Annotated in this window: 58 protein-coding genes, 2 tRNA genes and 1 pseudogene (2 of these 61 running past the window's edge); 14 read left to right on the top strand and 47 right to left on the bottom strand. The window is 27.8% G+C overall.

Annotated features, from left to right (window positions below):
• Window positions 1-488, bottom strand: the 5' portion of a protein-coding gene (locus OW763_RS13305; RefSeq protein ID WP_268041631.1) for a PIN domain-containing protein. Its footprint begins 253 nt before the window's first position; the window shows 488 of its 741 coding nt (coding positions 1-488); the start codon lies at window positions 486-488; its stop codon lies off the left edge, out of view.
• Between the two features lie 313 nt (window positions 489-801).
• Between OW763_RS13305 and OW763_RS13310 the strand changes: the two genes are divergently transcribed.
• Window positions 802-1,362, top strand: coding sequence for a biotin transporter BioY (locus tag OW763_RS13310; RefSeq protein ID WP_272507463.1), 561 nt, complete (start codon window positions 802-804; stop codon window positions 1,360-1,362).
• Between the two features lie 71 nt (window positions 1,363-1,433).
• On the opposite strand, the gene proC is transcribed toward OW763_RS13310, so the two are convergent.
• Entirely contained in the window at window positions 1,434-2,240 is an 807-nt protein-coding gene (gene proC, locus OW763_RS13315; RefSeq protein ID WP_268041632.1) for a pyrroline-5-carboxylate reductase, read from the bottom strand.
• Window positions 2,241-2,340: 100 nt separating this feature from the next.
• Between proC and proB the strand changes: the two genes are divergently transcribed.
• Window positions 2,341-3,468, top strand: coding sequence for a glutamate 5-kinase (gene proB / locus OW763_RS13320; protein ID WP_268041633.1), 1,128 nt, complete (start codon window positions 2,341-2,343; stop codon window positions 3,466-3,468).
• A 24-nt stretch (window positions 3,469-3,492) separates the two neighbouring features.
• Window positions 3,493-4,749, top strand: a complete 1,257-nt coding sequence (locus tag OW763_RS13325) for a glutamate-5-semialdehyde dehydrogenase (RefSeq protein ID WP_268041634.1) — start codon at window positions 3,493-3,495, stop codon at window positions 4,747-4,749.
• A gap of 33 nt (window positions 4,750-4,782) precedes the next feature.
• On the opposite strand, the gene OW763_RS13330 is transcribed toward OW763_RS13325, so the two are convergent.
• Entirely contained in the window at window positions 4,783-4,989 is a 207-nt protein-coding gene (locus tag OW763_RS13330; RefSeq protein ID WP_268041635.1) for a DUF6465 family protein, read from the bottom strand.
• Between the two features lie 327 nt (window positions 4,990-5,316).
• Here OW763_RS13330 and OW763_RS13335 point away from each other — a divergent pair, with 327 nt between their 5' ends.
• On the top strand, window positions 5,317-6,582 hold the full coding sequence (locus OW763_RS13335; protein WP_268041636.1) for a hypothetical protein: 1,266 nt from the start codon (window positions 5,317-5,319) through the stop codon (window positions 6,580-6,582).
• A gap of 125 nt (window positions 6,583-6,707) precedes the next feature.
• On the opposite strand, the gene OW763_RS13340 is transcribed toward OW763_RS13335, so the two are convergent.
• The 6 genes from OW763_RS13340 to OW763_RS13365 all read right to left on the bottom strand — a co-directional run bounded on the left by OW763_RS13340 (window position 6,708) and on the right by OW763_RS13365 (window position 11,452).
• A complete protein-coding gene (locus OW763_RS13340; RefSeq protein ID WP_268041637.1) occupies window positions 6,708-7,142 on the bottom strand; it encodes an acyl-CoA thioesterase in 435 nt (144 codons plus the stop codon).
• A 16-nt stretch (window positions 7,143-7,158) separates the two neighbouring features.
• Window positions 7,159-7,371 (bottom strand): DUF3006 domain-containing protein, encoded by a 213-nt coding sequence (locus tag OW763_RS13345; protein ID WP_268041638.1) that lies wholly within the window; start codon window positions 7,369-7,371, stop codon window positions 7,159-7,161.
• A gap of 24 nt (window positions 7,372-7,395) precedes the next feature.
• Complete coding sequence (locus tag OW763_RS13350; RefSeq protein ID WP_268041639.1) at window positions 7,396-7,875, bottom strand: bactofilin family protein; 480 nt, start codon at window positions 7,873-7,875, stop codon at window positions 7,396-7,398.
• Between the two features lie 204 nt (window positions 7,876-8,079).
• Window positions 8,080-9,561: a flotillin family protein gene (locus OW763_RS13355; protein WP_268041640.1), complete on the bottom strand. Its 1,482-nt coding sequence runs from the start codon at window positions 9,559-9,561 to the stop codon at window positions 8,080-8,082.
• On the bottom strand, window positions 9,554-10,183 hold the full coding sequence (locus OW763_RS13360) for a hypothetical protein (protein WP_268041641.1): 630 nt from the start codon (window positions 10,181-10,183) through the stop codon (window positions 9,554-9,556). The genes OW763_RS13355 and OW763_RS13360 overlap by 8 nt, the downstream gene beginning before the upstream one ends.
• A gap of 282 nt (window positions 10,184-10,465) precedes the next feature.
• Entirely contained in the window at window positions 10,466-11,452 is a 987-nt protein-coding gene (locus tag OW763_RS13365) for a biotin--[acetyl-CoA-carboxylase] ligase (protein ID WP_268041642.1), read from the bottom strand.
• 161 nt (window positions 11,453-11,613) lie between these two features.
• On the opposite strand from OW763_RS13365, the gene OW763_RS13370 reads away from it, so the two are divergent.
• On the top strand, window positions 11,614-12,009 hold the full coding sequence (locus tag OW763_RS13370; RefSeq protein WP_268041643.1) for a CoA-binding protein: 396 nt from the start codon (window positions 11,614-11,616) through the stop codon (window positions 12,007-12,009).
• An 82-nt stretch (window positions 12,010-12,091) separates the two neighbouring features.
• On the opposite strand, the gene OW763_RS13375 is transcribed toward OW763_RS13370, so the two are convergent.
• The gene (locus OW763_RS13375; RefSeq protein ID WP_268041644.1) at window positions 12,092-13,438 is read right to left on the bottom strand and encodes a TIGR00366 family protein; all 1,347 of its coding nucleotides are present in this window, start codon (window positions 13,436-13,438) and stop codon (window positions 12,092-12,094) included.
• 522 nt (window positions 13,439-13,960) lie between these two features.
• On the opposite strand from OW763_RS13375, the gene OW763_RS13380 reads away from it, so the two are divergent.
• Window positions 13,961-14,902 (top strand): 3-hydroxyacyl-CoA dehydrogenase family protein, encoded by a 942-nt coding sequence (locus OW763_RS13380; protein ID WP_268041701.1) that lies wholly within the window; start codon window positions 13,961-13,963, stop codon window positions 14,900-14,902.
• Between the two features lie 72 nt (window positions 14,903-14,974).
• Here OW763_RS13380 and thrC read toward each other — a convergent pair whose 3' ends face one another.
• The 9 genes from thrC to OW763_RS13425 all read right to left on the bottom strand — a co-directional run bounded on the left by thrC (window position 14,975) and on the right by OW763_RS13425 (window position 25,401).
• The gene (gene thrC / locus OW763_RS13385) at window positions 14,975-16,474 is read right to left on the bottom strand and encodes a threonine synthase (RefSeq protein WP_268041645.1); all 1,500 of its coding nucleotides are present in this window, start codon (window positions 16,472-16,474) and stop codon (window positions 14,975-14,977) included.
• A gap of 22 nt (window positions 16,475-16,496) precedes the next feature.
• On the bottom strand, window positions 16,497-17,792 hold the full coding sequence (locus tag OW763_RS13390; protein ID WP_268041646.1) for a homoserine dehydrogenase: 1,296 nt from the start codon (window positions 17,790-17,792) through the stop codon (window positions 16,497-16,499).
• Window positions 17,793-17,822: 30 nt separating this feature from the next.
• On the bottom strand, window positions 17,823-17,957 hold the full coding sequence (locus OW763_RS13395; protein ID WP_268041647.1) for a hypothetical protein: 135 nt from the start codon (window positions 17,955-17,957) through the stop codon (window positions 17,823-17,825).
• A gap of 504 nt (window positions 17,958-18,461) precedes the next feature.
• Complete coding sequence (locus OW763_RS13400; protein ID WP_268041648.1) at window positions 18,462-19,598, bottom strand: glycerate kinase family protein; 1,137 nt, start codon at window positions 19,596-19,598, stop codon at window positions 18,462-18,464.
• A gap of 49 nt (window positions 19,599-19,647) precedes the next feature.
• A complete protein-coding gene (locus OW763_RS13405) occupies window positions 19,648-20,832 on the bottom strand; it encodes a WG repeat-containing protein (protein ID WP_268041649.1) in 1,185 nt (394 codons plus the stop codon).
• A gap of 268 nt (window positions 20,833-21,100) precedes the next feature.
• Window positions 21,101-21,175 (bottom strand) — tRNA-Thr (locus OW763_RS13410).
• Between the two features lie 413 nt (window positions 21,176-21,588).
• Window positions 21,589-22,548 (bottom strand): COG2958 family protein, encoded by a 960-nt coding sequence (locus tag OW763_RS13415; RefSeq protein ID WP_268041650.1) that lies wholly within the window; start codon window positions 22,546-22,548, stop codon window positions 21,589-21,591.
• A 263-nt stretch (window positions 22,549-22,811) separates the two neighbouring features.
• Entirely contained in the window at window positions 22,812-23,960 is a 1,149-nt protein-coding gene (locus OW763_RS13420) for a site-specific DNA-methyltransferase (protein WP_268041651.1), read from the bottom strand.
• A complete protein-coding gene (locus OW763_RS13425; protein WP_268041652.1) occupies window positions 23,953-25,401 on the bottom strand; it encodes a DNA adenine methylase in 1,449 nt (482 codons plus the stop codon). Before OW763_RS13425 ends, OW763_RS13420 begins: the two co-directional genes overlap by 8 nt.
• A gap of 122 nt (window positions 25,402-25,523) precedes the next feature.
• Here OW763_RS13425 and OW763_RS13430 point away from each other — a divergent pair.
• Window positions 25,524-25,637: pseudogene (locus OW763_RS13430) on the top strand (IS6 family transposase); the annotation flags it as partial.
• 161 nt (window positions 25,638-25,798) lie between these two features.
• Here OW763_RS13430 and OW763_RS13435 read toward each other — a convergent pair.
• The 3 genes from OW763_RS13435 to OW763_RS13445 all read right to left on the bottom strand — a co-directional run bounded on the left by OW763_RS13435 (window position 25,799) and on the right by OW763_RS13445 (window position 30,117).
• Window positions 25,799-26,971, bottom strand: coding sequence for a phospholipase D family protein (locus tag OW763_RS13435; protein ID WP_268041653.1), 1,173 nt, complete (start codon window positions 26,969-26,971; stop codon window positions 25,799-25,801).
• 827 nt (window positions 26,972-27,798) lie between these two features.
• Window positions 27,799-29,334: a transposase gene (locus tag OW763_RS13440; RefSeq protein ID WP_268041654.1), complete on the bottom strand. Its 1,536-nt coding sequence runs from the start codon at window positions 29,332-29,334 to the stop codon at window positions 27,799-27,801.
• Window positions 29,335-29,958: 624 nt separating this feature from the next.
• Entirely contained in the window at window positions 29,959-30,117 is a 159-nt protein-coding gene (locus OW763_RS13445; RefSeq protein ID WP_268041655.1) for a hypothetical protein, read from the bottom strand.
• A gap of 124 nt (window positions 30,118-30,241) precedes the next feature.
• On the opposite strand from OW763_RS13445, the gene OW763_RS13450 reads away from it, so the two are divergent.
• On the top strand, window positions 30,242-30,556 hold the full coding sequence (locus OW763_RS13450; RefSeq protein WP_268041656.1) for a hypothetical protein: 315 nt from the start codon (window positions 30,242-30,244) through the stop codon (window positions 30,554-30,556).
• Between the two features lie 468 nt (window positions 30,557-31,024).
• On the opposite strand, the gene OW763_RS13455 is transcribed toward OW763_RS13450, so the two are convergent.
• Window positions 31,025-32,209, bottom strand: coding sequence for a hypothetical protein (locus OW763_RS13455; RefSeq protein ID WP_268041657.1), 1,185 nt, complete (start codon window positions 32,207-32,209; stop codon window positions 31,025-31,027).
• Between the two features lie 163 nt (window positions 32,210-32,372).
• On the opposite strand from OW763_RS13455, the gene OW763_RS13460 reads away from it, so the two are divergent.
• Window positions 32,373-32,939, top strand: coding sequence for a restriction endonuclease (locus OW763_RS13460; protein ID WP_268041658.1), 567 nt, complete (start codon window positions 32,373-32,375; stop codon window positions 32,937-32,939).
• A gap of 218 nt (window positions 32,940-33,157) precedes the next feature.
• Here the strand turns inward: OW763_RS13460 and OW763_RS13465 are convergent, their stop codons facing one another.
• Window positions 33,158-33,328, bottom strand: coding sequence for a helix-turn-helix domain-containing protein (locus OW763_RS13465; protein ID WP_268041659.1), 171 nt, complete (start codon window positions 33,326-33,328; stop codon window positions 33,158-33,160).
• Between the two features lie 182 nt (window positions 33,329-33,510).
• Here OW763_RS13465 and OW763_RS13470 point away from each other — a divergent pair, with 182 nt between their 5' ends.
• Window positions 33,511-34,269, top strand: coding sequence for a LexA family transcriptional regulator (locus OW763_RS13470; RefSeq protein WP_268041660.1), 759 nt, complete (start codon window positions 33,511-33,513; stop codon window positions 34,267-34,269).
• A gap of 11 nt (window positions 34,270-34,280) precedes the next feature.
• The gene (locus tag OW763_RS13475; RefSeq protein ID WP_268041661.1) at window positions 34,281-35,411 is read left to right on the top strand and encodes a site-specific integrase; all 1,131 of its coding nucleotides are present in this window, start codon (window positions 34,281-34,283) and stop codon (window positions 35,409-35,411) included.
• 116 nt (window positions 35,412-35,527) lie between these two features.
• On the opposite strand, the gene OW763_RS13480 is transcribed toward OW763_RS13475, so the two are convergent.
• The 3 genes from OW763_RS13480 to OW763_RS13490 form a co-directional block, all read right to left on the bottom strand.
• A tRNA-Thr gene (locus tag OW763_RS13480) sits at window positions 35,528-35,603 on the bottom strand.
• A 91-nt stretch (window positions 35,604-35,694) separates the two neighbouring features.
• Window positions 35,695-36,183, bottom strand: a complete 489-nt coding sequence (locus OW763_RS13485; protein ID WP_268041662.1) for a DUF134 domain-containing protein — start codon at window positions 36,181-36,183, stop codon at window positions 35,695-35,697.
• A gap of 184 nt (window positions 36,184-36,367) precedes the next feature.
• Complete coding sequence (locus tag OW763_RS13490) at window positions 36,368-36,679, bottom strand: DUF5320 domain-containing protein (RefSeq protein WP_268041663.1); 312 nt, start codon at window positions 36,677-36,679, stop codon at window positions 36,368-36,370.
• A gap of 271 nt (window positions 36,680-36,950) precedes the next feature.
• Between OW763_RS13490 and OW763_RS16985 the strand changes: the two genes are divergently transcribed.
• Entirely contained in the window at window positions 36,951-37,043 is a 93-nt protein-coding gene (locus OW763_RS16985; RefSeq protein WP_418921803.1) for an Hsp20/alpha crystallin family protein, read from the top strand.
• 14 nt (window positions 37,044-37,057) lie between these two features.
• Here OW763_RS16985 and OW763_RS13500 read toward each other — a convergent pair whose 3' ends face one another.
• The 13 genes from OW763_RS13500 to OW763_RS13560 all read right to left on the bottom strand — a co-directional run bounded on the left by OW763_RS13500 (window position 37,058) and on the right by OW763_RS13560 (window position 49,665).
• The gene (locus OW763_RS13500; RefSeq protein WP_268041664.1) at window positions 37,058-38,881 is read right to left on the bottom strand and encodes a HAMP domain-containing sensor histidine kinase; all 1,824 of its coding nucleotides are present in this window, start codon (window positions 38,879-38,881) and stop codon (window positions 37,058-37,060) included.
• The gene (locus OW763_RS13505; protein ID WP_268041665.1) at window positions 38,881-39,558 is read right to left on the bottom strand and encodes a response regulator transcription factor; all 678 of its coding nucleotides are present in this window, start codon (window positions 39,556-39,558) and stop codon (window positions 38,881-38,883) included. The genes OW763_RS13500 and OW763_RS13505 overlap by 1 nt, the downstream gene beginning before the upstream one ends.
• Window positions 39,559-39,669: 111 nt before the next feature.
• A complete protein-coding gene (locus OW763_RS13510; protein ID WP_268041666.1) occupies window positions 39,670-40,824 on the bottom strand; it encodes a hypothetical protein in 1,155 nt (384 codons plus the stop codon).
• A gap of 327 nt (window positions 40,825-41,151) precedes the next feature.
• On the bottom strand, window positions 41,152-42,486 hold the full coding sequence (locus OW763_RS13515) for a replicative DNA helicase (RefSeq protein WP_268041667.1): 1,335 nt from the start codon (window positions 42,484-42,486) through the stop codon (window positions 41,152-41,154).
• A 12-nt stretch (window positions 42,487-42,498) separates the two neighbouring features.
• Window positions 42,499-44,352 (bottom strand): Lon family ATP-dependent protease, encoded by a 1,854-nt coding sequence (lonC, locus tag OW763_RS13520; protein WP_268041702.1) that lies wholly within the window; start codon window positions 44,350-44,352, stop codon window positions 42,499-42,501.
• Window positions 44,353-44,428: 76 nt separating this feature from the next.
• On the bottom strand, window positions 44,429-44,875 hold the full coding sequence (rplI, locus tag OW763_RS13525) for a 50S ribosomal protein L9 (protein ID WP_268041668.1): 447 nt from the start codon (window positions 44,873-44,875) through the stop codon (window positions 44,429-44,431).
• Window positions 44,875-46,851 carry a DHH family phosphoesterase gene (locus OW763_RS13530; protein ID WP_268041669.1) on the bottom strand — a complete coding sequence of 659 codons (1,977 nt, stop codon included), beginning with the start codon at window positions 46,849-46,851 and terminating at the stop codon, window positions 44,875-44,877. Before OW763_RS13530 ends, rplI begins: the two co-directional genes overlap by 1 nt.
• Before the next feature lie 10 nt (window positions 46,852-46,861).
• Window positions 46,862-47,854, bottom strand: a complete 993-nt coding sequence (locus OW763_RS13535; protein ID WP_268041670.1) for a YybS family protein — start codon at window positions 47,852-47,854, stop codon at window positions 46,862-46,864.
• 11 nt (window positions 47,855-47,865) lie between these two features.
• Window positions 47,866-48,183 (bottom strand): MazG-like family protein, encoded by a 318-nt coding sequence (locus OW763_RS13540; RefSeq protein WP_268041671.1) that lies wholly within the window; start codon window positions 48,181-48,183, stop codon window positions 47,866-47,868.
• Between the two features lie 138 nt (window positions 48,184-48,321).
• Window positions 48,322-48,570, bottom strand: coding sequence for a 30S ribosomal protein S18 (gene rpsR / locus OW763_RS13545; protein ID WP_268041672.1), 249 nt, complete (start codon window positions 48,568-48,570; stop codon window positions 48,322-48,324).
• Between the two features lie 25 nt (window positions 48,571-48,595).
• A complete protein-coding gene (locus OW763_RS13550) occupies window positions 48,596-49,057 on the bottom strand; it encodes a single-stranded DNA-binding protein (RefSeq protein ID WP_268041673.1) in 462 nt (153 codons plus the stop codon).
• A gap of 14 nt (window positions 49,058-49,071) precedes the next feature.
• Entirely contained in the window at window positions 49,072-49,359 is a 288-nt protein-coding gene (gene rpsF / locus OW763_RS13555; RefSeq protein WP_268041674.1) for a 30S ribosomal protein S6, read from the bottom strand.
• A gap of 108 nt (window positions 49,360-49,467) precedes the next feature.
• Window positions 49,468-49,665: a DUF951 domain-containing protein gene (locus OW763_RS13560; protein WP_268041675.1), complete on the bottom strand. Its 198-nt coding sequence runs from the start codon at window positions 49,663-49,665 to the stop codon at window positions 49,468-49,470.
• A gap of 149 nt (window positions 49,666-49,814) precedes the next feature.
• On the opposite strand from OW763_RS13560, the gene OW763_RS13565 reads away from it, so the two are divergent.
• On the top strand, window positions 49,815-50,462 hold the full coding sequence (locus OW763_RS13565; protein WP_268041676.1) for a LysE family translocator: 648 nt from the start codon (window positions 49,815-49,817) through the stop codon (window positions 50,460-50,462).
• A 369-nt stretch (window positions 50,463-50,831) separates the two neighbouring features.
• On the top strand, window positions 50,832-51,449 hold the full coding sequence (gene yyaC / locus OW763_RS13570; RefSeq protein ID WP_268041677.1) for a spore protease YyaC: 618 nt from the start codon (window positions 50,832-50,834) through the stop codon (window positions 51,447-51,449).
• 324 nt (window positions 51,450-51,773) lie between these two features.
• Here yyaC and OW763_RS13575 read toward each other — a convergent pair whose 3' ends face one another.
• The 7 genes from OW763_RS13575 to mnmE all read right to left on the bottom strand — a co-directional run.
• Window positions 51,774-52,274 carry a DUF4446 family protein gene (locus OW763_RS13575; protein ID WP_268041678.1) on the bottom strand — a complete coding sequence of 167 codons (501 nt, stop codon included), beginning with the start codon at window positions 52,272-52,274 and terminating at the stop codon, window positions 51,774-51,776.
• Window positions 52,275-52,314: 40 nt separating this feature from the next.
• Window positions 52,315-53,169 carry a ParB/RepB/Spo0J family partition protein gene (locus OW763_RS13580; RefSeq protein WP_268041679.1) on the bottom strand — a complete coding sequence of 285 codons (855 nt, stop codon included), beginning with the start codon at window positions 53,167-53,169 and terminating at the stop codon, window positions 52,315-52,317.
• Window positions 53,166-53,942 (bottom strand): ParA family protein, encoded by a 777-nt coding sequence (locus tag OW763_RS13585; RefSeq protein ID WP_268041680.1) that lies wholly within the window; start codon window positions 53,940-53,942, stop codon window positions 53,166-53,168. The genes OW763_RS13580 and OW763_RS13585 overlap by 4 nt, the downstream gene beginning before the upstream one ends.
• 199 nt (window positions 53,943-54,141) lie before the next feature.
• Window positions 54,142-54,918 carry a nucleoid occlusion protein gene (gene noc, locus OW763_RS13590; protein ID WP_268041681.1) on the bottom strand — a complete coding sequence of 259 codons (777 nt, stop codon included), beginning with the start codon at window positions 54,916-54,918 and terminating at the stop codon, window positions 54,142-54,144.
• A gap of 37 nt (window positions 54,919-54,955) precedes the next feature.
• On the bottom strand, window positions 54,956-55,687 hold the full coding sequence (gene rsmG / locus OW763_RS13595; protein WP_268041682.1) for a 16S rRNA (guanine(527)-N(7))-methyltransferase RsmG: 732 nt from the start codon (window positions 55,685-55,687) through the stop codon (window positions 54,956-54,958).
• A gap of 6 nt (window positions 55,688-55,693) precedes the next feature.
• Window positions 55,694-57,589: a tRNA uridine-5-carboxymethylaminomethyl(34) synthesis enzyme MnmG gene (gene mnmG / locus OW763_RS13600; protein ID WP_268041683.1), complete on the bottom strand. Its 1,896-nt coding sequence runs from the start codon at window positions 57,587-57,589 to the stop codon at window positions 55,694-55,696.
• 13 nt (window positions 57,590-57,602) lie between these two features.
• Window positions 57,603-57,671 carry the 3' portion of a tRNA uridine-5-carboxymethylaminomethyl(34) synthesis GTPase MnmE gene (mnmE, locus tag OW763_RS13605; protein WP_268041684.1) on the bottom strand. The gene runs 1,311 nt beyond the window's last position, so 69 of the gene's 1,380 nt are visible here — the last part of the coding sequence; the start codon falls outside the window, past its right edge — the gene reads right to left on this strand; its stop codon occupies window positions 57,603-57,605.

Consider the following 57,671-nt stretch of genomic DNA (forward strand, 5'->3'; position numbering starts at 1 on the left):
ATTTTAGTTTCCGCTTCATATTCCTTTCCCTCTAAAGTGATTTTTTGATTCCATGCTGTTCCTACAACAATAGGTTCTTTTAATATAGTCTTCTCACTATCAGTTAATTGACCTTCTTTTATCTTTTTATTTTTTTCAATAATAGAGTCTTTACCAATTATATAATCTATATCAATAAGCAAATCTTCTTCTGTTGCTCCTCCTTCTCCTTCACTTACATCTACTATTTTACCTTTAAACTTTAATATCAATTTTTCTTTTTTATCTTCAATTTCACTTAATGTTAAAGCATGTGCATATTCTAATGTACCGCAATAGTACAATTTAATTCCTTTTTCTAAAGGAAAATATTTTGCTAATTCCTCACTGTATTCTTTTGAATCTGTACCATCTCCAGATTTAACTTTTGGGGAGCATCCAACTACAGATATAGACAAAACTAATATAGCCATAAAACAAACTATCTTTTTAACAATTGACTTTATCATATTAATTTCTCCTTCTAATATATTTTTATATTACAAATATATTCTACATTATAATTCCACACAAATAATTACAAAATAGTTTCAATCTTATTCTAGCCTACATTTCACATCTAAAATTTAAAATTATGTAATTTACTCAATTGACAATATAAATTTCTTTATGTAATATTATATTGTAAACCATTTTTATTTTTTAGGTTTACAATGTTGTGTAATAGAACTTAATTTAATTTTTTAACTTTACAATATTAATTTTAAATTGCATCGAAATTTGATGCATATATAATCTATTTTTAGGAGGACGTTCATAAAAATGAAAACAAAAGAATTAACATTAGTATCATTATTTGCAGCATTAATGGTTGTTGGTGCTTATGTTTCAATACCAACCCCCTGGGTTCCTTTAACCTTTCAACCTTTCTTTTGCTGTTTTGCAGGTGTTTTATTAGGCTCAAGGCTAGGAGCTCTTTCACAAATAGTATATATCTTGATAGGTCTATGCGGAGTACCTGTCTTTCAAGGTGGTAAAGCTGGTCCATCTGTTATAGTCTCAACTACCTTTGGATATCTTATAGGTTTTGTTATATCTGCTTATGTTATAGGTCAAATTACAGAAACAAGAAAAGCTAGTATAAAAAATCTATCTCTTGGAGTTCTTATAGGCTTAGCTATTATATATATTTTTGGAGTTGCTTATTTATATGTAATAGTTAACTTTTATATAGCAAAACCTATGAGCATAATCAAAGCAATACAAGCAGGATTTATTCCGTTCATAATAAAAGATTTAGTATTAAGTGGAATTGTAGTAACTGCTTCATACAAAATAATACCAGCACTAAATAAAGCAGGACTTAGAATAATTAAGAATTAAATATAAAATCATATAGCTTGTAAAATCAAAAATAAAGTTGAGAGTACAACTTTCAACTCTCAACTTTATTTCTATTTTCCCATATTTTTTGCTTTTTTAACACATTCTTCTACAGCTTCTATTACTCCAGCTCTGAAACCATTTTTCTCTAAAGAATAAACAGCTTCAATAGTTGTTCCCCCTGGCGAACATACCTCATCCTTTAGCTGACCAGGATGTTTTCCCGTTTCTAACACCATTTTTGCTGAACCATATACTGCCTGAGCAGCCATTCTGTAAGCTTGTTGTCTTGGAAGTCCATTAAGCACTGCTGCATCAGCTAATGCTTCTATAAACATATATACATAAGCTGGTGATGAACCTGTAACCGCCGTAACTGCATCTATATCTGATTCCTTTACTCTTTCAACCTTACTAAAACGTACAAATATATCTTCAATCATCTCTGCTTCTTCTTCTGTAACAAGTTTATTAGGACATAAAGCAGTCATTCCTTCTCCTACTAGTGCAGGTGTATTAGGCATAGTTCTAACTATTTTTATATCTTTTTCAAAATATTCTTCTATTTTTTCTATAGTCATTCCTGCAGCAATTGTTACAATAATAGCATCTTCTTTTATTTCTGATCTAATTTGTTCTATCACATCTTTATATTTATTAGGTTTTACTGATAAATATAATATATCTGAAAATTTTGCAATCTCAATATTATCATTAGTAATTCTAATTCCATTCTCTTCTTTTATTTTATTTAATTTTTGATTATCTAAATCACTTGTCATTATATATTCAGGACTTATTAAATTAGACTTAACTATCCCTTTAATCATAGCACTAGCCATATTACCAGCACCTATAAATCCTATTGTTTTATTCATTATTTTCCCTCCCTAAAAATTGAATAAGTAAACACTTTTATGATATAATTTCTTAAATCGATGATGTTTTTATTATACTATAAGAAAGGTCGTATTTGTAATGAATAGAAAAGAATACGTAAAGAATATAAAAAGAATAGTTGTAAAGGTTGGTACTTCAACATTGACTCATTCTACAGGCTTACTTAATTTAAACCGTATTGAAAGTCTTGCAAGACAACTTTCAAACATACATAATCGTGGTATAGAAGTTATTTTAGTTTCTTCTGGTGCTATTGGAGCAGGAATTGGAAAATTAGGTCTTAAACAAAAGCCCTCAACTCTTCCTGAAAAACAAGCAGCAGCTGCTGTTGGTCAAGGTGCCTTACTTCATATGTACGAAAAGTTATTCTCAGAATACGGAAAAATCGTTGGACAAATTCTTTTAACAAGAGAGGATATTTCTCATAGAGCTAGATTTTTAAACGCACGTAATACATTTTTTGCTCTATTAGAACAAGGAGTTATACCTATAGTAAATGAAAATGATGCTATATCTGTAGATGAAATAAAATTTGGTGATAACGATACACTATCAGCTATGGTAGCCAGTGTAGCTGAAGCTGATTTATTGATAATTCTTAGTGATATAGATGGTTTATATGATTCAAATCCTAAGACAAACCCAGATGCTAAACTTATTCAATATGTAGATGAAATAACACAAGAAATAGAAGACTCTGCTGGTGGCGCTGGAAGCAATCTAGGTACTGGTGGAATGATAACTAAAATTAATGCTGCTAAAATAGCTACTTATTCAGGTTCATCTATGATTATTATAAACGGCAGTACTGACAATATATTAAATCATATATTAGACGGTGAAGATGTTGGAACTTTATTTAAAGGAAAAACTCATCCACTTCAAGCTAGAAAACATTGGATGGCTTTTAGTGCAACTCCAAATGGACATATAATAATTGATGACGGTGCAGAAAAAGCTTTAATGAAAAATCATAAAAGTCTTCTACCTAAGGGAATTTTATTTGCAAATGGTAGTTTTAACAAAGGCGATGTAGTATCTATTATAAATACCAGCAATCAAATAATAGCTCACGGTATTTCAAATTATGATTCTGAAGAAATAAAATCAATAAAGGGATTAGATTCTTCTCTTATAGAAGAAAATTTAGGTTATAAAACTTATGATGTAGTCATTCATGCAAATAATATGGCATTATTTAAATAAAATTTATATAAAGGGGAAATCAAAATGAATCAAGAACAATATGTAATTGGAAAAGCTACCCTTGCAAAAGAAGCTTCTAGAAAAATGGCAATTACAGATACAGTTATTAAAAACAAAGCTTTAATTGCAATGGCAGATGCTTTAATTGAAAAAAAAGATATTATACTAGATGCTAATTCAAAAGATATGGAAAACGGTAAAAACAAAGGATTATCTAATGCTCTTCTTGATAGACTTTTATTAGATGAAAAAAGAATACACTCTATGGCAGAGGGATTAAGACAAGTTGCCGGTGCTGATGATCCTATTGGTGAAACAATTAAAATGTGGAAAAGACCTAATAACCTTCAAATAGGTCAAATTCGTGTACCTTTAGGTGTTATAGGAATTATATATGAAGCTCGTCCTAATGTTACTGTAGATGCTGCTGCATTATGTATAAAATCTGGTAATGCAGTAATTTTAAGAGGCGGATCAGAAGCTATCAATTCTAATACTACTATATCTAAAATTATATCTGCTGCTGCTGAAAACGCCGGTTTACCTCAAGGTTGTATAAATTTCATTGAAACTACAGATAGAGATGCTGTAAATATAATGATGAAATTGAATGGTTATATAGATGTACTTATTCCAAGAGGTGGTGCTGGACTTATAAATACAGTGGTAAAGAATGCTACAGTTCCTGTTATTGAAACTGGAGTAGGTAATTGCCACATATTTGTAGATACTTCTGCCGATTTTGATAATGCAGTAGATATAGTAATAAATTCTAAAACACAAAGACCTGCTGTATGTAACGCCATGGAAACTTTACTTGTACACAAAGATGTAGCTCAAGAATTTTTACCTAAACTAGCTAAAAAATTAAATTCTATAGGTGTTGAAATGCATGGATGCCATTCAACTCAAAATATAATTAAAAATGTTAAACCTGCCGTTGAAGAAGATTGGTCTACTGAATACTTAGATTTAATTCTAGCAATTAAAGTAGTAGGATCTATAGATGAAGCCTTAGAGCATATTTATAAATACGGAACTAAGCATTCTGAATGTATACTTACAAATAATTACCTTAACTCTCAAAGATTCTTAAAAGAAGTTGATGCTGCAGCTGTATACGTTAATGCTTCAACGCGTTTCACAGATGGAGGAGAATTTGGATTTGGTGCTGAAATAGGAATAAGTACTCAAAAACTTCATGCAAGAGGTCCTATGGGATTAAAAGAACTTACTACTACTAAATATATAATTTATGGCGAAGGACAAATTAGATCATAAAAGTACAATAGTACTTTTATGATCTTTTTTATTTTATATTTGAAATTCTCCTGTTTCTTCCCCTTCTACTGTGTCAGCTGTCCAATAACATTTTTCAGATGATGGCACAAAATATAAATTTACATTTTTAATATCTTTAATTCTTCTTCCTGATTCCTTCCACAGTTCTCTAAATGTACTTACCAACTGCTTATCAGTTATATCTTTACCATCATGTTGTATACAAACCGTATTTTTCAAAATATCTACTCCCCTCTTACAAATTATCATCTACCATAGAACTTTTAGCCATATTTTCATTATACAATATATTGTTTAAAAGTAAAATATATGTAAATATTCTTATATAAAATATGTTTTATTTTTATAAATTTATTTTTCTTATAAAAATTAATAAAAAAATGAACTTTTCTATCATTATCCACGTAGTATCATATGAAAAGAAATATTTACTAATTTATAAACCATAATTTGTTATAAGCGGGGATTGCATAGTAAAAAACTCTAAATACATACAATTCAGCAACTTTGGAACATGCAATTTCCTAATTAAGGAGGATATTTATAATGATAAAAAGAAAAATAGCATTTATGTTAACACTATTTACTCTAGCAATACCTGTTTCTCAAGTTTTTGGTAAACCAAAACAAATTACTCCAATATCAGTAACTACTAAGACAAAAACAAACCATATTTATTCTAAGGAATTTAAAGATATGCCTGCAATAGAAGGTTCTATTTCAGATGTAAAAAAAGTAAAAAACACTGTATCTTTTCTTGTTAACGCAAATGGAAACACTAAAGATGGTTACACTGAAATCAAACTAACAGCTACTAATAAGACAGAAATAATTAATGAAGATACTGGTAAAAAAGTCCCTTTTACACAATTAAAAGACGGTATGATTGTAAAAGCATTCTACAGTCCAGTAGTTACTAGCAGTTTACCTCCAATGAGTACTGCAACTAAAATAGTAGTAACTAGTAAAAAAGAAAATATAAATCTTCCTGTAACACAAGGTAACATAATAGAAGTACGTAAAAATAAAGATAATTACATTAATATTATCAAGACAGCTAATCCATTTGAAGGTCAAATTAACCTTATTATAGATGACAACACTGAAATTATTGACAAAACTACAGGAAATAAATTGACTATGAATGATTTAAAAGAAGGAGTAAACATAACAGCTTATTATGGTCTTCAGGCTACATTCAGTCTTCCACCAATTAGTCATGCACAAAAAATCATAGTAAGTAAAAAAGCAAATAACCCTTTATCAAATTTACACTGTTCTATTATTGATACATTTAAATTTGATAACAATATTATAGCCTATGTTAATACAGATAAAAGAAAAGTTTTAGTTTTTATATCTAAAGATACAAAAATAACTGATAACACTGGTAGAAAATTTACTATGAATGATTTAAATAAAGATGTAAAAATTACTATATATTTTAATAATAACAATATAACAATTTTAGATAATAACTCTAATATTATTGTTACACCTGAAAAAGTAGTTATAGAAAATGATGTTAAAGATACTTCACTAGGAACAAAGGGAACAATAAAAGAACTACGTGATGTCAAAAATGGTAAAATGGCAGTTATTCAAGGAAAAAAACTCTCTGAAAATGGTTATGATGATATTAACGTCATAATAACTAAAAACACTGAAATTATACGCTCCAAAGATGGTTCAAAGCTTACAGTTAATTCTCTAAAACCAGGTATACAACTTGAAGCTTATTATAGTCCTTTAGTTACAAGAAGCATTCCCCCTATAAGCTCTGCTAAAAAAATTATTGTTATAGCAAATTAAAGTTTTTATCTGTACAAAAAATTTATTTGTTATAAAATATGGCATCACTTAAATTCCACTTTTAAAGGGAGTTCTAGTTAAAACTATAACTCCCTTTCTTTTAGTTTTTATCTATTATAGTAGATTTATATACTATAATATTTATCAGTATATAATTTTTGTAATTTTTCCCACATTTCTGGTTTCTTCTTTTTTATATTTATGATTTTGAAATTTTCACCTACAAATGCGTGAGTAGTACTTCCTTTAGCTAAAAGCTTTTTGTCTTCTTTTCTAACAACATTATAATTAAAAATTATTTTAGCACCATTCATTTCTTCTATCCATGTTTCAATTATAACCTCATCTTCATATTTTGCTCCCATTATGTACTTGCAAGAACTTTCTAACACAGGAAGCATAACCCCTTTTTCTTCAATATCTCTATAAGTAATTCCTGATTCAGTTATAAACTCTCCTCTTCCTAACTCAAACCATGCATAATAGTTAGAATGGTGGACAATTCCCATTTTATCTGTCTCTACGTATCTTACTTTTATTGTTGTTTTGTTGATATGCATAAAGCTTCCCTCTTTCTTATTTCTTCCAAATGTTTTTAGTTATATTCTCTATATACCTTCTTCTTTTGTCTGTTTCTTCATAATTAATAGTTACAGTATTTGTAATACTAAGAACATATCCTTCTTTAGCTTCTTTAGGTATCATTTTCTTTTTCATGTTAAGCATTGTACCATCATGTAATTCAATTACTACAAATTCCTCTTCAAATCTATCAATTATACCTAACATGTATTATTTCTCCTTTTATTTTTCTTAAGAATTAACTTCCTCAATATTTTCTTCTATATTATCAATTTCTATTTCTTCAATTTCAGTTTGAGTTTCATCTATTTTTGTTTCATCTATTATTTCATTTTCTTCCTCTTGTTCTCTTAACATAGTGCTTTTTCCTCTAAATATAGCTCCTTCTGATATTGCTATACTATTAACTTCAATATCTCCTACAAGCTTTCCTGTAGGTAATATCTCTAACAATTCACTACATCTTATATTACCTTCTACCGTACCAGATATACTTGTATTAGAAGCTTTTATATCTCCTTTAACAAATCCTGTTTCTCCAATAATCACATCTGTTTTAGCAAGTATATTACCTGTATATCTTCCCTCAACTTTTATTATTCCATTAGAATTTATGTTACCTTCCATACTTGTTTCTACACCTATTGTTGTATCAATAGCTGTACTCTCTACTACTTTAGTTTGCTTTTCTTTTCTTGAATAAAATGCCATATAATACCCCTCCCCAATTAATAAATCCTATTTTTCATATTTTGTATAAAATAAACATGTAGGAATATAACTTATAAAATAATTAATAATTCCCACATGCTTTTATTATATAACAAAAACTAAAAATATTCTTCAAATCAAATAGATTGGATAATCAAATACTTTTATTACAAAATTGAAGTTTTATTTTAAGTGTTTTTTAATTTATCTTATTACAACTGTTTCATCATCTTCATACATATTTTTCTGAATCTCATTTTCTTTCACATCTTCCTTTTTTTGAATATCTTCTATTTCTAAATCATTGTCACTACTCTTCTGCTGCGAAGTTCCTTTTAAATAATTTGGTAATTCCATACCTGCTGCATTAAATACATCTTCAAAAGGTGGAATTGATTTTAACATTCCCGAAATAAAATTAGCTGTAGTTGATGTTCCTTGGCCCTTTCCGCCCATAGTATCCCATACAGTAATCTTATCAATTTTTATATTTTTAATTGCTTCAACTTGAAGTTTAACAATTTCAGGTAGCTTATCTGCAATCAGAAGCATAACTGCATCTTTAGAATTATTCCCTGATGCTTCCACAATTTTTTGGAAACCTTCCGCTTGTTTACTTAAAATTTCTTTAGTACCTTGTGCTTGTGCTTGCATCTTAAATAATGTAGCATCGGCTTCACCTTTTGCTTGTCTTCTTATTTTTTCTGCCTCTGCCTCTGCATCTAATTCCACTTTCTGTTTATCTATTTCGGCTTTAACTATTACATCTGCAATATTAGTTGCTCTTTCTTTATTTGCACGAGCTTTTTCTGCATCTTGTTCTGCTAAATATGCTTCCTGAAGAGCTTTTGCTGTCTGGACCTTTTCAGCTGCCGTTGCAATTTTATTAGCTTCAGCTTGTTTTTCACGTCTTTCAGCTTCTGAATTTGCAACAGTAACTCTAGCTTGGTTTTCTCCCTCTATAGCCTCTGAATCAGCCTTAGCAACTCGTATTCTTTCTTCTCTCTTAGCTTCAGCTTCACCTATAGCACCGTCCCTATTTTTCTCAGCAACACTCTTCTTAGCATCATTTATAGCTTTTGCTGCTGCTTCCTTACCTAGTGCCTGTATATATCCAGATTCATCCTTAATATCTGTTACATTTACATTTATAAGCTTAAGACCTATTTTTTTAAGCTCTGCTTCAACATTTTGAGATACATTTTCCAAAAATTTATCTCTATCTGAGTTTATTTCTTCTATATCCATTGTTGCAATTACAAGTCTTAACTGTCCAAAAATAATATCTTTTGCAAGATCCTGTACATCGTTTCTAGTAAGACCTAGAAGTCTTTCTGCAGCATTATTCATTATACCTGGATTAGTAGATATACCAACAGTAAAAGTTGATGGTACATCTACCCTAATATTCTGTTTACTTAATGCTTTTGTCAAATTAACATCTATAGATATTGGTCGTAAATCTAAAAATTCATAACTTTGAATTACAGGCCATACAAAAGCTGCTCCTCCGTGAATACACTTAGCTGAACGGTTACTTCCATCAATATCCTTTCCTGTTCTACCGTATATTACAAGGATTTTATCAGATGGACATCTTTTATATCTGGCAAACAATGCTACTACAACTACAAAAATAGCTACTACTATAATAGCTGTTAAAATTAAAGATGGTAAACTAGGCATTTTTTATATCCCCCTTCTCATTGTCATCTACTACATCTACTACTAGTAATTCTTTCTCAACACCAACAACAACTACCTTAGTTCCTGTTTTTAGCTTTTGTCCATAAGTAATTGCTGGCATTTCTCTTAATGCACTTTGAAAAATAACCTGTATCTTACCACTTCCTCCCCTATTAGCTGGTATAGTAAGGTATACTTGACCTACTGAACCTACTGCATTTTTCAAGTCCATATTTCCACTTTCAGTAAGCTTAAATATTAATTTATATACGCTACTTAATATGACTATAACCGCAATACCTAAAGCTATTGCTAAAAGAATTGTTAGTGCCTTACTATAACCATGTCTTGACCCTGTTATTCCTGCCCATGAAAAGATAGTAAAAAATATAACTAAATTTCTAAAAGAAACTAACTTTAGAGGAACATTTTCAAAATTAACATCTATGCCATCATTCATATCGGGTATATCTATGTTATCATTCATATTAGGTACATCTATGTCATTATCTATACCCATGATAATCATAACCATTTGAATTATAAACAAGGCTGTAAAAGGAATTGCAAGTGACCAAAAAAACTTTTCAAAATTAGGAATATTACTCCACCAAATTGACATAAATACACTCCCTCCATAATGGTTGGATGTTAATTAATAATTCTCCATTTATCAGTATATTCCTTTTTTTATATAATATTACTTTATATGTTTTTTATATATTTTTTATAGAATTTGTTTTATAGCTTTGAAATTTACTCAATAACTGCAAAAAAGAAATTACTTCAGAACATTTAAGGATATAGTAAAAGCAGAGAATGACAATTAATATTCCCTGCTTTTACTATATCCTTTATTTTACATCATGCTAACTAGATGATTATTTATTTAAACTTTAAATTTTTATACGTATCCATATAACCCTCTCACAGATACTTCACTTGAAATAATTTCTTGAATCTTTCCATCTTCATATTTGACAATTAATTTTCCATCTTCACTTAAATCTATTGCCTCAGCTGTTATTTCTTTTTGGCGTTCTATTATCCTAATTTCTTTCCCTATTAAAACAGACTTTTCTCTACAAATTTTTATAGATTTTTCTATGCTTTCTTCATTTATAAATTCCTCATATAATTCCTCAAAACAATTCATAATTTTTGCTGCTAACACTTTTCTCTCAATATATCTTCCAGTTTCTATTTTAAGAGAGGTTGCTTTATCTTTTACTTCATCAATGAAATCATCACTATCTATATTAACATTTATGCCCATGCCAACAATAACATGATTAACTCTAATTAATTCTCCACTCATTTCCGTTAAAATTCCACACACTTTTTTATTGTTTAGTACTATATCATTAGGCCATTTGATTTTTACTTCTATTCCAATATCCTCAGAAGCTTTCGTTACCGCGGCAGCCGCTATTTGTGTGATTTTAGGTACATTTATTGGATTTATATCCGGTCTTAATATAATAGACATCCATATTCCTTTATATTTTGGTGATACCCAATTACGTCCAAGTCTTCCTCTTCCTGTTGTTTGTTCTTCACTTATAATTATAGTTCCTTCAGGTGCCCCTTCTACCGCAAGTTCTTTAGCCTTATTGTTTGTAGAACCTACAGTATCTAAGTATATTATCTTTCTACCTATGTATTTTGTACTTAAATTATCTTTTATTTCTTCGTAAGTAAGTAAATCTGGAGTAGCGATAAGCTTATATCCCTTTCGAGATACAGATTCTATCTCATATCCATCTTCTTTTATAGCATTTATATATTTCCAAATAGCCGCACGACTGACTCCTAATTCATCACTAATTTTCTGACCAGATATAAAATTATTTTCATTCTTTTTTAATAAATCTATTATTTTTCGCTTCAATTATCCTTCCTCCTTATTTGAACTTTCATATTTCTATATATTATATCATTAATTTTTTATTAAATATTATATCTTCAATATGATAATAATATTTATAACAAAAGTATGCTACAATTTTACTATAGTTAGCAGACACTATCTAATATGAAAGGGGTGTTTTTATGAATATTAAAGAACTATTTAACTATAAAAATTGGGTAGTAGTTGGAAAAGTTTCCGATACTTCAAAATATCCATATAAAATATTAAAATCATTGGAAGCTGGAGATTTTAATACCACAGGTGTATATCCCAATGATAATACTGACGAAATATATAAATCTTTAAAAGAAGTTCCATATACAATTGACGTAATTGACTTATGCATAAATCCATCCTTAGGAATAAATATGATTAAAGAAGCAAAAGAATTAAATATTGATAAGGTATTGATTCAACCTGGTGCAGAAAGTGAAGAGATATTAGATTACTGCAAGAACAATGGTATTACTGCAATAGAGGGTTGTGCTCTTGTGCAGTTAACAGTTTTTTTTGGTGTAGATGTAAATCAGTTCTAATAATTTTTGCAAAATAAAATTAAGGATGAAACTTAGGTTTCATCCTTAATTTACTTTTATATTAAATTTTTCATTAAATTCTTTATAAGAACATTAATCCTAGTGCAATTACAACTCCTGAGCATAGTAAGTCAATTATACAGAAGCCCATGATATCTTTAGCACTAAGTCCTGCTATACCAAGTGCAGGTAATGCCCAGAATGGTTGAATCATATTTGTCCATGCATCTCCCCATGCAATAGCCATTGCTGTTTTGTGAGCTGCTACTCCTAATGTAGCACCCGCAGGCATCATTATTGGAGCTTGTACAGCCCATTGTCCACCACCTGATGGTACAAAGAAGTTAACAACACCAGCACTTAAGAATGTAAAGAATGGGAATGTAGTTTGGTTAGAAATTGCAACGAATCCATTTGACATTGCTCCAGCAAGTGAAACTCCTGTAGATCCCTGTCCAACCATCATACCCATTATTCCAGCATAGAATGGGAATTGAAGTATAATTCCAGATGTTCCTTTTGTTGCTTCTGAAATAGCATTTAAGAATCTTCTTGGTGTTCCATGAAGAATTATTGCTACAAATAAGAAAATAAAATTAACTATGTTAAGATTTAATTTAAACCCTTTAGTAGCAAAATAATAAATAATATATGCTATACCCATAGCTCCAACAAGTATAGAAACAACAGAACTATTTTCAATCTTATCAGCAGGAGTCATTTCTGCTTTAGAAACTACAACTTCATCTTCTTCAACTAACAGTTTAGGATCAATACATATAGTTTCTTCTTTACTAGGATGCATTGCTTTATTTACAATAGGAAGAAGAATTAATAAAACTAATAAAATTATTAAGTTATATGTTGAAAATATAGTTTGGCTTGTTGGTACTGGACTAGTAACAGCACCTGCAGTTGCAGTAGCTAAGTCTTTTCCACCAGTAGCAAGTTTTAATGGAACTGAAGCTGAAAGACCAGCATGCCATACTAAGAATCCAGAATATGCTGAAGCGATTAACAATCTGTAATCAACACCTTTAACTTCTTTTGCAAGTTCTTTTGCAAAGATAGCACCAATTACAAGACCAAATCCCCAGTTTAACCAGCACGCAATTGTAGAAATAAAAGTAACAAACATAATTGCTTGAGTAGGACCTTTAGGTATTTTTGCTAATTTTTTAAGACCTCTTTTAAAAGATGGTGCGCTAGCAAGAGTATGACCAGTAACAAGTACTAATGCCATCTGCATTGAGAAAGCAAGTAACTTCCAAAATCCATCACTCCAATGAACTATCATAGCCATTGGGCCTTGATGAGTAATAGGCATTCCTATAAGAAATACTACAAATGTCAAAATAACTGCAAAAATAAATGGATCTGGTAAGTATTTTTGTACAAGACTTACAAAAAACTTAGACATTTTTTTCATATGAATTCACTCCTTTATATTAATTTTTAATTACTACCCTTTAGGATTAATTATTGTTGGTTATTTTTTTAACAAGTTTAGACAAAATTTTACTATTTTATTGTTTATCAATTATTATTTTGATGCTTTTGACTTTTACACAATAAAATATTAACAATCTGTTACATTATAAATTATTACTTTTTTAACTTATTAATATGTAAGATTGTCTGTCCACCATAGATTATATAACACATCTTTCCTAAAATCTAGTTCTTTTATATAATTTTATTACAAAATTAAATTTATATCAAATATATATTGTAGGTATACATATATTTCTTTTAAATATGAACAAAAAATTCACAAATATTGTTTACTAAAATTATCATTTATACTATAATTAGCATGGAAGTAGTCATATGTTTAACAATTCATTTGGTTATATATTTAACGATATTTTTTTTAAGGAGGTGTAATCTGGTTTGGAAGTTTATGGTGTGTAAAATTTTAATATCATACTTTCTAAAAACCAGAGAAAATATGGATATAAAAAAAGTCATGGTTTTAGGTGCTGGTACAATGGGACATGGAATTGCTCAGCTTTGTGCAGAAGCAGGGTTAGAAGTAAATATGTTCGATGTATCTAGTGAAAACTTAAATAAAGGATATGAAAGCATCGAAAAGAGTCTTTCTTTACTTATGAGCAACAATAAAATAACTCAACAAGAAAAAGATACTGTATTATCAAAAATCAATTTATCTAAATCATTAGAAGAAGCAGTGGATGATATTCAACTAGTAATAGAATGTATTGTAGAAAACTTAGCTGTAAAACAAAAAGTATATGCTGAACTTGAGTCATTATGCGATCCAAGTGTTATACTTGCTACAAATACATCTGGATTAAGTCCAACTGCTATATCTCAAAATTTAAAACACCCTGAAAGAGTAGTTGTAGCTCACTTCTGGTGCCCACCTGAATTAATTCCATTAGTTGAAGTAGTTCCTGGTGAAAAAACATCTTCAGAAGTAGTTGAAAAAACTATGGGATGGGTTGAAGCTATTGGAAAGAAAGCAGTAAGAATGAATAAAGAATGTCTTGGATTTATCGGAAATCGTCTTCAACTTGCTCTTTTAAGAGAAGCTATATATATAGTTGAACAAGGATGGGCAGATCCTGAAGAAGTTGATAAAGCTGTAGAATATGGACTTGGACGTCGTCTTCCAGTTACAGGACCTTTAAGAAGTGCAGACCTTGGTGGTCTTGATATATTCTATAATATATCTTCATACCTTTTCAAAGACCTTTGTAACTCAACTGAAGCTTCTCAATATTTAAAAGAAAAAGTAGAAGCAGGAAAACTAGGTACTAAAACTGGTGCAGGAAACTACGATTGGGCTCCTGAATCAATTGATGACATAACTAAGAAAAGAACAGAACTTTTATTACATTTTCTTGAAAAAGATAAAGAAAATAAATAATAAAAATAAGAGCATACTGTGTAAGTATATATATACTTACACAATATGCTCTTTTACTTAAAATTTTCAGCTTTAACTTTTCAAATTTATAAGAATCTTCTTAACTTGTTTTTTTATTTCACCCTTATCACAAATGGTTTTATGCAATACATCTCTATTTTCTATATCCTTTATAGCTGTTGGTTCATTTTCACTTAAAATTTTACTCATTTCCATACAAAGACGAAAATCGCTATAATTAGAATATTTGTCATCTAAAGAATTCATTACAGAATATGCAAATTTATATGGGCTTGCTGTAGATGCAATAACTGTTTTAGTTAAATCTTCACTTTTTTGCTTATACCTATCATAAACACTATATGCTACTGCTGTATGAGTATCCATCAAATAACTGTAATCATCATAGACTTTTTTTATAGCCTCTTTAGTTTGCTGTTGATCAGCAAAATTTCCATAAAAGTTCTTAGCAGCTTCTTTCATATCTTTATCTACTTCATATCTACCTTCAGTATTTAATTTGTTCATTAATTCTTTTACTTTATTTGAATCTTGACCACTTAACAAATATAATAAACGTTCTAAGTTACTTGAAATCAAAATATCCATTGATGGAGAAATTGTTGTAACAAACTCTCTTTGTTTATCATAAATTCCTGTATTAAAAAAGTCATATAACACTTTATTATCATTAGACGCACATATCAATTTATTTATAGGAAGCCCCATCTCTTTTGCATAATATGCCGCTAAAATATTTCCAAAGTTACCTGTAGGAACTGTAATATTTATCTTTTCGCCTTTTTTTATTTCTCCATCTTTATAAAGTTTTAGGTATGCATAAAAATAATATACTATTTGTGGTACAAGCCTACCTATATTGATGGAGTTAGCAGATGAAAACATATAATTATTCTGATCTAAAAACTTTACAAATGCCTTATCCCCAAAAATTTCTTTAACACCACTTTGAGCATCATCAAAATTTCCTTTAATACCAACTACATACGTATTATTTCCCTTATGGGTAACCATCTGCATCTTTTGTACCGCACTTACACCTTCTTGTGGAAAAAACACTATGATTTTAATCCCTTCTATATCAGTAAATCCTTCTAAAGCAGCTTTCCCAGTATCTCCTGATGTAGCAGTAAGTATAACAATGTCTTTACTAATATTTTGCTTTTTAGCAGCAGTTACTAATAAATGTGGAAGTATAGACAGCGCCATATCTTTAAAAGCTAGAGTAGGTCCGTGATACAGTTCCAAAACAAATGCATCTCCTACTTTTTTAATTGCTGCTATTCCTTCTGTATCGAACTTATCATTATAAGCCTTATCTATACAATTTTTAAGCTCACTCTCAGTAAAATCTGTAAAATATTTACTCATAACAAAATACGCAAGTTCTTTGTAATCCATATTTAATAATTCTTCTAGATTCAAATTAATTTTAGGTATACAATTTGGAACAAAAAGCCCTCCATCCTCTGCTATTCCTGTTAAAATAGCCTTTGAAGCCTTTACATTTTGTACTCCGCCTCGCGTACTTCTATAAAAAACACTTTTCATTCCACTCACTTCCTATTTCATATTATTGGTTTTTTATTTTTTCAACTCTTATAATATTATCTATTTCTTCAACAGTAGGTGATTTTTTCATTTCTTCAATAGCTCTGTTAATATTTCCTTCTAATGTTTCATGTGTTATAAATACTAATCCAACATTTTCTTTACCTTTTCCTTTTTGAATAACAGATAAAACACTTATGTCATTTTTTCCTAATATAGATGCCATTTCTGCTAAAACACCTGGAACATCTTTAACAGTAGCTCTTATATAATATCTTGACTTAGTATTTTCCATATCATTAATGTCTCTAACAATAACATTTTCATCTCTGTTTTCTTGTGGATTTACTGATAATCCATTTCTTAAAATCGCTATAATATCTCCAACAACAGCACTTCCTGTTGGTAGATCTCCAGCTCCTCTACCATACATCATCAAATCACCAACTGCATTTCCTCTAACTAATATAGCATTAAATGAATCATTTACATTAGCAAGAGGATGTCTTTCTGGTATCATTGTTGGATGTACTCTAAGCTCTAAATTTCCATCTATATCTTTAACAAATGCTAATAACTTAATCACATATCCAAGTTCCTTAGCATATTTTATATCCATTGAAGTTATATTTCTAATTCCTTCTCTATATATCTGATTTACATCTATTTTAGTTTCAAAAGCTAAGGAAGTAAGTATTGCTAATTTATATGCAACATCATATCCTTCTACATCTGAAGTAGGATCAGCTTCCGCATATCCTTTTTCTTGTGCTTCCTTTAATGCATCATCAAAACTCGTACCCTCTAAATGCATTTTTGTTAAAATATAATTTGTTGTTCCATTTATTATTCCTATCATTTCTTTAATCTTATTTGCAGTTAAGCTATCATTTATTTGATTTATTATTGGTATTCCGCCTGCAACACTTGCTTCATATTTAAACATTACCCCTTCTTTTTTTACAACACTAAACAATTCTTCTGCACAAGTTGCAATAGCAAATTTATTTGCAGTAACTACATGTTTCTTCTTTTCCATTGCCTTTATCATATAGTCTTTTGCAGGTTCAATTCCTCCCATTATTTCCACAACAATTTGAATACTGTCATCTTCAAAAATATCATCTGGATTTGTAGTTAAAATTCCTTTTGGAACATTTATACCCCTGTCTTTGTTTACATCTCTTACTAATATTTTTGAAACCTCAATATCATAACCAGCTCTCTGTCTTATTTCCTCTTTGTTAGTATTCAGTATTTTCCAAACCCCTCTGCCTACATTTCCAAGCCCCAGTAAAGCAATTTTTACATTTTTCATATTAAGCCCCCCTTAAATTATTTTTTATATTTATATCTTAGCTTCTTCTATAACTTTTCTTTTATATGTCTTGCTATCATATTTTTCAAGCATATCCATACAAGCGAAAGCTATAGTTGCTATGATTCCTAATATAATACACCGATTTTCATCACTTATATACATTAATGTTTTTTCCTTAATTATAATTTCTAAAGTGTATATAAATACTGAAATAAAAAAGCCCCGGCAAAGCAAATTGCCTGAGCTATTGAATATATAAGCATTAACTAAATTTTATCTTGTTAAACAAATTTTCAAAAAACAAAATCCGTTTAAGCAAGCACCTAAACGGATATTTTTCACCTATATATTTAAAAGATGGATTCACTTACTTTTATTGATGTTATATTTAATTTTAGATACACTTTTCCCTAGGACTTGCATTGAACCTGTGGTCCCTGCAATAATGGTATAGGTTTGTGTTAATATAACATCAGATAAAAACATTGTAATCACTTTTTCTCACCTCTAAAATTTATTAGACCTAGTATATCATAAGTTCACAATAATGTAAATATTCTAATTTTCCATATTATCTATATATTATCTTAATAAAAATAGTTATCTTTAATTCCTTTTGAAAACAAACATTTGTATAATCTCTATCTAAATAATTAACTATAGCATTTATTTATGAATTCCTTTTATCAACCGCATTACTGATTCAGTTGTTTTTAAAAGATTTTCTTTGCAGTATATCTTTGCTTCCTCAAAAGGTATAGGTTGAAGATTTGTTGTGAATATTGAAGTAATACCTCTTTCATATACTTTTTGAGCCTCATCACCAACTGCTCCAACTATAGCTATTACTGGAATATCATATTTTGATGCTTTTTCTGCAATTCCAACTGGCACTTTTCCTCTCAAACTTTGACCATCTATTTTACCTTCACCTGTTATAATTAAATCTGCATTAGAAATTATTTCATCATATTTTACAATATCTAATACAATTTTTATTCCTGGTTGAATCTTTGCTCCTGTGAAAGCCACAAGACCTGCTCCAAGACCTCCTGCTGCACCAGCTCCAGGTATATTTTGAACATCTACACCTAAATCTCTTCCTACTATTCCAGCAAAATTCTTTAGATTTTCGTCTAATATTTTTACCATTCTTTCATCAGCACCTTTTTGTGGTGCAAAAATATATGCTGCTCCAGATGTACCAAATAATGAGTTATCTACATCACATGCAGCAACTATTGTACAATTCTTAATTCTCTTATCAATACCTGATATATCAATACGTTCTAGCTTTTCCAGACCTCCACCATTTAAATAAATCTCTTTATTTCCCTCATCTAAAAACTTCGCCCCTAACGCCGCTGCCATACCAACGCCGCCATCATTAGTAGCACTACCACCTAATCCTACAATAATATTTGTACAACCTTTGTCTAATGCATCTAAAATCAGCTGTCCTGTTCCATAGGTAGTAGTAAGTAATGGGTTCTTTTTATCTTCTACAAGAGTAAGCCCTGAAGCTGCGGCCCTCTCTATAACAACTGTTTGCTTGTCTGGTAAAATTCCATAAAAAGCTTCTATTTCTTGAAATAAAGGCCCTTTTACTTTAACTCTTATTTTTTCTCCTCCAATAGCTGTTAGAAATGCATCCACAGTTCCTTCTCCGCCGTCTGCTATAGGAATTTTTATTACTTGTATCTCTGGAAAAATATTTTTAATACCTTGCTCAATAATACCGCTTACTTCAATTGAACTCATTGTTCCTTTAAAAGAATCCGGTGAAATAATAATCTTTTTCAAAGTTATTCCCCCTTATTATTTAATCAAAAACTCAATTTTATCTTAGTATTTATCTTTCGTTTTTAATCCTAATTTCCTTCTTACCACTGAAAATAATTTTTCCTTCTTTATTTACATATCCTATTTCATCATTTAATTCAAATTTACATAATCCGTAGGAAAACTTATATACATAATCAAACTGCGGTTTTATTATTATATTACCATCTTTATCAATAAAACCCCATTTACTATTTATTTCAATTGCAACTAATCCTTCTGAAAAACTTTTAACACTATAAAATTTAGGTTTTATTACTATATTTCCACTTTTATCAGTAAAACCCCATTTATTATTTATTTTAACTGCTGCTAAATCTTCTGAAAAACCTCTCATACCATCAAATTTAGGTTCTATAATGATTTTTCCATTACTATCTATCAAACCCCATTTGTGATCTATCTTAAATTCTTCTATCCCTTGCGAAAAGTCACACATACGAACACAATCAAATTCAGGTGCTATTGCAAAATTTCCCTTTTTATCAATATATCCACCCTTTTTATTTCTTTTAATAAATGCTAACCCCTTTGAAAAATCACCCATAATAATCGAATCAAATTGGGGGGAGATTACCATATCTCCTTTAGTATCAATATACCCACCCTTACCATTTACGATAACCGAAGCTAATCCTTCTGAAAAAGCACCAACGCTTTCAAATTTCGGTTTTATTATTATTTCACCAGTTTTATCAATAAATCCCCATTTATTATCTATTTTAACTGAAGCTAATCCCTCTGAAAAGTATCCAATATTATTAAATTGAGGCTTAATAACAACTCGCCCCTTATTATTCATAAATCCCCAATGATTATCCTGCAATATTGCAATTAGTCCTTCTTCAAAGCCGCCATAAAATTGTTCATACTGAGGTTTTACTATATACTTTCCTTTATTATCAATCATACCCCACTTTTTATTCAAAATAACTAAAGCAACTCCTTCTGAAAAATCCCATGCTATATCAAATTGCGGCTCCACTATAATCTTTCCTTCTTTATTAATGTATCCATCCTTAACCTTACCATCTGCTTCTACTCTAGAAATAGGATATAAAACATATTCTTCTTTCAGTTCATTGCTTGCTTCTAATTTCTTTTCTACTTTCACTAAACGACCTTTTTTTGATTGATTACATCCAACAAGCATAAAGCTTAATATAATTACTAATAATAAATTTATTTTTCTCATTTTTCTTCTCCCTAGTCAATCATTAATTATCTTTTAGTACCTTCTTTTCTTTCCTATTATATACTTCTTATTTTAATATTTTTCTAACTTCAACCATTCTCAACAATAGTATATATTTTAGATAATCCTAAAATAAAATATGTTTAAAAAAATGATGATATTAATAAAATATCATCATTTTAAAACATAGCTAAAAATTAAAATATAGCTTTACACAACAAATCAGCTAAAACTTTCAATTCTCAACTTTCAATTTTTAATTAATTTTTGGTGCTCCTGAGGTGACTCGAACACCCGACCTACTGATTACGAATCAGTTCTATGACTTAATTTCTATTAATCTTTGTTAACTCCTATTTATATAAAAGCTAGTATTTACAACAGTTAAGAGGATATCAATTTAATTTCTATTAACATATATTCATATTGATTTTGGATTGTTATGTTAGCAAAATGTTAGCATGAATAATATATTGTACTGACAATACTTTACCATATAAATTATTTATTAGCTATTTAAATATAACTAACTCCTACTTCATTATTACAATTGCTATTAATATATCTATTTCTATAAATATTTTGTATATTATAACCCCAATACACATTATAATGATCTTATTAATGAATCTATAAGAACATTTTATTTTAAATATAAAAAAAGTAAGAAGATGTAATAACTCTCACTTTTTTATAGTATAAGATTTTCTATTTATTATACAGCTCATCTTATTAAAATACGGTTTTCAAAATAAACTATATCTCTATTCCTTTTTCTTGTATATATCCTATCATTTTGTCATCTTTCTTAACTTCATCATATTTACTTTTTACTTTTCCTATTTTAAAGTCTTCCGTTATATCTTTAAAAAACCTTTCAAAATCATGATTTTCTTCTATTAATCTATCAATTGTTGTCCAATCCAATTCATTCTTTTCTTTCGCAGGTAAGACTATTTCACTTTGGGAAATATCTTCATGATTTAGTCTTATTAAACCTATTCCAAATGCATTATTTAATCTTTGTAATTCATTCGCAAAATCTGAATCATCTTCCAAATCTAAACATACCAAATATCCTTCATTAGCCCAACTTGAATTTGAAACTGCTTGAAAATAATATTGTCTAAGGTTTGAAAAGCCTATTTTTATTTTCATTTCAAACGAATAAATCTTTATTGAGTTAACAGATAAAGCTCTTTGAACTTCTGTTGTTAGGTTATCAAAATCTTGAAATGGAAAATACACACTAACTATATCAGGATGTAACCACTCATTTTTACCTTTCTTTCCTTTACTAGAAATTTCATGATATATAGTTCTTGAATAAGCTTTAAAGTGCAAATCTTCATTTACAAATTTAACTAGTAAGGGATGTAAATCTCTTTCTTTAAATCTACCTCTTATATTTTCTGATTCTTTTTCAACTTTTTCCAGCTTTTGTTCTAATATTTGTCTATTTTCTTTATTAAAATATTTTTTTAAGTAAAATCTAGTAGGTCTTTTACCTACTTTTACATATTGAGAATTACTATTATCTCTTATATCTACATAAATTCTTGCTGCTATAGTCTTCCAAGGAGTTTTGCCTTTACTATTAACTTTTTTGTCTAACCTTTGTTTAACTGCATACTCCCAAATTTCCTTTTCAGACAATGGTTTTTTTACTTCTTCAAATATATCATTTATTAAATCAAAAAATGTATATCCAATCATATGTTCCACCTACATAAATTCATATTTATTCTAATTTAGTTTTTTCTGGTCTATATATTGTTCAGTTAACTTTAAAACTTATTATATAACTTATATAAAATATGTTTTAAAGTTGTCTTATTACAAATAAAAAACCCTTTAAATCTATATACTTATACAGTTAAGGGTATTTTTACTCTTTTTCAAGTATTATTCATTATTTTGTGAATTACTTACAATATGCACTAATTCTTATGTTACATTATTATTTGAATTTTTATACATTAATCTATTTTTATAGTTTCAAAATATTTATAGCCATTGCCACCTTGCCAATTTACTAATACTGATATACCTTTTTGCTCACCATTAATAACTTGTTTTAATCTAGGTACTACTAAATCAAATACTTGATTTCCTCTTTCAATTCCAATATAACTTCTTTTCATCTTATGTGCTACTGCAGCAGTTGTCCCTGAACCTAAAAAACTGTCTAATATCAAATCACCTTCATTTGATGCAATTTCTAGGATTCTTTTTATTAATTCCTCAGGCTTTGGTGTATCAAATACTTTTTCTTTTGGGAATAAACTTAATATATGTTTTTTTGCACATTTAGTTGTTCCAACTTCATTTCCAAACCAAAGAGTTTCTGGAGTAATTCCATCTTTTCTATCACTTAAAAACTTTTTAATTCTAGGAACACCATTTCCATTTTTTCCAAACCATATATTATTATTATTAATTTCCTTCTCCATTTTTTCTTTATTATAAGCCCAACATCTTCCTTTGGGTAACTTATGTACTTTTCCATTAGGAGCAGTCACTTCATAAAATTGACTTGCAACAGCGTGTCCTGATTGTACATGTGCTGATACTGATTGCCATGGACCTCGAACATCATTATCTGGATTTTTGTATCTTTTTAATACTTCTTCAGTAATCGGTAATAGATTACGTGTATTCTTAAATTCTTGAGGATTTTTTGCATATACAAGTATATACTCATGATTATTTGAAAATGTGTTTCTATTTTCGCGTGTTGTTCTATGTTGCCATATTATTGTAGTAATGAAATTTTTTCTTCCAAATACTTTATCTGCTATAACCTTTAGATAATGTACTTCTTTATCATCTATGGAAATCCATATACTCCCATCATTACTCAATAATTTTTCTAGTTTTATTAGAACGCTAACTATGTCATTAATCCACTTCTCATGTTCCTGGTCATCATCATAATGATTATATGTTTCTCCATTATTATATGGAGGATCTATATATATACATTTAATCTTATTTTCATAATTATCTTCTAATAATTCTAATGCTATCCTATTATCGCCATGGATTATTATATTTTCAGTATTTTCTTCTCCATAAGAATTTTCTTTACAGTATTTAAATTTATACATTTCTTTTGTACTAGTCATTTTTTACTCCTTTATTAATAGAATCTTTGCATACTATTAACAGTTCTGCATTATAGTTAATTTCAAAATTTTTATCATTCTTATTTAATTTACTATGCGAAAACTCTCCAACCGAAACTATTTCTATACTGCTAAAGTATTGCTTCGCTATTTGCTCAATTTGATTTATAGACAATACTCTAGGCGTGCTTTTTTTTGACTCATCAAATGGTGAATAAGATAATATTAGTGTTGCATTTATCTTACTTACTTTTTGAAACATACTATTAAAAGCATCATATGATTTGCTTTTAATTGAAAATGGAGACTGATGTCTATCTTCCCTATACATTCCTCTACTTATTTTTTTGTGTCCTTTTACTACATTCATTGATAACTTTGGATTATCTCTTAAACATATAGTTTCAAGAACATGATAATATCGACTATAATGATATCTTGTATATGGAGGATCTGCGTATACTACTTTTACATTATCATCTAACTTCTCTAAAATATCAGCGTAATCCCCTTTAAATACTTTATGATTTTTAAACATTTTTTCTTGACTTAAATATATGTTTAACCATTTTTCATAACATTGAAAAACCTCGATTGTTCTATCTTTTTTTACTCTTTTTAATATATTTTTTTTGGGTGTTCCATCTGCATTTCTAGCCTTTATTGGTTGAGCAAATTGTTTACCCACAGTATTTACCACATCACTTACAGTGCTTAATAAAGCTGCTAAATACGTATCAATATATATATCTTCTAAATTGAAAATTTGCTCTAAAATACAGTCGATTTCAACGGCTTGCTTATATGAAAAGTATAGTCCTCCAAAATATCTTACAACTAAAGCTTGTGAACCTTTATTAAAATTTAGTTCTTTCATCTTATTTATACATTTATCCATTATACTACTTAATTTCATAGATATATTATCTTTATATCCATACTCATATGAAATTATTGAACCATTATCTAACAAATCACAGATTGGTTCTAAATCTCCTAATTCTCCTCTTTTTATACAACTTTTTTCATATTGTTCTAAGTCATCAAAACACTTTTTTAATCTAATACTATGATTTGAACTTTTACACATTTCCATAAACTCAGAAACTGAATACTTACTTTGATTAGGATTTAATAGTGCTGAACATAATACTCTTGAATATTCCTGTATATCAACTGATATCACTGGTCTATAAAATGATAAATACTTTGAAACTGTACCTGATCCTGCAAACAAATCACATACCGTTCCTTTTGTATCATCAACTTCATCTATAACATCATTTATTATTTCAAGTAACCTTAATTTACTTCCAAGATAATGAATAGGTCTTATTGGTGTATTCTTATCACTATCTTCAAACAAATTTAGCTGCAGATTATTACTATTTTTATTTAGTTCTTTACCTAAATAAGTTTCTTTATTCAACGTTTCTTTCATATAAAACTCCTAACTTATTTTGTCAATCTGTTAAGTTATATGAACATTTCTCTTCTCACTCCTAGGAAATATACTAAGTTTGATAACACACAAATATTCACAATAAAAAATAAAGAAGAACAATGAACAAAACAAATGTAAAATTCCCTCATTGTCATTCAGATAAACTATATAAGTTTGGATTAAATAAACAGGCTAATCAAAAATATTCATCTCAAAAATGTAAACGTCAGTTTGTAGCTACATAGTCTTTATTAATATTCTTCATTAACATTCAAACCTCCACTTTATTACAGGTTTGTTTACCATACAATAAAATAATCAAACTTATATAATTTTGAAAAAACGAGTAATTCTACGAAATATTAATTTCTTTTTCATATTAGCTTAACAAATTCTATTTTTTTATATTCCATAAAGGTAGGTTTGGACATTTAGATTTAATATCATTAACATCCACTATATACCTAACCATTTTAGTTCCTTTGAAATGATCTATATAATTATCTAGCTCATTATAAAAAGTATCTGTTGGCATAGCTAACACATATAAATACATTCTTACTGCAACCTTTATAAAGACAGCTATGGGTCTTTGAGGCGTTGGATATGCTAGTCCTATTGCTGCGTCTAATTCAAATCTATAGTTTTGACTTGCTACGCTAACACTTGGTCTTATTTCTATTTCACCTAATTTTCCACTTGAATTGACACTTCTTAATATTATTCTATAAACTCCATTTTGACCAGCTTGTGCTCCAAAAAAAGTTTGAAATGTATTTTTATCAAAATTAGCTTGACTCCATCTACTTCCACTTTTAGGTATTTGTGCAACAAGCACTTCATTATTCTCTAAAAAATCCCAAGCTTCAAAATCATCATCATCTATTATATTTTCTTTATTTTGCTCAGAAGTCTCTATTATTATATCATCTATGTCTTCACTTTCATCATTAAAAATTTCTTCACCCTCATCAATATCATTAATCTTATCCGTTGTTTTTTTGTTTCTTATGACTATTCTTTCATTCTGTTTAGCTCTTTCTATTACATCCTCATCATGAATATCAAATAAGTATTTTTCATTATGTACTAACCAATTATTAAAATAAATTTCTATTTCATTAATTTGAGTATCATTTAGCTCTACATAGTTAAATGCCTCTATATTTCTTCTTAACCCTTTTTCTGTTAGGTTATTAGACCCTACAATTAAAACTCCACCAGTCTCTTTTCTAAACCATGTAAATTTAGGATGAAAAGTAGTACTTTTATGATTATGCATGAAAACTAAAACCTCTAATGAATTTCCATATTTCAAAAGCATTTCATCTAATTTTTTTAATGTTCTAGTATTAGTAATTTCATCAATTCCTATGATTAATTTAAATTTACCTTTGTACTTAATAAAATCCTGAAAAATCTGGTCACCTAAAAATAAATTAACTCCACCCTTAGTAACAAACGCAAAAACACCCGCACCATATTTCACTCCATTGCAAGCTTCTAATAATGCTTCATGTAATGAATATGTTCCTGGAAATATTGGGTCTTGAATATAAAATTTCATTTTTATTAACCTCCTTATATTATAATATTTATACATTCATATTATAATACAAGAATTATGTATATTAAACTATATAATACTTGTTTTACCATTATTTACACAAGAATATTTTCTAATTATTGTAACTCTTCTGTGTCTTATTTTATTTGTATTATATCCTACTAAATACATTTTCAATCAAGTTTCATTATATAAGTTTAATATGATTTTTTATTTATATTCCTTATAACCTTACCGCCCTAAAATTTTTGAAACTAACTTAATCTAGTTAACTCTTTATTATTTATGTAAACTAAAAACGACCATAACTAATGGTAATTTTCTTTAACAATAGTATTACTTTGTAACCTCACACAATCACAAAACTTCATATAAAATATAACATATAATACTTGTAATTCATATAAATAAAAATTTCATATTTCAAAATTCTTATTTATATTAACAATTGATATTACATAAATAATCGGTGGTTTATATGAACTATTACAACCACCGACACTCTTTTATATCTAATACCTCTAATATAATTATTTTACTTAAAATATATCTCTAAAATTTATTAAATTTCAATTCTTTTTATTAAAATTTCAAAAACCCGCGAAAGCTCAGACTATCACTTTATTATACTTCAATAAAGCGACGGTTTTAATTACTAACAAGTTACCCTTATACTCTCGCCTAATATAATATATTAAGTTACAACATATAAGGAAGCACTTGATATAAGCAAGTACTTGTTTCATTAAAACTTTCACTACCAATAATCTTAATAGATTATTACCGCTAGCATCAGGCCCGTCTGAAGACCTATTCATTAAATAAAATTAAATTCCCATACTTGATATTCTTTTATTATTACTTATTCTAATTCTCTCTATTTCCTGGTCATGAAATATAATAAAATCATCAAATAGCTTATCACATAATTCATTATTTACTGATTCTAAATCATCATTTACATTCATTATTAAAAATGCTGAATATAAATCTCTTTGAATCTTTATTTCTTTACCTTTATAGTTGAGAACTTTCCATCTTTCATTTATAGCCTTTTTTACACATTTCTGATTAATATGATTATATTGACTTGCTTTTACTTTCCATGTATTTATTTTTATTAATTCTTTATTTTGATATTTTAATTTATTGTCTAATATATCTAATAACATTGATGGTGCCTTATTACCTATCGATTTTCCAAATCGCTTTCTCCTATTACATTTACCCGTTTTTTTATTAATAATAGTTTTCTTTGCTTTTCTTTGCAATGCTTTATAATTCATAGTTTCCACATATACAGTATCTCCTAAACTTAATATATACTTTGCAAGTTTATTGTGAGATTGTCTTCTTATGTCAGCCTGTCTCCTATACATTTCTCTTAATTGTAGTTGAGTTTTAATATAGTGATTAGATTTAATCCAGTTGTCTTTGTTATTTTCATTTAATGTACCATCCTTATTATATTTACTAGCATTAGTAGCTCTACGACTTCTTTTTAGTTTCATTAATAGTCTTTTTCTTTCTTTATCTATGTTTTGTATTTCTGGAGATAATTCTAGAAGTTTAACCACTTTCTTGCTACAAATAGCTATTGTTTGAGTTCCAATATCTATTCCAACGCTCCCCTTGCTTATAGTATCTTTATTTAATTTTGACGGTGGTACTCCTTCTAGTATGAGCTGAACATAATACTTATATTTTCCACGTACAAACTTTCTTACTATCCTTGAATACTTAACCTTGTCTTTTCCTAATGCAGTTTGAACATATATATCGTTTTTCCTACATACAATAGGTATTTTTAATTTACCCCACTTAATAATATTGCCTTTAAATATAATACCGCAGCTGTTTCTCCTATTTTCTATACTATTAAACTCTCCAAACTTTTTAAACTGCGGCTTACCATATCCATCATACATATACTTATAAAAAGTTTCTACTGCCCTATCAGCTATTTTATCTGTAATCTCCTGTTGAATATGCTTCTTAAAATAATGCTGCATTGGAACATATACACTTCTTAATAGCGCTTCTTTAAATTTAGAACTTTTAGGTGTATATAATTTAAACTTTTTCTTTATATCTCTTAAATCCTTATTGATCAATAATTTCTTCTTTTCAAGTTTTACTTTCTTTTTATCATCTTTTTTACAATTATCAATATCTTTATTAATTTCCCTAAGGTTTTTCCATTCTTTTCTATATACTTTACTTTGTTCCATAGTTCTATATCTTTTAAATAATTCATTTAAACATGCATTATAAATTTTTCTTCCTATTTCTAGTCTTTTATTTATTATATCTTCTTGCCATTTTTCTGTTTTAAATGTTAACATTATTGTATAATTTCCCATATGTTCACCATCTATACTTTATTTATATTTATATTTATATTTATAATTCTATTCTTTTTTCTAAGAATTAATGTATTCTTTATTAAAATACTTTTATTAGCAAAATAACGCTGACTTATTATTCTAATTTTCACAATCATGCATGTTATTACATTCAGGGCTGCTCACTTTGATTAATCCTCATTTTGAAAGTATTATGTATAAATAAGTATAGTCTATAACTTAATTTTTAAATATATAATTATAAACATCACTCGTTCCAATATATTTATTAACTAAAAATGTAATTTATTAAATAATTGCAACCTATAAAGCTATTCTACAAAGCTATAGCTACTACAACAATATTCATATCAACTATTCTCAAAAAACTATATATAATATATTTTAATCCTCTTCTCTGTGTGAAAGATGTGGTCGCCTTCTTAAATTCGAGTATTCTAAAAATACTTATGTTGACAAAAAATTAGTGAGAATTTCTAGCAGTACCAGGACTATATATATACGAAAAGTGTAATCTTTCCAAACCCCACCCCCTTTCACAAGGTGTATCTTGTCAGATTACAAACACATAACATATTTTATCAAGTCTCCTCATTTTGAGGATAATTCTATTGATGTAATTTACCATTTTGGTATATACTGAACATATTTAAACTCTATAGCTATAGCAGGAACTATTACAGTAGTTTGTTTATCTCTTGTTTCATCCCCTCCAATTTGGGTTGTGATACCAAGTTTAACTGTTGTTATTGGTGTGTTTTTATAAGTTGTATGACACATAACTCTCTAGTCTACGTCTGTTATATGTATCTTGTCTGACAAATATATCACCTATTTGTATAACTATTAAAACATTATATGTTTACAATATGCATATATTGTAATATTAAAAGGAGGGGTAAATATGAAATTATATAGCGATGGTGAACGTTATGCTGAACCAGAATCAGTGTGTGATAAGAGTTGGTCACATTTTTTAGACTCTAGTGGAAACTTAAAATCCACCTGGAAAAGTTGGCACAAAAACATAGATGGTACTGATGTTGAATTTTTATTATATGATATAAAACAACCATCTACAGAAGATAGATGGTATTATTTTGAATATTCCTATAAAAAGAGAAAAAATGATTCTCTAATTAAAGAATATTGGTATAAGGTTAAAGAAAATAATATAACAAAATTTAATGTTAATTTTACAACAAAGAAACCTAAGTAAAGTTACTTAGGTTTTTCTAATATAATTATATAAAAATACTCTAGGATATCCACATGCTGTCGCCATTATTATTTAGAGATTAGTTTTCACATAACCTCATATAACCATTAGATACAAACTTTATCACGCTTTTGTTGAAGTATTTCTAAAGCTGGTTATAATTTAAATATTTTATCTTGTCTATCTCTCTGTTCTAACTTATATTGTTGTTGTTTGTAGCACTATGTTACATATATTGTTGTTGAATTCTAAAAAATATAATCAACCCATTCTAATATTAATCTTTACTCTTATATATACTATATTCTCACAATTTGTAACTAATCCCCCACAGCAAAAGCTGTGGGGGATACTTTATAAGGGGGCGTATATTTATTTATAACTATTATTTAATAATCCACCCTAAGCTTATCCTAATTCTAAGTTAATCTCCTATCTTATTAAGTTTCATTAATTAATCCCAGAACTTTAATAAAAAAAGTTTTTAAAGATATTACTGTCCTTATACCGATTTATATTATTTATTTGTGTTTCAGGTAATTTTTTTATGATACCATCAATAGTAATAGGATCTAACTGGTTATCAGAATATATATAATGATACCCTTTACTTAATATGAAATCTCTATACTCTCTAGCTGTTTTATCGCTAACTGAGCATTTTTTAACTTCGCCATTTAAATATCTTATCAAATTCTTAATCTTCTTTTTAGTTGAAGCTTTTAGAGTATTATCCTTTTCTATTACTTCAAACAGCCTATATCTTTTAGTAATGATTTTATCCAAGTGCAGACGCTTCAGATAATATTTAATCTCACCTATCTGATGTTGATAATTAAAACCCTCAGCAAAACTCCCTATATATGATGACATAGGAGAAGCTAAATATTCTGTCTTTGCTTCAGATTTGGATGATAGAACCTTAGTATAAGAAAAATCCTTTGTTATTTTACTTCTATAATTCTTTATCTCAATTCTTAGTATGTTTTGGTTTGAATTAAGATGAATTAATTCCTTATTATTTAATACGTTGCTAGTATTAATTCCAGTAGCCTTATCTTTAAATTCTTTTAATTTATCATAAACAACTATCTTGTAAGATGGATTGCTTTTGCTACTTTTGCTAGGATAAAAGTATATAGTTCCATTATCGGCATATGTAGAATCCATATATATGTTTTGTGTATAAATTTTTCTTATAACATTGTATCTAGCAACATTAATATTAATATCATCTATTATATCAATATTATTTTCATATTCCGTAATTCTCCAAAAATCAATATATGGGTATTTAATGAGGTTGATTACGTCTCTTAATTCATAACAAAGTCTTTTCCATATTATCCTTGAATTATATTGATAAACAGAATATATATTATACCCATATAACAGCTTAGGAATATTAAACTTAATCGATATATAACCTCTATTTAAATACGGCATGTATGTAATATGAATTCCATTAAATGTACCTTCAAACTTATCCTTATAATTATTCTTCTTATTAGTGAAGTATTTTAACTTCTTGGTATCAATAAATGGAAACGTATTAAGTAGTGGATTAGTATGTTGTTTATTGTTATAGCAGTAGTATTTCAATATATCTTTATTAATGTTATCGATGGATATAGTTATAGAATCTATTGCCATAGTTCCACCTCCTTTTTAAAACTATTGTAAGCACTGGTATAGCTTCGTTACAGCTATACCAGCTTCCATATAAATAGACATTATTATAATAAGCTATACATAATAACTCTAATTATAAAACAGACTAAAAGTATATATTTTAAACTTATAAGGAGGAATAATAGTGGATTTTCTAATTCTTTTAATAATTGGATTTTTTATATATAAACATTATAAAAAGAATAATTTAATCATTAGAGATACTTCTCAATTAAAGCGGCAACTTTTACAAATGGATCCCCGACAATTTGAATTATTTACAACTAAACTTTTTACAAAACTAGGCTATAGAGCTAAGGTAACACAAGCTTCAAATGATGGTGGTAAAGATGTAATATTAAAAAAACACCACCAAACTTATTATGTAGAATGTAAAAGATATGCTCCTAGTAACTGTATAGGTAGACCTAAATTACAAAAACTTGTAGGTGCCGCAGTAGCAGATGGTATTCCTATGTATAATACTATTTTCATAACTACATCTTATTTTTCTGAAGGTGCTAAAAAGTATGCTAAAAAAGTTAATATGCAACTCTATGATCTTCAAGGTATATTAAAATTAGCAAATACTTTAAGCTCTTACAAACTTAAAGTACATAATAAACAACTTCAAACCACCATTTGTATTATTTTAAAGTATGACGCAATTTGCGTCATACTTAACAACTTAAATAATTATTTTTTATTATAAAAACGTATTTACTCTTAATATTTATGGGCAATTTTATTTCTCTTATATACTAAAGTTTTAAATCTATGTCTTCCTGCTATAACTCTTCTCTATAATAGTTTTTTTGTTTATAAAAATATAAGACTACTAATCAAATTTATTAAATATACTTTAATTCTATTGATAAAAAAATATACTGCATCTAACCCAAATAATTATAGTAAAATATAAGTGTTATATTAATTTATTACTTTATCTTCAATAAACTTATCTAAATATTCTTCTGGAATTCTTATTTGTCTTCCTATCTTAATATGTTTAATTTTATTTTGTCTAACCAATTCATAAATAGTGTTGCGATGTACATTTAATAAATCAGCAACTTCATAAACTGTTAATACTTTACTCATTATTACCCCTCCCCAATCATTGTTAATATAATTCACATTTTAACACATTTGTAAATTATTTTCACACTCCATTGACTTTATTTTATATATATTAACACTGATTGTCAACCTTTTTCACGAATTCATTTCTCGTTGAATATTTTCACGATTATATGTATAATACTATAAAAGGAGTTGGTTAAATGTTTGATAAAGAAAACTTCAAAATAATATTAGAAAAGGCTATTGGTAATAGAACTATTACTGAATTTGCTGAACAAAGTAACGTAAATAGAACCTATATTTCTAAGTATCTTAATATGAATCTAGATACTGCTCCTTCAGTAGATATCTTAAAGAAATTAGCTAGTACTGCTGAAAATAATATAGATTTAAGAACATTAATGGATGCTGCTGGATACTTTGATGAAGATTTATATAATTCACTTTACATATATTTATCAAAAAACTTAAAGATGAAAGTTCCTGAGTCTTCATTTTTACTGCAACCCAGAGGGAATTTAAAATATTCTTCTTCCTCACCTACGATATATAAAATCACAGAATCAGCAGTAGAAATTCCTGTATTAAAAAACACTGAACTAACTACAAACATTTTAAACAAAGAAAATATATTATCGAAACAATACGTTAATTTTTCAGAAACTAAAAATGGTTCATATTTTTTTGTATATGTTATAGATGATAGTATGATAAATGCTAGAATTCACAAAAATGATCTTGCATATATAGAATATAAAGCAAAAGTTAATAATGGAGACATTGTTACTGTTTTAATAAATAATAAGCTAATATTTAGAAGATATTTTGAAAATAACACTACTGTAGTTTTAAACCCTGAGAATTCAAATTATGAGCCTATAATCATCAGCAAAAAAGAACTTAAATCTAAAGACATAGAAATAGTAGGTAAAGTTATACATATTAAATTTAATCTGTGAAGGTGATATATATGAGAGGTCATGTACGAAAACGAGGTAAAACTTATAGTTTTGTAGTAGATATTGGTAGAGATGAAAATAATAAGCGAAAACAAAAATGGTATAGTGGGTATAAAACTAAAAAAGAAGCTGAAAAAGCATTAAATGACACCTTAAATAAAATTGAAAAAGGAGAATATTTTATTTCAGAAAATATTTCACTTAAAAATTATTTAAGAAAATGGTTAGAAGATTATGTAGAATTAACTTTATCAACTAAAACTATTAAAAGTTATAAAGAAATGATAGATTGGTACATAATCCCTAACATAGGTAATATACCACTAAATAAACTTAAACCTCTTAATATTCAAAACTTTTATAAAAAATGTATAAATGAATTTAATTTAAGTGGTACAACTACACTTTATTGTCATAGAATACTTCATAAAGCATTAAAGCAAGCTGTATTATGGCAAATGCTTAATTCTAATCCTGCTGATGCTGTAGAAAAGCCTAAAAAATCTAAAAAACAATTACAAGTATTAAATACTAACCATGTTGAAAAATTACTTAATAGATTAAAGGAAACTACTTTATATATGCCTGTATTATTAGCATTAACTACCGGGTTAAGACGTGGAGAAATATGTGGTTTAAAATGGTCTGATATTGACTTAGAAAATAAAACTCTTTATGTGAAAGAACAATTACAGAGTAATAATGGTATTCTTGAACTTGTTCCAACTAAAACAGCTGGAAGTAAAAGAAAAATTATTTTATTAGATTTTACACTTCCAATACTTAAACAACATAGAAAACATCAACTACAAAATAAATTACTCTTAGGAAATGAATATACTGATAATAACTTTGTGATTTGTCAAACTAATGGTAATCCTTATAATCCAGATTATATCACTGGAAACTTTGCTAGACATATTAGTAAATTGAGTAAAGAATTAAATATTCCTAAAATACGTTTTCATGACCTTAGACACACACATGCAACTCTTCTTCTTAAGCAAGGAATAAACCCCAAAGTAGTATCAGAGCGACTCGGCCATAGTCAAGTAAGCTTAACGTTAGATACCTATTCTCATGTTCTCCCAGATATGCAAAAGGAAGCTGCTGAAAAATTAAATGACTTGTTAGCAAAGTAGGTATAAATTTACCTACCTTTTTTTGTGTGTTTGCAAAATGTTTGCAATTCGTATTATCTTTATAAATACACAAAAATACCAAGGCTATAAAAGCCTTGGTATTACTAGCTTTAACCTGGTGCTCCTGAGGTGATTCGAACACCCGACCTACTGATTACGAATCAGTTGCTCTACCAACTGAGCCACAGGAGCTTATTTACAATATTTTGTTTCAAAAACATTTTACTCCAAAATGTGAATTTTAGCAACATATGTTTTTAAAATTAATAATTGTAATTTACCATTATTCGCTCCATCTTCTTCCATATCCTCTACCATTACCATTTCTTCCACGGCTGCAATGTCTACAAACATCATTTTCATTATTGCATCTTAAATCCACATCAGAACCACATTTAGGACATTTTACTGTTTCATTATTTAATATTTCACTGCTTTCTTCCCATGTATTACCACAGCTATTACAAACAATTTCACATTTGTTTAAAGTATAATCTCCACCTTGTATCAAAAGTTTTTTTCCATTAACCAAACTATCTGCCATCTTTCTTTTTGCTTCTGAATATATTCTCTGAAAAGTAGAACGTGCAATATTCATTATTTCAGCACACTTTACTTGATCTAAACCTTCTAAATCCATAAGTCTTATGCTTTCAACTTCTTCCACATTCATTATTACAACATCTTCATCTTTGACTTCAGTATCTAATGGTCCAAAACTATTAAATTTAGGCATATACATTATTCTTCTGAATTTTCTGGGTCTTGGCATTTTAAAACTCCCTTCCAAATTAATAAATAATAGAAGAAACTTATAAAGTGTTTTTTAGATAATGAGAATACTATTATAAATAATGGAATATTATAATAAGATATAAAATATTCCATTCTACATAACCCAATACCTAAAATATAAGAAAAGCACAAAGTGCTTTTCTTATATTTTACCTCTTAAATTATTCTTCGCCAAGTTTATTTATTCTATCTTCTATATATTTAAGTCGTTCTTGTAATGTTTGTTTTTCTTCTTGTAATAAATTTTTATCGTCAACATCATTATAGTTATTATTTGGAGTAAATATACCAAAACCTCTACCTAGCCTATAACCTCTTCCATTTCCATATCTTCTTGCTATTTCGCAACCTCTTCTTAGGCTTCTTCCTACTCCAAAATATGTTTTTTTATCCTCATTTGTATTACACTGTCCTAAACCTCTTCCTGTTTTTGAACCATAACCATTGGGACCAGTTCCATCAAATCTTGGCATTTAAATTCCTCCTTTTTAATTTTGGGTATATGCTCTTTATACTTTTATAATAAACCTTTTTGGGTATATGTCAATAAAAAAATATAATATTAACATATTTTTATTTCATTAAATACATTAACTTACTTTTTTATTTCATAATTTACCGAATATTTAAAATTATCTTAAAATATCTTATTTATTATTAAATTTTTTATTTAAACTAAAATATGAAGCAAAATATAATTATTTTACAATTACTGCAAAACGTAATGATACTATAGATGAAAAAATTAATGCTTCTTTCAATAATGGAGTTTTAAAAATTGTTCTTCCAAAACTAGAAAAAAGAAAAGGGAATAAGAGAATAATTGATATTCATTAAAACAAGACAGTACCTTAAGGTATTGCATTATTTTTAGCTTTACATAAACTAAAGAAAAACTGTACTCCTAAATTTGTATTTTTTACACCAAATGTACTTTCGTGCATTTCTAAAATATTTTTAATTATAGCAAGGCCTAACCCAGTTCCACCTAATGCTTTACTTCTTGATTTTTCTACTCTGTAAAATCTATTCCAAATCTTATCAAGTTGTTCATCTGGTATATGTGTTCCACTATTTTCAATATAAAAGTATACCTCATTATCTCTACTTTCCGTTTTTATTTTAATAAATCCATCTCTTTTAGAATATCTTATTGCATTACTAAAGAGATTTACAATAACCTGTTCTATCTTTCTTTTATCTCCATATACATTACAATTATCCATACATAAATTAATTTTTAAATTCTTTTCCTGGGAAATATTTGTAAATTTATTATCTGTGTTTATAATTATTTCTTTAATACTAAAATCACTTTTATTCAATTTATATGCTCTAGCTTCTAATTTAGAAAGCTCAAGCATGTCCAATACAAGTTCGTTCATTTTTTCTATTTCATCTATTATAACCTCTAAATAATAATCTTTTTTATTTTCATATATACCATCTTTGATTCCCTCTGCAAAACCTTTCATAATTCCAAGAGGAGTTTTCAATTCATGTGAAACACTTGCTACAAATTCTTTCCTTACCTTTTCCTGCTTTCTTTCCCTCTCTATATCCTCTGCTAGTTTTTTATTTGCTTTTTTTAATTCTTTCATATTGTAATCTAAACTTTTGGATAATATGTTTAAGCTTTTTGATAAGCTTCCTAATTCATCATCCGATTTTACTTGACAATAAGTTGAAAAATCTAATTCTGCCATATTTTTAGCAACTTTATTCATTTGAATAAGAGGTTTTGAAATCATTTTAGAATATGTAAAAGACAATATAATTATAAATACTATTGCTAATAAAAACATATAAAAATAATAATTTTTCATAATTCCAATAGCTTCATCTACTGGTTGAAGAGATGTTAAAACAAAAATATATTTTTTGCTTCCATTCTTATTCATAACTGGCTTTATAAAAACTCTATTCTGTGTCTTTAATTCAGGTTCATCATAATTATAACTGATTATATCAGAGTTAGATAAATTATTAATTTCATTTTTATTATAAAACCAATAATCTACTTGTTCTATCAATAAATTTTGCTTATACATTATATCTTTACTAAATTTCTTTGGCTTTTCTATATATGCAATTGTTCCTTTTATTTTGTCAATCTGATGTTTTATATCATAATATTCGTCTTTCTCACTAGCATCTTCATCATAATAAATATCTAATGAAATACTTTTATTAGAGTATTCTTTACCATTAATTTCAATCTTAAAAGGTTCTATTATTGTTTCATCATACTCACTTTTTATTCCTTCTATATAAACTTCTTCTCCCTTTTTAATTTCAAAATCAGTTTCATCTTCAATATAATCTATAGGAATCTTATAATAGTTTTCATCCTTATCTTCAATAAGCATAACTGAACTATAAATATCATACATATATGAATACTCAGGTACACCTTTATCATTTGTAATAATCAATATAGAATTGTTTTCTTCAATAAAACGATTGATTCCCTTTATCTCTTGCTCTAATGACCAATTAGAGTTTATATATTTTTTACTAAAGCTGTCTATATTGTTTTTTGTAATTTTTATCTTTTCTTTTAAATAAAACCTACTAAAAAACAAGCTTTGAAAACTCATTTGGATAAATATGAACATAGTAAATACAATTACAGTAATAAAAAATAGTTTATATACAATGCTTTTATTTTTCATTAATTCACCTCAAATTTATATCCTACTCTTATAAGAGTACGAATATACTGTGATTTATGTCCTAATTTTTTTCTTAACTTCTTAATATGAGTATCAACCACCCTGGAATCCGCAAAATAATCATATCCCCAAACTTTATTTAAAATATTTTCTCTTGATAATACCACTCCTTTGTTTTCCATCATATAGCAAAGCAGCTGATATTCTTTAGGTGATAATTCTACTACTTTATTGTCAACTTTAACAATATGGGACTTTTTATTTACTTCTATCCCTTCTATATTCACTGCTTGTTCTTCACTTCTAATAGTTCCATCTATTCTTTTAAGTAAAGTTTTTACTCTTGCAACTAAAACCTTTGGACTAAATGGCTTGGTTACATATTCATCTGCACCTAGCTCAAACCCCATAAGCTTGTCATCTTCATCTGATCGTGCAGTAAGCATAATAATTGGTATATCTGATTGTTTTCTAATCCGCTTACAAACAGACCATCCATCTAACTCAGGTATCATAATATCTAGAATCACTATATCAAATTGATTTTCCTCAAAAATTTCCATAGCCATTTTTCCATCTCCAGCTTCAAATACTTCAAATCCACTAACTCTAAGATAATCTGAAACAATTTCTCTCATTCTTTCTTCATCTTCAACAACTAAAACTTTTTTATACATATATTCAACTCCTAATAGTTTTTAAAATTATATAATAAAACATAGAAAACATCTATATGTTAATTATATAAATGTTTTCTATGTTTTGAAATGATTCATTTAAATTTACTATTATTTATATCTTAAGTTTTGTCTAATCTCTTTTCTTATATTAACTAATTCAGAAAAATCATAAAAGAATAATATTTTCTTTTCAGCTATTGTTTTTCCCTTTGGTTTATTCTCTACAACAAATCGCATAAATGATTCTGCAATATCCTCTTCTGGATTAGTTGAAGCATATTCTGAAACAAAACGATTTTTATATTTTTCATAAAACTCTAAATTTACTTCATCCCCTTCTAACTCTTGTCTCATATTAACTTTCTTATATTCATCATAAATATCTTTCCAGAATTTTTTATAAAAAAGATTCAAATAAGAATTTTTCTTGGTAGTCCCCTCATCTGTAACATAAATTCCCTTTTGTTCTTTATATTGTGGTACGATTTGTCTATCATTTAATGTTAAAACATGTCCAAATTCATGAATAAGAGTATTATTTAATGTTTTTCCAAGTAATTTTCCATTCTCGTTAAAAGCATCCTTTATATCTACTGATAATATCCAAGTTTTATTATCCATATTAGGAGAATCAACATAAGCTAATATCTGATCTTTACCATCTGTGATTACATCATATCTTATGATTTTATTAATATATGTTTTAGGAATTATTTGTTTTGCTCTCTCCCATATTAACTTGTGTTTGTCTTTATCTTTTTTTGATAATTTATTATTATTTTCTTCTGTAGATTTAATCTGTATTCTATTACCTTTTACTTCATAAGAGGCTATTAATTTACTCGCTTCAAACTCTTCATTTTGTTCAGCACAATCTATACACAGCTGTGATACTTCAATATATTTATCTAAAATACTATCAAATTCATTCCAAACTTTATCTGCTTCTTCAAATTTATTTTCCTTGTCTAATAATACTGCCTCATTATATAAACTTTCTAATTTTGTAGACTCTTCCTTTCTTATATCAATTTTTATATCCTTCATAATCTCTTTATATGTTGGGTATTCCATTACTTCACAATCTATGCTATCATTACATTCTCCATCTGTGCTCTCATATACATATTCTATAACTCCACTTTTTTCTTCTAAAGAAACTTTGTTAATTTCCTTTGCATGTACACTTGTTATTATTGCTGAAGAAGCCATTATTGTTACTACTGCTGTCATAATTAAACTTTTAACTTTTTTAGATATCATTTTTATCCCCCCAAAACTTACTTGTTTTTTATCATCTTTACAACTTAAGTATATAATGGTGATGTGTACTTTCTGTGTATTTGCTGTGGCTTTAACAAGTTTTTTATTATTATCAATTATTATTAATATCATTTCTAAACTCATTTGAACCTTATAAAGGATTTTTTTCATGACTATTATCTTGTTCATATTATAGATATATAGATATAAAATTTATTCTTGCAAATTAAATATATAACTTTCATGTGTCTTTTTCGTATCCTTTATATGTCTATTACTTGTTTTTTTTCTCAAAAAAACACTATCGTTAAATTTAACGATAGTGTTTTATTCTTGATGTATAACATCCAATCTTCCAAATTTACTATATTGTCCAAGCCAAGCTAGTTTAACTGTACCTGTTGGACCATTCCTTTGCTTTGCAATTATACATTCAGCTACATTTTTATCTTCTGTTTCTTTGTTATAATACTCATCTCTATATAAAAACATAACAAGGTCAGCATCCTGCTCTATTGATCCTGATTCCCTAAGATCAGAAAGCATAGGTCTATGATCTGCTCTCTGCTCTGGTGCACGCGATAACTGTGAAAGAGCTATAACAGGGCATTCCATTTCCTTTGCAATTGCCTTTATAGATCTTGAAATCTCTGATACTTCTTGTTGTCTACTTTCAGATCCGTTACTTCCACTCATAAGCTGAAGATAATCTATTACTATTAAATCTATTCCGTATTTTACTTTCAACTTTCTACATTTAGAACGCATCTCCATAACAGAAACACCTGCAGTATCATCTATATATATCTTAGAGTTAGCAATTGGTCCAGATGCCTTTGCTATTCTTTCCCAATCATCATCCTCTAACTCTCCAGTTCTAAGCCTTAGCATATCTATATTAGCTTCTGAACAAAGTAGTTTATATGCTAATTGTTCCTTAGACATTTCTAATGAAAAAACTACTACACTTTTGTCTTCTCTAAGCGCCGCATATTCGGCAATATTTAGAGCAAACGTAGTTTTTCCCATAGATGGTCTTGCTGCAACAAGTATCATCTCTCCTGATTGAAACCCTGATGTTTTAGCATCTAATTCTGGGAATCCTGTAGGAACTCCTGTAGTTTCCCCTTTATTATTAAATATTCTCTCTATTTGCTCAAAGCCTCTTTCAAGTACAGTACTTATAGGCTCAAAATCACTTGTTGATCTCTTTTGGGCTATATCAAATATCTTCTTTTCTGCTAGTTCCAATACACCTGAAACCTCTTCCTGACTTGTATAACTCTTTTCCGTTATATCAGCAGAAGCTTTTATTAATCTTCTTAGAATAGCCTTATCCTCAACAATCTTTACATATGAACTAAGATTAATAGTAGATTCTACTGAATTACTAAGTTCAGTTATATAGGTAATGCCACCAACAACTTGCAATTTATCTGTAGATTTCAAGTGTTCTATTAATGTAATCATATCAACTGGAATATTCTTCATATATAATTCTAATATAGCTTCAAATATGATCTTATGTCCTTCTCTATAAAAGTCATCTCCATTTAACTTTTCTGAAGCTTGGGCTATTGAGTTTTCATCTTTAAGCATACACCCAAGTACTGTTTGTTCTGCTTGCATATTATGAGGTAAACTTCTTAGTGGTGCTTCCATTAATTATCTCTCCTAATTTTCTTTAAATACTATATTTATTACTTCTTCAATAGTATCTACTGGTGTAACTTCAATATCATCAAGTCCAACAGGTACTTCTTTTGAATTATCTTTAGGTACTATTATTTGTTTTATTCCCTTTCTTCTAGCACCATATACCTTTTCAAAAATACCACCAACAGGTTTTACCTTACCTCTTAATGAAATTTCTCCCGTTAAAGCAATGTCCTGTCTTATAGGTTTATTTAAAAGTGCACTTATAATGCATATAGTTATAGCTGTTCCTGCTGAAGGACCATCTATACGTCCTCCCCCTATAACATTTACATGAATATCATAATCTCTAGGTTCTTTACCCGTTATTTTTCTTATAACCGATGCAGCATTAAACACAGAGTCTTTTGCCATACTTCCGGCTGTTTCATTAAATCTTATATTACCTTTTCCCTTATCTTTAGCTTCAAATACAGCTGTTTCTATTTCAATAGTAGACCCTATATATCCACTAACTCCTAAGCCATACACATGTCCTGTTTCATATTCTTTTTCTTTACAAACTTCTTCAAAAGGAGTAAATCTGCTTATTGATATGATTTCTTCTATATCTTTTATCGTAATTTTAATATCGTCTTCAGGACTTGCATTATTATTATAAAGTGTATATCCATAAGCATCTGCTAATATATTTACTGCTTTTCTACCTTCTATAGTATATCTACTTATCAGTTCTGCAGCTCCTTCTTCTAATTTAATATTTAACTTTTTAGCTGCATTTTCTACTATTTTTTCTATATCCTTTGATGATAATGGTTCAAAATATACCTCCGTACATCTTGATCTTAATGCAGGATTTATATCCTTAGGCTCTCTTGTTGTAGCACCAATAAGAGCAAAATCTGCTGGTGCTCCATTTTCAAAAAGATACTTTATATATTTAGGTATATTTTCATCATCTGGATCATAATAAGAAGATGAAAATTCTACTCTCTTATCCTCTAAAACCTTCAAAAGTTTATTTTGAAGAATTGTATCAAGCTCTCCAATTTCATCTATAAATAAAACTCCACCATGTGCATCTGTAACCAAACCCGGTTTTGGCTCTGGCACACCAATTTCTGCTAAATCTCTTTTACTACCTTGATAAATAGGATCATGTACAGATCCTAAAAGTGGATTAGTTATTTCTCTTGGATCCCATCTCAAAGTTGTTCCATCTACTTCTACAAACTTACCTGCTTTACTAAATGGTGTATACTTAAGTTTCTTAGCTTCTTCTAATGCAAGTCTAGCTGCAGTAGTTTTACCAATTCCTGGCGGTCCATACAAAATTATATGCTGTGGATATGGAGATGCCAGTTTAGATAAAAGAGATTTTATCGCTCTTTCTTGTCCAACAATTTCTGAAAAAATTCCAGGTCTTAAAAGATTTTGAATATTATTAGAAAGCTTTACAGAATCTAAAACTTCAAGTTTAGCATATTTTTTTAAAGTTTTAGCATTTTCAACTCCCTTTTTTTTCTTTATAATATTGAGCTTTATCTCATCCATATATTTTTCTTGTTTTTCAATTACTACCTGTTCAACTTCTTTTTCAATACTGTTTTCAATGTACCTTTTAGCTATAAGAGCTGAAAGACACTGCTTAGTATTATCTATTGCTTCATTTACATTCTTCTCATTTGGTATAATATCTATTCCTTTACCTTCACTTACAATTTTATTTATTGCATAAATTCTTTTATAAACATCATTATTGTGTATATACTTGTTTAATTTATATTTAATAATTTTTGATCTAATAGTCTTTTCACTAATAACTTTTCTCATTATTTCATCTAGTGCATCTATTTGTACATCTAAAGACATTCCATCACTAATAATATCTATAATATCTTTTGATTTATCATTTATTAATGAAGATTTCAATATCTCTTCCTCCCATTTACTGCTTTTCGCAAATAACAACCTTTACTTTAGTAGAAATTTCAGGATATAGTTTTATTTCCACATCATATGTTCCAAGTTGCTTTATTGTACCTGCAGCTATTTTTTTCTTATCAACTTCAACATTATATTGCTTCTTTAATTGAACTGCTACATCTTTACTTGTTATAGCTCCAAATAATCTTCCACTTTCTCCAGCTTTAGTATAAATTTTTATTTCCTTATTTCTTAATTCATCTGCTATTTTTTGAGCAGCTTCTGTTTCTTCTAATTTCTTTTTTCTTTCAGTTTCTTTTTGTTTATTTAAAATATGCATATTTGAATCTGTTGCTTCTTTGCCTAATCCTTTTGGTATTAAAAAGTTTCTTGCATATCCATCTGAAGCATTTATTACCTCTCCTTTTTTTCCCTGTCCTTTTACATTTTTTAATAATATAAGTTTCATTATTCTTCACCTTCCTTTAAATATTTATCTATAGCTTGTTGCAATTTTTCTTTTGCAGCATATATTGAAACATTGCTTAGCTTTGTACCTGCAATAGTCATATGTCCACCGCCACCTAATTCTTCCAGTATCAATTGTACATTTATATCTCCAAATGATCTACCACTTATAGATATTTCATCTTTTATTTTAACAAGAACAAATGATGCTTGAACACCTGTAATATTTAGCAACTCATCTGAAACTTGTGCAGCTAATACAGTATCATCAATCTCTGGTGGACAAACTGCAATAGATATATTTTTTTCCACTTCAGCTAAACTTATAATCTTAGCTTTTTTCAAATATGTTTCTAAATCACTTGCAAACATTTTTTTTACATCTATTATATCTGCTCCCATTTGTCTTAAATACGCTGCTGCTTCAAAAGTTCTAACTCCTGTTTTAAAATAAAAATTTTTAGTATCAACATAAATTCCAGCTAAAAGCATTTCAGCAACTATAGGAGTTATACTTTTTTTAGGACTTTCAAGCATATATTGAAGCATTTCAGTTACCAATTCACAAGTAGATGATGCATAAGCTTCAATATAATCTAGAAGACTTCCTTCTACAGCATCTGTAGATTTTCTGTGATGGTCTATTATAACAATTCTATTTATTTCATCTACTATTTCTATATTTTGTACATAACTTCTACTATTTACATCTAAAAGTATAAGTAAACTATCTTTATCATAATAATTTATACACTCTTGCTTACTAATAAAAATTTCATCATATAAACCTTCTTTTTTCATTTTTTTAATTGCATTTTCTATTCCATTATTAATACTATCAAGTATTATATACGACTCTTTTCCTAAAGCCTTAACTACACTACTAATACCTATTGCAGCTCCAATACTATCAATATCTGGATTTATATGACCCATTATATAAACTTTACTGCTTTCATTTATTATATTAGCTAAAGCGTGAGCTACAACTCTTGCTCTTACTTTAGTTCTTTTCGCAATTTCCTTTGTTTTTCCTCCATAAAATTGTAATTTTTCTTTATTTTTTATAACAACCTGGTCTCCACCTCTACTTAGAGCCAAATCTTTAGCTGAAGTTGCAAATTCATTATTTTGCAAAGGCGTTTCTCCTCCAACTCCAACCCCTACGCTTAATGTAACTGTAAGTTTGTTACCAAAATTTATTTCTCGTATTTCATCTAATATATCAAATTTTTTATCCATTTCACTTTTTATAATTTTATTATGAACTACTACAATATATTTACTATTAGAGTATTTTACAATCATTCCATGTAAGTTTTGCGCATAATTTTTTATCGTTCTTTCTATTTCTGCTGATAGAATAACTGCTTTATCTTCTTCTGTAGTTTTAAGTACATCATTTAAATTATCTACTTCTATAAGAATAACTGCATCCTTATTTTCTTCATTTTCTGTTCTTAATCTCATCTCTTCTGTAACGTCATAAAAATACAAAAACATGATTTTATTTTTATTAGTACTAAATTCTGAATTAATAAATACACTATAATATTTCTTATCTATTCTTATAAATTTAAGAACCTTTATATTATAATTTAATATCTCATCTATATTTATTTTCTCTGCAATCTCTTTTATATCTTTTCCTAAAATATCTTTTTTGGAAAAGATATCAATAAATTTTTCATTATACCACAGTATATTTCCTTTACTTCCAACTATAGTTAAAGGTACTGGAGTATTTACTAAAATATTTCTTGTGGAAATATTCATATTAGCTTCAAATTTCTCTATTATTTTTTCCCATTCATCTTTTTTCTTTTTAAATATTTTTACATTATAAACAATAATCACACCATACACAACTAAAGCTATACCACCTACGTAAAAGTGTCCAAAGATGAATATTATAGAAATTAATACTGCTATTATTACTATATATAATTTATTGTTTTGAATAAAATAATTATCCATATAATTCCCTCTATTTTATCTTTCTTATTGGATTAGGGTCAAGCCTTCTCAAATTTAATATTATATCCATAGCTCCTGCTATAGAATACATTCCTGACAAAATAGGTAAAGCAAATCCTATGATAATAATAAACATTGCTACACCTTTTGAAAATTTCAATTTATTTCTAAGAACAAAAATGAAAAATGCTATACCATCTAATTCAAAAACAAATAACAATATATATTTAGTAGTTTCAGTAATATAACTTCCTATTTCTATTCCTCTTGTATCTAATAATATTCCTGAACATAAAATACCTATAAGTACTGCTGCTACTAAATTGGGAATATATAGTCTACTAAAAGGTGTAACCTTATCTACACTATATTTTAATTTGATAAAAACTTTTTCTGTAATAATGTATTGTATATATGCTTGTATTAAACTGCTTACTAAAATAATAGTTGGTATAATGCTTATTACATTTTTTGCCGTTATGAGTTTCATTCCTTCTTTAATAGGAGCAATTTGTTCTTCAGTAATTCCCATAGATAAATAGGTATCAAGTGCCATTTTAAAAGCTTCACTTGTAGTATCTACTATATTATTTATTGAACCTACTATACCTTGTTTATTTATAAATAACGCATATACAAGGAATTGAATTATATTGCCTATAACAATTGCTATAGCCACGCCTACTATTGTACTTGAACTTTTCTTTCTATTTCTAATACAATACCCCAAACTTATTCCTGTAATTCCATACATAATAGCTGAAGTTATTGCTAATATAGGACTATATATAAAAGCTGTTAAAATCGTACCTACAAAAATAGCAGATAATGCACTTTTATAATCATGTCTAACATAAAGTAATGTAATTGGTATAGGTAAAATAAACATACCAATTCCAGCTAAGAAAGGCACATATGCAGTATATAATATAACTACAGATATTATTGCAACCATTATTGCTATTTCTACTAAAGCTTTTACTTTAATTCCATTACTTTGCATAGTCTCCTCCGCTAATTTCTCCCTTTTATATGAGAATATAATTTGCTTAAATCTTTACCTTGTTTTTCTAAAACATCGTCTTCAGTTATACCTAATTTTAATTTTTTCTTCATATTTTCATCTACAGAAATATAGGAATATCCTAGTCTTTCACCTAGTAAATATAGAACTATTATTGCCCCGGAAATACATTCCAAAATAGCATCTTGTGCAACATTACTTCCTCTTGCTAGTAATTTAAAAAAATCACCTATGATACATAAAAGTTCTGCTTTCAATTTTTCTATGATTCTTATATTTGACATAATATTAAATTCATTATTTTTCATATAATATCATCCCCTTATGTAGTCCTATATATTTATATTTTAGTTTTTTTTACCTACATATGCAACTTTAGTTTTATTTTGATATATATTATCTGTTTAAAAAAGCAGTGTCCATATTAGACACTGCTTTATATCTCATTAGTCAGTTGTAAATGGTAGTAAAGCCATATTTCTAGCTCTTTTTATTGCTAAAGTCAAACTTCTTTGATGTTTAGCACAGTTACCAGAAATTCTTCTTGGAAGTATTTTTCCTCTTTCTGTAACAAACTTTCTTAATTTATTTACATCTTTATAATCTATGTAAGTAGATTTTTCTACGCAAAAAGAACAAACTTTCTTTCTTCTTCTTCTTCCGCCGCCTCTTCTATTATTATTATTATAAGCCATCATTTTCCCTCCTTACCTAATTTAATTAAAATGGAATATCTCCATCATCAATCGGAGTAATTTCTTCTTCATACTCCTTTTGATTAAAATCTTCAGAAAATCCTGTTGATGAATTCTCTTGCGTATTAAAGCCTGAATTATTAAATGGTGTTTGAGTTCTATTGTTTGAGTTTCCCCATTCTAAAAATTGGACTTCATCAGCAACTACTTCTGTTACATATCTTCTACTGCCATCCTTAGCTTCATAGGATCTAGTTTGAATCCTACCACTAACGCCCATTAGTCTACCTTTACTCATATAGTTAGCTGTAGTTTCAGCCTGCTTTCCCCATACTACTATAGGTATGAAATCAGCTTCTGGCTGACCAGGACTTTTAAATCTTCTGTCCACAGCTAATGTAAGAGATGTAACTGCTTTTCCTGCACCAGGAGTGAATCTTAACTCCGGGTCCTTAGTTAATCTTCCAATTAAAACAACTCTATTCACTTAATAAGCACCACCTATTTTTCAGGATTAATTACCATAAATCTAAGAACTCCATCAGTTATTCTGAATACTCTTTCTAATTCTTTAGGTAATTCTGGACTAGATTTAAAGTTTACTAATGTGTAGTATCCTTCGTTAACTTTTTGTATAGGATAAGCAAGTTTTCTTCTACCCCATTCATCAACGTTATCAACTACTCCACCATTATTTTCAATTACACCCTTAAACTTTTCGATGTTAGCTTTTATAGCTTCTTCATCTAGTGATGGATGTAAGATGAATAATGTTTCGTAATTTCTCATCACTTTCACCTCCTCCCTTTGGACTAACGGCTGCAAAATATCACAGCAGGGACCACATTTCTTTATTCTATCATTTCACTATAGAAAAATCAAGAAGTATATAAATTATTATTCAGGTATATTTTGTTTAATTATTTTTTTCACTCTTTTCTCAAATTTACTTCTTGGAATCATAACTATTCTTTCACATTTTAAACATTTTATTTTTATATCAGCCCCTACTCTTACGATTTCCCATTCTTTACTTCCACAAGGATGGACTTTTTTCATTTCAACAATATCTCCCAAATAAAATTCTTTAGCCATTTTTATAACCCCTTTTTTCTTTTTTTATGAATTATATATTCAATTATATAACAAATCAAGATATAATATAATAGATATAATATAATAGATATAATATAATTTTAATATATGAATATTTTTATATTACAACTTAATCAAGGAGTATAGTAATGATATATTTAATGAAATTTACAAAAGCTATAATAACAGGATTTTCTACTGGACTAGCTATTTCTATTCCACTAGGTCCTGCTGCTATTAAATCCGTAGATCAAACTATATCTAAAGGCTTTAAAAAAGGATTTGTGATATCACTTGGTGCTATTACCGCTGATATGGCTTATCTTATATTAATAAACTGTGGACTTTCTAAGCTTTTAAAAACTAATAAAATAACAGAAGCATTATTCTGGATTATTTCAGGAACAGTTTTAACATTTATGGAATATAATTCCATAAAGAAACTCAAGAACCAGAATAAAAATAAATATGATGAAACTGATTCACTTTCCTTTTGGTCAGGTTTTATAATAACCTTTTCTAATCCAATGACTCCAGCCTTATGGTTAGGATTAAGTAGTACTGCACTAAAGTTATGGCATCATGCCGGAAATATGTACTATTATGTTTTTCTAATTTCTCTTTTAGCAGGAATGATAACTTGGTTCGGAGTTTTAAATTTTCTTGCTCTTAAAGGTCTTAAAATTTTTAAAAATAATTCCTCTAAAAAAATATCTTCTTTTACTAAATGGATTATTTTAATTTTAGGTATATTTTTTATATTATTCGGTATAGTTAAACTTATACTTGCATTATAAAAAATTAAAAGATATATACTGCTAGAGATATATTTTACTTAGTTAAACAATTCTAAATTTAAAAAACTATAGAATATAATATATATTCTTATAATTAAAATTATTCCCAAATTAAAATTTCTATAATTCCTATACAATAAAAAATTTATATTATCATACTATAATAAAATTATATTTAATTTTTATTATAGTATGATAGATTATGTATTTTCTACATTAATACTTGTATTACCATCTTACCATATATTCTTTCATTTTATATCTATAATTTAAATAATTTTAAATTATAGATAATTTTTACAATTATATATGAATTAAGTATAAAAACCTTCTTTTTCGTACATACTTTTAAAAAAGGAGGTTTTTACCATGAATAGTAAAAAAATAATCATAGATTCTATGGAAAATATTTCAGTTTATAAATTAAGAGATATATTATGTGAAAAACTAAATTATATAATAAAATCTCACCGACCTATTATCATATTATGTATAGGTACTGATAGATCTACTGGTGATAGTTTAGGTCCTTTAATAGGTGAGAAGCTAAATTCATTATTAAAAAATGAGTTGATAATATATGGCACTCTAGAATCTCCTGTTCATGCTAAAAATTTATGTACTATATTAAGAGAAATTAAAAATAAATATAACAATCCATATATAATAGCTATAGATGCTAGTCTTGGTAAACTACAAAACATTGGACATATTATTATAGAAGAAAAACCTCTTAGTCCAGGTGCTGCTATGAATAAAAATCTACCTAAAGTAGGTAATTTAAGTATAACTGGTATTGTAAATATTTCTGGAAGCTTAGAATTTATGGTACTTCAAAACACGAGATTATATACCGTAATGCATTTAGCTAATGTTATATCAAGAGGAATATATCACTGCATTTTAAAAACTCTTGGTTCTAAAATAAATTCTGATTTTGATATTGTACTAAATAGTTCCATTAAAAAATCAACAAGTAAAATATAAAAACATTTGAATGTAATATATTATTTTTTAATAATATATTTTTATCTAAAAAATTAAAGATATTGTGATTTTTATATTAAATCAAAATCTACAATATCTTTAATTAAAAATTTATATACATCTATTAATTCATTTTATTCAACAAATTAATTGAGGAAATCATATACTTAAAAACTTCAATTGTAAAATGTAAATTTTACTGTAAGTAGTACCTTGAAATTTCTATTTTACTAAATTCTAGCTTTTAAAATATATTTTTTTCAAGTAGTCAATAATTAAACTTATATGTAGCTATATTATTTTGGAACTATATGGTTACTTAATTTATTGTTTTTTTATAGCATTATATAAAACTTCTTCTTCTTCTTCAGATAAATCATATCTTGATATTCCTTTATCAATAGGTTTGGCATAAACAGTACTATCACTTCTTCCATATATTCCCGTAAGAACAACTCCATCATTACTATTATCCAATAATACTATTGAAAAGCTTAAATCACTTCCTATGTCTTCAAAAGCTTTATACCTTAAAATGGAAACTTTTTGAATGCATTGTTTCAAGTTATTATTAATTTCTTGTTGTTGATTCTTTATTTTTTCTGTATCTTCTTTTACTTTGTCTATATTATCTAAATAACTCATTATAATTTTTTCTAAATTTTCATTATTAATTCCTCGAGTTAATTTTCTGTATCTAGTTTCAAGTCTATTGATTGACTTTAAAACAACCAATAATGTGATTATTAAAATAATTATAATGATCACAAACCCCATTAAAATATAAGGTTGTAAATCACTAAAAAATCCAATTATACCTTTCATTTATGTACATCCTTTCAAAGTGTTTGTTTCACGTGAAACATCAAATTTTAAATATATTAAGAATTCTTTCTAGCTCCTCTTCTGAATAGTATTCAATCTGAATTTTACCTTTGTTGTTTGAATCGCAACTTAATAATACCTTAGTATTAAACAAGTTTTCTAATCTATATTTTATATCTTGATAATATGGATTAAGTTTATTTTTATTTTCATTTTGTTTTTTTGTTCTCTCTTTTTTATTTATATTTTTGATTAAAGTTTCAATTTGTCTAACACTTAAAGATTCATCAATTATAGTTTGAGCTAATTTATATTGAATATTTTTATCTTCAATTGCAAGTAATGCTCTTCCGTGTCCTTCACTAATAACACCGTCAATTAAATATTCTTGAACTCTTTTATCTAGATTTAATAATCTCATACAATTTGCTATCGCAGTTCTTGATTTCCCTATTCTTTTACTTAATTTTTCTTGAGTTAATTTAAATTCATCAATTAATTTTTTATAAGCTAATGCTTCTTCAATAGGATTTAAATCTTCTCTTTGAATATTCTCTATTAATGAAACTTCAAGCACTTCTTTTTCACTTAAATCAAGAATAACCGCTGGAACTTCTTTAATTCCTATGCTTTTTGCAGCTCTCCATCTTCTTTCTCCTGCAATAATTGTATAAAAATCACCTTTTTTTCTTAAAACTAAAGGCTGAATAATCCCATGTTCTTTAATTGATTCTGCTAACTGCATTATCTTTTCCTCATCAAAGTTCTTTCTGGGCTGATCACTGTTAGCTTTTATGAAATTTATAGATATCTTCAGTATTGAATCATCTTTTTTACTACTTTCTTCTGGAATTAAGGCACCTAATCCTTTTCCTAATCCAAATTTTTTACTCAACACTTATCACTCCCTTGCCTTTTTAAAAACTCATTTGCTAGATTTTTATAAGCTTTTGCACCTCTACACTTATCATCATAAAGTATTATTGGAAGACCAAAACTTGGTGCTTCTGCTAATCTAACATTTCTAGGTATAGTAGTTTGATACACCTTATCTTTAAAATATTTATTAACCTCTTCAGCAACTTCATTACATAATCTTGTTCTACTATCATACATGTTCATTACTACACCTTCAATTTTCAAACCTTTGTTTAAAGATTTTTTTACAAGTTGAACTGTATTGATAAGTTGTCCAACACCTTCTAAAGCATAAAACTCACATTGAATTGGTATCAAAACACTGTCAGCTGCACTTAACGCATTGACAGTTAAAAATCCTAATGAAGGTGGACAATCTATAAATATATATTCAAACTCATCACTTACTTCTTTAATTTTATGTTTAAGTATACTTTCTCTATTCCTTTTATCAATTAATTCTACTTCTGCTCCTACTAATTCCACATTAGATGGAACTATATACAAATTATTTATAAGTTCACTTTCAATCATAGCTTTCTTTACAGAAACTTCTGATGATAAAATATCATAACCTGAATATTCGATTTTATTCTTATCAATTCCAAGCCCACTAGTTGTATTACCTTGTGGATCCATATCTATAGATAACACCTTATGCCCATTCATAGCTAAATTAGCACATAAATTTATATTAGTAGTAGTTTTCCCAACTCCGCCCTTTTGATTAAAAACACATATAACTTTCATACCATATCCCTTCTTTCCATTTATTTTGGGCACAAAAATACTTTCCTATATATTACATTATAATATTATAAAACATATTAATAAATATATTTTATAAAAAGCGCCTAAAATTTTTTAAAATTTAAAAGATTTTGTTTAAATTTTAAAAAATTTTAGGCGCTTTTGTTTCACGTGAAACATTCTATAAATTTTTCTGTTTTTATTTTTTAGGTATAGTTATTGTAACTTGAATTTTATCTTCTAATTCTTTCGTTCTATAAGAAGCTTTAACACCATACTTATCAAAAACTTGTTTAACCGTATTCATATATATTCTTGGACTAAAAATTCCTTTTATCTTTTTCTTATTATCTTTTCCAACTTCTTTTCCACTAAGCTTTAATAATTCTTTATTAATTAATTCTTCTGTATTTTTTACGTTAAGTAAATTTTTTATAATCTTACCAAGTACTTTCCTTTGTAATTCCATACTTGGTAATTTTAACAATGCTCTAGCATGTCTTTCTGTTAATTTATTTTCTAATATTATTTTTTTTATTTTATCATCTAATTTTAAAATTCTCATTTTATTAGCAATAGTAGATTGTTTTTTTCCTATAATCTTAGCCAATTCACTTTGAGTATAATTATGTTTTTCCATAAGATCATGATACGCTTCTGCCTCTTCTAAAAAATTCAAATCTTCTCTTTGTAAATTTTCTAATAACGCGATTGCTGCTGAATCTCTATTTGTAATATTCGTAACTATAGCTGGTACTTCTTTTAATTCTAATTTTTTAGCAGCTCTCCATCTTCTTTCTCCTGCAATAATTTCATATTTTTCTCCTATTTTTCTAACAGAAAGTGGCTGAATTATACCATATGTATCTATAGATTGAGCTAATTGATCTATAGTATCCTCGTTAAAATATTTTCTAGGTTGATATTCATTAGGAACTATTGAGTCAACCTGTATATATTTAATATCCTTTTTCATAATAACCCTCATTTCCTCCTCTTGATATATAAGTGAATTATTTTAAAGGCTTTTTAGTAGCACTTCCTGCTTTTCTAGGATACTGCTTAGGTGTGTTTTTTATCTTTTTTATAATAACTAAATTATGTTTTAAATCACTATCTTCAATTTCGATCTCTAAAATATTTTCTAATTTTGCACCTAAAATTGAAATAGCATTTTTTGCTTCTTTAATTTCCTCTTCTACTGAAGGTCCTTTTAAAGCAACAAAATATCCCCCTACTTTTACATAAGGAATACAAAACTCACTTAAAACAGTCAAATTAGCAACAGCTCTCGAAACTACAGCATCGAATTTTTCTCTATATTTAGCTTGCTTTGCAAATTCCTCTGCTCTACCATGTATTGTACTTATATCAGTTATTTCTATTTTATTTGCTATATCCTCTAATACATTTATTCTTTTTCTCAAAGAATCTAAAAGAACCATTTCTATTTCTGGTTTTATTATTTTCATAGGTATTCCAGGAAATCCTCCGCCTGTTCCTATATCAATAATTTTTTTTGCCTCTTTTAATTTCTCAAATTTAAACACCTTAAGAGAATCTATAAAATGCTTTTTAATAATTTCTTCATCTTCTTTTATAGCAGTAAGATTAACTTTTTCATTCCATTCTTTTAATAAATCTTTATATTTGATAAATTGTTCATATTTTTTATCACTAAAACTTAATCCACAACTTTCTACTGCATTCTCTAAAATATCGTAATACTTCCTACATTCACTCAATTAAATTTAAGCCTCCTTATTTCCATGTTTTCTATTATATTGTTCAAGTGTTACTAAAAGAACAGATATATCAGCTGGAGATACTCCTGAAATTCTAGATGCCTGACCAACATTTACTGGTCTCATGTTATCTAATTTTTGAATAGCTTCTTTTCTAAGCCCTTTAGCTGCTTTATAATCAAATTTTTTTGGAATCAATTTATTTTCCATCTTTTTAAATTGTGTTATCTGTTCTATTTGTTTTTGTATATATCCCTCATATTTTGAAATTATATTCACTTGTTGTTTAACATCTTTTGGTAAATCAGGTCTATTTTTATCTAATTCTCCAATATTAAAATAATTTAATTCTGGTCTTTTTATAAGTTCATATAAAGTTATAGGTTTTTTTAGCGGTACTGAATCCATTTTTATCAAGAATTCATTTACTTCTTTCTTATTAGTTATTTGTATGTTTTTAATTCTTTTTATTTCTTCTTGTATTGCAGTCTTTCTTTTTAAAAATTTTTCATATCTTTCATCAGTAATAAGTCCTACTTTTCTTCCCATATCAGTAAGTCTTAAATCTGCATTATCCTGTCTTAATAATAATCTATATTCAGAACGTGATGTCATCATTCTATATGGTTCATTAGTTCCTTTTGTTACTAAATCATCTATCAATACTCCAATATAAGCATCCGAGCGTTTTAAAATAAAAGATTCTTTATTTTGAATTTTAAGTGCTGCATTAATTCCAGCTATTAACCCTTGCCCAGCTGCTTCTTCATAACCTGAACTTCCATTTACCTGCCCAGCTGAAAATAATCCTTCTATATTTTTAAATTCTAGTGAAAGCTTTAATTGAGTAGGATCTATACAATCATATTCTATAGCATATGCTGTTCTCATCATTTCTACATTTTCAAGTCCAGGAACAGTTCTCATCATCTTAATCTGTACATCTTCTGGTAGCGAACTTGACATTCCTCCTACATACATTTCCTGAGTATCTTCCCCTTCTGGTTCAATAAATATCTGGTGCTGCTGTTTATCTGGGAATCTCATAATCTTATCCTCAAAAGAAGGACAATATCTTGGTCCTACACTTTTAATTGAACCATTATATAAAGGAGATCTATGTATATTATCAAGTATTACTTTTTTTGTTTCATCATTAGTATAAGTTAAATAACATGAAATTTGCTCTCTCTCTACATTATCACTCATAAATGAAAAAGGAACTATTTCTTCATCACCCTTTTGTTCTGACATTTTTGAAAAATCCACAGATCTTTTATTAATTCTAGCTGGTGTACCTGTTTTAAATCTTCTGATTTCAACACCATGTTCTGTTAGATTCTCTGTTAATCCACCTTTTGCTGCTGCTAAACCACTCGGTCCTTCTTCAAACCTTAACTCACCTATAATAATTTTAGCTCTTAAATATGTTCCTGTAGCAAGAATAACTGCTTTAGTATTATAATAAGCTCCATTTTTTGTAATAACACCTTTTACTTTTCCATTTTCTATATCTATTTTTACAATTTCCGCCTGTCTTAGACTTAAATTTTCATAATTTTCTAAAATTTGTTTCATTCTATTTGCATATTTCTTTTTATCAGCTTGTGCACGTAATGAATGAACTGCTGGTCCTTTAGAAGTATTTAACATTCTAGATTGAATATAGGTATGATCTATATTTATACCCATCTCTCCACCTAATGCATCAATTTCTCTTACTAAATGCCCTTTGGCCGTTCCTCCAATATTAGGGTTACACGGCATCATAGCAACACTTGCTAAATCTGTAGCACAAATTAAAGTTTTAGCTCCTAATCTTGCACTAGCAAGCCCTGCTTCACATCCCGCATGACCCGCTCCAATAACAACAACATCAAATTCACCTGCAAAATAACTCATTTTATCCCTCCCATTACTTTCCTAAACAAAACTTTGAAAAGATTTTATCTATAATATCTTCTTCAACTGTATCACCTGTTAT

This window comes from Clostridium aestuarii (genome assembly GCF_026735135.1).
GTDB classification, from domain to species: Bacteria; Bacillota; Clostridia; order Clostridiales; family Clostridiaceae; genus Clostridium_H; species Clostridium_H aestuarii.

What these genes read in the sequence shown, in the direction of transcription:
- OW763_RS13450 (WP_268041656.1), top strand. Translation starts at nt 30,242, where the DNA reads ATGAAATTATATAGCGATGGTGAACGTTATGCTGAACCAGAATCAGTG.
- OW763_RS13440 (WP_268041654.1), bottom strand. Translation starts at nt 29,334, where the DNA reads ATGGGAAATTATACAATAATGTTAACATTTAAAACAGAAAAATGGCAA.
- noc (WP_268041681.1), bottom strand. Translation starts at nt 54,918, where the DNA reads ATGAAAAAGGATATTAAATATATACAGGTTGACTCAATAGTTCCTAAT.
- rpsF (WP_268041674.1), bottom strand. Translation starts at nt 49,359, where the DNA reads ATGAGAAATTACGAAACATTATTCATCTTACATCCATCACTAGATGAA.
- OW763_RS13380 (WP_268041701.1), top strand. Translation starts at nt 13,961, where the DNA reads ATGGATATAAAAAAAGTCATGGTTTTAGGTGCTGGTACAATGGGACAT.
- OW763_RS13575 (WP_268041678.1), bottom strand. Translation starts at nt 52,274, where the DNA reads ATGAAAGGTATAATTGGATTTTTTAGTGATTTACAACCTTATATTTTA.
- rplI (WP_268041668.1), bottom strand. Translation starts at nt 44,875, where the DNA reads ATGAAACTTATATTATTAAAAAATGTAAAAGGACAGGGAAAAAAAGGA.
- OW763_RS13325 (WP_268041634.1), top strand. Translation starts at nt 3,493, where the DNA reads ATGAATCAAGAACAATATGTAATTGGAAAAGCTACCCTTGCAAAAGAA.
- OW763_RS13310 (WP_272507463.1), top strand. Translation starts at nt 802, where the DNA reads ATGAAAACAAAAGAATTAACATTAGTATCATTATTTGCAGCATTAATG.
- OW763_RS13345 (WP_268041638.1), bottom strand. Translation starts at nt 7,371, where the DNA reads ATGTTAGGTATAATTGATAGATTTGAAGAGGAATTTGTAGTAATTGAA.
- OW763_RS13465 (WP_268041659.1), bottom strand. Translation starts at nt 33,328, where the DNA reads ATGAGTAAAGTATTAACAGTTTATGAAGTTGCTGATTTATTAAATGTA.
- proC (WP_268041632.1), bottom strand. Translation starts at nt 2,240, where the DNA reads ATGAATAAAACAATAGGATTTATAGGTGCTGGTAATATGGCTAGTGCT.
- yyaC (WP_268041677.1), top strand. Translation starts at nt 50,832, where the DNA reads ATGAATAGTAAAAAAATAATCATAGATTCTATGGAAAATATTTCAGTT.
- OW763_RS13540 (WP_268041671.1), bottom strand. Translation starts at nt 48,183, where the DNA reads ATGAAAAATAATGAATTTAATATTATGTCAAATATAAGAATCATAGAA.
- OW763_RS13415 (WP_268041650.1), bottom strand. Translation starts at nt 22,548, where the DNA reads ATGATTGGATATACATTTTTTGATTTAATAAATGATATATTTGAAGAA.
- OW763_RS13375 (WP_268041644.1), bottom strand. Translation starts at nt 13,438, where the DNA reads ATGAAAAAAATGTCTAAGTTTTTTGTAAGTCTTGTACAAAAATACTTA.
- OW763_RS13335 (WP_268041636.1), top strand. Translation starts at nt 5,317, where the DNA reads ATGATAAAAAGAAAAATAGCATTTATGTTAACACTATTTACTCTAGCA.
- OW763_RS13475 (WP_268041661.1), top strand. Translation starts at nt 34,281, where the DNA reads ATGAGAGGTCATGTACGAAAACGAGGTAAAACTTATAGTTTTGTAGTA.
- OW763_RS13490 (WP_268041663.1), bottom strand. Translation starts at nt 36,679, where the DNA reads ATGCCAAGATTTGATGGAACTGGTCCCAATGGTTATGGTTCAAAAACA.
- OW763_RS13360 (WP_268041641.1), bottom strand. Translation starts at nt 10,183, where the DNA reads ATGTCAATTTGGTGGAGTAATATTCCTAATTTTGAAAAGTTTTTTTGG.
- OW763_RS13420 (WP_268041651.1), bottom strand. Translation starts at nt 23,960, where the DNA reads ATGACTAGTACAAAAGAAATGTATAAATTTAAATACTGTAAAGAAAAT.
- OW763_RS13445 (WP_268041655.1), bottom strand. Translation starts at nt 30,117, where the DNA reads ATGTGTCATACAACTTATAAAAACACACCAATAACAACAGTTAAACTT.
- OW763_RS13560 (WP_268041675.1), bottom strand. Translation starts at nt 49,665, where the DNA reads ATGGCTAAAGAATTTTATTTGGGAGATATTGTTGAAATGAAAAAAGTC.
- thrC (WP_268041645.1), bottom strand. Translation starts at nt 16,474, where the DNA reads ATGAAAAGTGTTTTTTATAGAAGTACGCGAGGCGGAGTACAAAATGTA.
- OW763_RS13585 (WP_268041680.1), bottom strand. Translation starts at nt 53,942, where the DNA reads ATGAAAGTTATATGTGTTTTTAATCAAAAGGGCGGAGTTGGGAAAACT.
- OW763_RS13340 (WP_268041637.1), bottom strand. Translation starts at nt 7,142, where the DNA reads ATGCATATCAACAAAACAACAATAAAAGTAAGATACGTAGAGACAGAT.
- proB (WP_268041633.1), top strand. Translation starts at nt 2,341, where the DNA reads ATGAATAGAAAAGAATACGTAAAGAATATAAAAAGAATAGTTGTAAAG.
- OW763_RS13405 (WP_268041649.1), bottom strand. Translation starts at nt 20,832, where the DNA reads ATGAGAAAAATAAATTTATTATTAGTAATTATATTAAGCTTTATGCTT.
- OW763_RS13530 (WP_268041669.1), bottom strand. Translation starts at nt 46,851, where the DNA reads ATGGATAATTATTTTATTCAAAACAATAAATTATATATAGTAATAATA.
- OW763_RS13510 (WP_268041666.1), bottom strand. Translation starts at nt 40,824, where the DNA reads ATGATATCTAAAAAAGTTAAAAGTTTAATTATGACAGCAGTAGTAACA.
- OW763_RS13535 (WP_268041670.1), bottom strand. Translation starts at nt 47,854, where the DNA reads ATGCAAAGTAATGGAATTAAAGTAAAAGCTTTAGTAGAAATAGCAATA.
- OW763_RS13565 (WP_268041676.1), top strand. Translation starts at nt 49,815, where the DNA reads ATGATATATTTAATGAAATTTACAAAAGCTATAATAACAGGATTTTCT.
- OW763_RS13350 (WP_268041639.1), bottom strand. Translation starts at nt 7,875, where the DNA reads ATGGCATTTTATTCAAGAAAAGAAAAGCAAACTAAAGTAGTAGAGAGT.
- OW763_RS13425 (WP_268041652.1), bottom strand. Translation starts at nt 25,401, where the DNA reads ATGAAAGAAACGTTGAATAAAGAAACTTATTTAGGTAAAGAACTAAAT.
- lonC (WP_268041702.1), bottom strand. Translation starts at nt 44,352, where the DNA reads ATGTCTTTAGATGTACAAATAGATGCACTAGATGAAATAATGAGAAAA.
- OW763_RS13435 (WP_268041653.1), bottom strand. Translation starts at nt 26,971, where the DNA reads ATGAAATTTTATATTCAAGACCCAATATTTCCAGGAACATATTCATTA.
- OW763_RS13395 (WP_268041647.1), bottom strand. Translation starts at nt 17,957, where the DNA reads ATGTATATAAGTGATGAAAATCGGTGTATTATATTAGGAATCATAGCA.
- OW763_RS13505 (WP_268041665.1), bottom strand. Translation starts at nt 39,558, where the DNA reads ATGTATAAAAAAGTTTTAGTTGTTGAAGATGAAGAAAGAATGAGAGAA.
- OW763_RS13455 (WP_268041657.1), bottom strand. Translation starts at nt 32,209, where the DNA reads ATGGCAATAGATTCTATAACTATATCCATCGATAACATTAATAAAGAT.
- OW763_RS13515 (WP_268041667.1), bottom strand. Translation starts at nt 42,486, where the DNA reads ATGGAAGCACCACTAAGAAGTTTACCTCATAATATGCAAGCAGAACAA.
- OW763_RS13470 (WP_268041660.1), top strand. Translation starts at nt 33,511, where the DNA reads ATGTTTGATAAAGAAAACTTCAAAATAATATTAGAAAAGGCTATTGGT.
- OW763_RS13355 (WP_268041640.1), bottom strand. Translation starts at nt 9,561, where the DNA reads ATGCCTAGTTTACCATCTTTAATTTTAACAGCTATTATAGTAGTAGCT.
- OW763_RS13370 (WP_268041643.1), top strand. Translation starts at nt 11,614, where the DNA reads ATGAATATTAAAGAACTATTTAACTATAAAAATTGGGTAGTAGTTGGA.
- mnmG (WP_268041683.1), bottom strand. Translation starts at nt 57,589, where the DNA reads ATGAGTTATTTTGCAGGTGAATTTGATGTTGTTGTTATTGGAGCGGGT.
- rpsR (WP_268041672.1), bottom strand. Translation starts at nt 48,570, where the DNA reads ATGGCTTATAATAATAATAATAGAAGAGGCGGCGGAAGAAGAAGAAGA.
- OW763_RS13500 (WP_268041664.1), bottom strand. Translation starts at nt 38,881, where the DNA reads ATGAAAAATAAAAGCATTGTATATAAACTATTTTTTATTACTGTAATT.
- OW763_RS13485 (WP_268041662.1), bottom strand. Translation starts at nt 36,183, where the DNA reads ATGCCAAGACCCAGAAAATTCAGAAGAATAATGTATATGCCTAAATTT.
- OW763_RS13390 (WP_268041646.1), bottom strand. Translation starts at nt 17,792, where the DNA reads ATGAAAAATGTAAAAATTGCTTTACTGGGGCTTGGAAATGTAGGCAGA.